The 57671-nt window shown below is 43.5% G+C and carries 62 protein-coding genes and 3 riboswitches (2 of these 65 cut by a window edge); of the genes, 20 read left to right on the top strand and 42 right to left on the bottom strand.

Features of this window, described 5'->3' with window-relative positions; translation table 11 throughout:
* The 4 genes from CSV76_RS09330 to CSV76_RS09315 all read left to right on the top strand — a co-directional run.
* Nucleotides 1-130 carry the final stretch of a DUF47 domain-containing protein gene (locus CSV76_RS09330; protein ID WP_099625394.1) on the top strand. Its footprint begins 491 nt before the window's first position, so only the last 130 of its 621 coding nucleotides appear in the window; its start codon lies off the left edge, out of view; the stop codon is at nt 128-130.
* Nucleotides 131-143: 13 nt separating this feature from the next.
* Nucleotides 144-1142: an inorganic phosphate transporter gene (locus CSV76_RS09325; RefSeq protein ID WP_085427910.1), complete on the top strand. Its 999-nt coding sequence runs from the start codon at nt 144-146 to the stop codon at nt 1140-1142.
* 193 nt (nt 1143-1335) lie between these two features.
* Nucleotides 1336-1536, top strand: a complete 201-nt coding sequence (locus CSV76_RS09320; protein ID WP_009766462.1) for a cold-shock protein — start codon at nt 1336-1338, stop codon at nt 1534-1536.
* Between the two features lie 142 nt (nt 1537-1678).
* Nucleotides 1679-3832 carry an MMPL family transporter gene (locus CSV76_RS09315; RefSeq protein ID WP_199173050.1) on the top strand — a complete coding sequence of 718 codons (2154 nt, stop codon included), beginning with the start codon at nt 1679-1681 and terminating at the stop codon, nt 3830-3832.
* A 39-nt stretch (nt 3833-3871) separates the two neighbouring features.
* Here CSV76_RS09315 and CSV76_RS17295 read toward each other — a convergent pair whose 3' ends face one another.
* The 3 genes from CSV76_RS17295 to CSV76_RS17840 are packed head-to-tail and all read right to left on the bottom strand — an operon-like array spanning nt 3872 to nt 4679.
* Complete coding sequence (locus CSV76_RS17295) at nt 3872-4039, bottom strand: hypothetical protein (RefSeq protein WP_158232774.1); 168 nt, start codon at nt 4037-4039, stop codon at nt 3872-3874.
* A 21-nt stretch (nt 4040-4060) separates the two neighbouring features.
* Nucleotides 4061-4522, bottom strand: coding sequence for a hypothetical protein (locus tag CSV76_RS09310; protein WP_099625392.1), 462 nt, complete (start codon nt 4520-4522; stop codon nt 4061-4063).
* Between the two features lie 31 nt (nt 4523-4553).
* On the bottom strand, nt 4554-4679 hold the full coding sequence (locus tag CSV76_RS17840; protein ID WP_255396860.1) for a hypothetical protein: 126 nt from the start codon (nt 4677-4679) through the stop codon (nt 4554-4556).
* A 119-nt stretch (nt 4680-4798) separates the two neighbouring features.
* On the opposite strand from CSV76_RS17840, the gene CSV76_RS09305 reads away from it, so the two are divergent.
* The 3 genes from CSV76_RS09305 (at nt 4799) to CSV76_RS09295 (ending at nt 6749) form a co-directional block, all read left to right on the top strand.
* On the top strand, nt 4799-5926 hold the full coding sequence (locus tag CSV76_RS09305) for a CAP domain-containing protein (RefSeq protein ID WP_232319514.1): 1128 nt from the start codon (nt 4799-4801) through the stop codon (nt 5924-5926).
* Between the two features lie 98 nt (nt 5927-6024).
* Nucleotides 6025-6474, top strand: coding sequence for a hypothetical protein (locus tag CSV76_RS09300; RefSeq protein WP_099625391.1), 450 nt, complete (start codon nt 6025-6027; stop codon nt 6472-6474).
* Nucleotides 6459-6749, top strand: coding sequence for a DUF2653 family protein (locus tag CSV76_RS09295; RefSeq protein WP_099625390.1), 291 nt, complete (start codon nt 6459-6461; stop codon nt 6747-6749). Before CSV76_RS09300 ends, CSV76_RS09295 begins: the two co-directional genes overlap by 16 nt.
* 465 nt (nt 6750-7214) lie before the next feature.
* Here the strand turns inward: CSV76_RS09295 and CSV76_RS09290 are convergent, their stop codons facing one another.
* The 5 genes from CSV76_RS09290 to CSV76_RS09270 all read right to left on the bottom strand — a co-directional run bounded on the left by CSV76_RS09290 (nt 7215) and on the right by CSV76_RS09270 (nt 11765).
* Nucleotides 7215-7811: a superoxide dismutase family protein gene (locus CSV76_RS09290; protein WP_085427905.1), complete on the bottom strand. Its 597-nt coding sequence runs from the start codon at nt 7809-7811 to the stop codon at nt 7215-7217.
* A gap of 390 nt (nt 7812-8201) precedes the next feature.
* Nucleotides 8202-8591, bottom strand: coding sequence for an ectoine synthase (locus tag CSV76_RS09285; protein WP_085427904.1), 390 nt, complete (start codon nt 8589-8591; stop codon nt 8202-8204).
* Nucleotides 8592-8606: 15 nt separating this feature from the next.
* Complete coding sequence (gene ectB, locus CSV76_RS09280) at nt 8607-9887, bottom strand: diaminobutyrate--2-oxoglutarate transaminase (protein WP_099625389.1); 1281 nt, start codon at nt 9885-9887, stop codon at nt 8607-8609.
* Nucleotides 9888-9953: 66 nt separating this feature from the next.
* On the bottom strand, nt 9954-10478 hold the full coding sequence (ectA, locus tag CSV76_RS09275) for a diaminobutyrate acetyltransferase (RefSeq protein WP_085427903.1): 525 nt from the start codon (nt 10476-10478) through the stop codon (nt 9954-9956).
* 606 nt (nt 10479-11084) lie between these two features.
* Entirely contained in the window at nt 11085-11765 is a 681-nt protein-coding gene (locus CSV76_RS09270) for a phosphoribosylaminoimidazolesuccinocarboxamide synthase (RefSeq protein ID WP_085427902.1), read from the bottom strand.
* A 166-nt stretch (nt 11766-11931) separates the two neighbouring features.
* Here CSV76_RS09270 and CSV76_RS09265 point away from each other — a divergent pair, with 166 nt between their 5' ends.
* From CSV76_RS09265 to CSV76_RS09235, 7 genes are all read left to right on the top strand, one after another.
* Nucleotides 11932-12153 (top strand): heavy-metal-associated domain-containing protein, encoded by a 222-nt coding sequence (locus CSV76_RS09265; RefSeq protein ID WP_085427901.1) that lies wholly within the window; start codon nt 11932-11934, stop codon nt 12151-12153.
* A gap of 15 nt (nt 12154-12168) precedes the next feature.
* Nucleotides 12169-14070, top strand: coding sequence for a heavy metal translocating P-type ATPase (locus CSV76_RS09260; protein WP_099625388.1), 1902 nt, complete (start codon nt 12169-12171; stop codon nt 14068-14070).
* Nucleotides 14048-14737 (top strand): Crp/Fnr family transcriptional regulator, encoded by a 690-nt coding sequence (locus CSV76_RS09255; protein WP_085427899.1) that lies wholly within the window; start codon nt 14048-14050, stop codon nt 14735-14737. Before CSV76_RS09260 ends, CSV76_RS09255 begins: the two co-directional genes overlap by 23 nt.
* 57 nt (nt 14738-14794) lie before the next feature.
* Nucleotides 14795-14903, top strand: a riboswitch (TPP riboswitch).
* A gap of 70 nt (nt 14904-14973) precedes the next feature.
* Nucleotides 14974-15573 (top strand): thiamine phosphate synthase, encoded by a 600-nt coding sequence (locus CSV76_RS09250; protein ID WP_099625387.1) that lies wholly within the window; start codon nt 14974-14976, stop codon nt 15571-15573.
* On the top strand, nt 15557-15763 hold the full coding sequence (gene thiS, locus CSV76_RS09245) for a sulfur carrier protein ThiS (protein ID WP_099625386.1): 207 nt from the start codon (nt 15557-15559) through the stop codon (nt 15761-15763). The genes CSV76_RS09250 and thiS overlap by 17 nt, the downstream gene beginning before the upstream one ends.
* A complete protein-coding gene (locus tag CSV76_RS09240) occupies nt 15760-16533 on the top strand; it encodes a thiazole synthase (RefSeq protein ID WP_099625385.1) in 774 nt (257 codons plus the stop codon). Before thiS ends, CSV76_RS09240 begins: the two co-directional genes overlap by 4 nt.
* A complete protein-coding gene (locus CSV76_RS09235) occupies nt 16530-17546 on the top strand; it encodes a ThiF family adenylyltransferase (RefSeq protein WP_099625384.1) in 1017 nt (338 codons plus the stop codon). Before CSV76_RS09240 ends, CSV76_RS09235 begins: the two co-directional genes overlap by 4 nt.
* A 268-nt stretch (nt 17547-17814) precedes the next feature.
* On the opposite strand, the gene CSV76_RS09230 is transcribed toward CSV76_RS09235, so the two are convergent.
* The 4 genes from CSV76_RS09230 to CSV76_RS09215 form a co-directional block, all read right to left on the bottom strand.
* Complete coding sequence (locus tag CSV76_RS09230) at nt 17815-18507, bottom strand: ABC transporter ATP-binding protein (RefSeq protein ID WP_099625383.1); 693 nt, start codon at nt 18505-18507, stop codon at nt 17815-17817.
* Between the two features lie 3 nt (nt 18508-18510).
* Nucleotides 18511-19581 (bottom strand): ABC transporter permease, encoded by a 1071-nt coding sequence (locus CSV76_RS09225; RefSeq protein ID WP_099625382.1) that lies wholly within the window; start codon nt 19579-19581, stop codon nt 18511-18513.
* 16 nt (nt 19582-19597) lie between these two features.
* Nucleotides 19598-20890: a globin-coupled sensor protein gene (locus CSV76_RS09220; protein ID WP_099625381.1), complete on the bottom strand. Its 1293-nt coding sequence runs from the start codon at nt 20888-20890 to the stop codon at nt 19598-19600.
* A 144-nt stretch (nt 20891-21034) separates the two neighbouring features.
* A complete protein-coding gene (locus CSV76_RS09215) occupies nt 21035-21475 on the bottom strand; it encodes a hypothetical protein (RefSeq protein WP_085427891.1) in 441 nt (146 codons plus the stop codon).
* A 119-nt stretch (nt 21476-21594) separates the two neighbouring features.
* On the opposite strand from CSV76_RS09215, the gene CSV76_RS09210 reads away from it, so the two are divergent.
* A complete protein-coding gene (locus tag CSV76_RS09210; RefSeq protein WP_099625380.1) occupies nt 21595-22485 on the top strand; it encodes a MerR family transcriptional regulator in 891 nt (296 codons plus the stop codon).
* On the opposite strand, the gene CSV76_RS09205 is transcribed toward CSV76_RS09210, so the two are convergent.
* The 5 genes from CSV76_RS09205 to CSV76_RS09185 form a co-directional block, all read right to left on the bottom strand.
* Complete coding sequence (locus tag CSV76_RS09205) at nt 22482-23885, bottom strand: cryptochrome/photolyase family protein (protein WP_099625379.1); 1404 nt, start codon at nt 23883-23885, stop codon at nt 22482-22484. The genes CSV76_RS09210 and CSV76_RS09205 overlap by 4 nt on opposite strands.
* A 23-nt stretch (nt 23886-23908) precedes the next feature.
* Entirely contained in the window at nt 23909-25630 is a 1722-nt protein-coding gene (locus tag CSV76_RS09200; RefSeq protein ID WP_099625378.1) for a DUF2207 domain-containing protein, read from the bottom strand.
* A 90-nt stretch (nt 25631-25720) separates the two neighbouring features.
* Nucleotides 25721-26215, bottom strand: a complete 495-nt coding sequence (locus tag CSV76_RS09195; RefSeq protein ID WP_099625377.1) for a DUF1648 domain-containing protein — start codon at nt 26213-26215, stop codon at nt 25721-25723.
* Between the two features lie 16 nt (nt 26216-26231).
* Entirely contained in the window at nt 26232-26618 is a 387-nt protein-coding gene (locus tag CSV76_RS09190) for a hypothetical protein (protein WP_099625376.1), read from the bottom strand.
* An 83-nt stretch (nt 26619-26701) separates the two neighbouring features.
* Nucleotides 26702-27898, bottom strand: coding sequence for a class I SAM-dependent rRNA methyltransferase (locus tag CSV76_RS09185; RefSeq protein WP_085427885.1), 1197 nt, complete (start codon nt 27896-27898; stop codon nt 26702-26704).
* Nucleotides 27899-28181: 283 nt separating this feature from the next.
* Here CSV76_RS09185 and CSV76_RS09180 point away from each other — a divergent pair, with 283 nt between their 5' ends.
* Nucleotides 28182-28919, top strand: a complete 738-nt coding sequence (locus tag CSV76_RS09180; protein ID WP_099625375.1) for an MBL fold metallo-hydrolase — start codon at nt 28182-28184, stop codon at nt 28917-28919.
* A 546-nt stretch (nt 28920-29465) separates the two neighbouring features.
* Here the strand turns inward: CSV76_RS09180 and CSV76_RS09175 are convergent.
* The 10 genes from CSV76_RS09175 to CSV76_RS09125 all read right to left on the bottom strand — a co-directional run bounded on the left by CSV76_RS09175 (nt 29466) and on the right by CSV76_RS09125 (nt 38433).
* Nucleotides 29466-30296 carry an undecaprenyl-diphosphate phosphatase gene (locus CSV76_RS09175; protein ID WP_085427883.1) on the bottom strand — a complete coding sequence of 277 codons (831 nt, stop codon included), beginning with the start codon at nt 30294-30296 and terminating at the stop codon, nt 29466-29468.
* Nucleotides 30297-30570: 274 nt separating this feature from the next.
* Nucleotides 30571-31203, bottom strand: coding sequence for a response regulator (locus CSV76_RS09170; protein WP_085427882.1), 633 nt, complete (start codon nt 31201-31203; stop codon nt 30571-30573).
* Complete coding sequence (locus tag CSV76_RS09165) at nt 31178-32221, bottom strand: sensor histidine kinase (RefSeq protein WP_099625374.1); 1044 nt, start codon at nt 32219-32221, stop codon at nt 31178-31180. Before CSV76_RS09165 ends, CSV76_RS09170 begins: the two co-directional genes overlap by 26 nt.
* Nucleotides 32218-32919, bottom strand: coding sequence for a cell wall-active antibiotics response protein LiaF (gene liaF, locus CSV76_RS09160; RefSeq protein WP_099625373.1), 702 nt, complete (start codon nt 32917-32919; stop codon nt 32218-32220). Before liaF ends, CSV76_RS09165 begins: the two co-directional genes overlap by 4 nt.
* A gap of 50 nt (nt 32920-32969) precedes the next feature.
* Entirely contained in the window at nt 32970-33602 is a 633-nt protein-coding gene (locus CSV76_RS09155; protein ID WP_085427880.1) for a PspA/IM30 family protein, read from the bottom strand.
* A gap of 15 nt (nt 33603-33617) precedes the next feature.
* The gene (locus tag CSV76_RS09150) at nt 33618-33962 is read right to left on the bottom strand and encodes a lmo0954 family membrane protein (protein WP_085427879.1); all 345 of its coding nucleotides are present in this window, start codon (nt 33960-33962) and stop codon (nt 33618-33620) included.
* A 401-nt stretch (nt 33963-34363) separates the two neighbouring features.
* A complete protein-coding gene (locus tag CSV76_RS09145; RefSeq protein ID WP_085427878.1) occupies nt 34364-34825 on the bottom strand; it encodes a DinB family protein in 462 nt (153 codons plus the stop codon).
* Between the two features lie 55 nt (nt 34826-34880).
* On the bottom strand, nt 34881-35243 hold the full coding sequence (locus tag CSV76_RS09140) for a hypothetical protein (RefSeq protein WP_085427877.1): 363 nt from the start codon (nt 35241-35243) through the stop codon (nt 34881-34883).
* 148 nt (nt 35244-35391) lie between these two features.
* Entirely contained in the window at nt 35392-37587 is a 2196-nt protein-coding gene (locus CSV76_RS09135; RefSeq protein WP_099625372.1) for a sensor histidine kinase, read from the bottom strand.
* A gap of 156 nt (nt 37588-37743) precedes the next feature.
* Nucleotides 37744-38433 carry a response regulator transcription factor gene (locus CSV76_RS09125; protein WP_099625371.1) on the bottom strand — a complete coding sequence of 230 codons (690 nt, stop codon included), beginning with the start codon at nt 38431-38433 and terminating at the stop codon, nt 37744-37746.
* Between the two features lie 295 nt (nt 38434-38728).
* On the opposite strand from CSV76_RS09125, the gene CSV76_RS09120 reads away from it, so the two are divergent.
* A complete protein-coding gene (locus tag CSV76_RS09120; protein ID WP_085427872.1) occupies nt 38729-38923 on the top strand; it encodes a hypothetical protein in 195 nt (64 codons plus the stop codon).
* A gap of 168 nt (nt 38924-39091) precedes the next feature.
* Here the strand turns inward: CSV76_RS09120 and CSV76_RS09115 are convergent, their stop codons facing one another.
* The 6 genes from CSV76_RS09115 to CSV76_RS17540 all read right to left on the bottom strand — a co-directional run bounded on the left by CSV76_RS09115 (nt 39092) and on the right by CSV76_RS17540 (nt 47514).
* Nucleotides 39092-39790: an ECF transporter S component gene (locus CSV76_RS09115; protein WP_085427871.1), complete on the bottom strand. Its 699-nt coding sequence runs from the start codon at nt 39788-39790 to the stop codon at nt 39092-39094.
* Entirely contained in the window at nt 39763-41436 is a 1674-nt protein-coding gene (locus CSV76_RS09110) for an ABC transporter ATP-binding protein (protein WP_099625370.1), read from the bottom strand. Before CSV76_RS09110 ends, CSV76_RS09115 begins: the two co-directional genes overlap by 28 nt.
* On the bottom strand, nt 41418-42260 hold the full coding sequence (locus CSV76_RS09105; RefSeq protein ID WP_255406937.1) for an energy-coupling factor transporter transmembrane component T: 843 nt from the start codon (nt 42258-42260) through the stop codon (nt 41418-41420). Before CSV76_RS09105 ends, CSV76_RS09110 begins: the two co-directional genes overlap by 19 nt.
* A gap of 113 nt (nt 42261-42373) precedes the next feature.
* Nucleotides 42374-44680 (bottom strand): S-layer homology domain-containing protein, encoded by a 2307-nt coding sequence (locus CSV76_RS09100; RefSeq protein ID WP_099625368.1) that lies wholly within the window; start codon nt 44678-44680, stop codon nt 42374-42376.
* Nucleotides 44681-44759: 79 nt separating this feature from the next.
* Nucleotides 44760-46868 carry a DUF4430 domain-containing protein gene (locus CSV76_RS09095; RefSeq protein WP_099625367.1) on the bottom strand — a complete coding sequence of 703 codons (2109 nt, stop codon included), beginning with the start codon at nt 46866-46868 and terminating at the stop codon, nt 44760-44762.
* Nucleotides 46869-47012: 144 nt separating this feature from the next.
* A riboswitch (cobalamin riboswitch) is annotated at nt 47013-47197 on the bottom strand.
* Nucleotides 47198-47337: 140 nt separating this feature from the next.
* Nucleotides 47338-47514: a hypothetical protein gene (locus CSV76_RS17540; RefSeq protein ID WP_099625366.1), complete on the bottom strand. Its 177-nt coding sequence runs from the start codon at nt 47512-47514 to the stop codon at nt 47338-47340.
* A 364-nt stretch (nt 47515-47878) separates the two neighbouring features.
* On the opposite strand from CSV76_RS17540, the gene CSV76_RS09085 reads away from it, so the two are divergent.
* Complete coding sequence (locus CSV76_RS09085; protein WP_085427866.1) at nt 47879-49369, top strand: glycine betaine uptake BCCT transporter; 1491 nt, start codon at nt 47879-47881, stop codon at nt 49367-49369.
* A gap of 47 nt (nt 49370-49416) precedes the next feature.
* Here the strand turns inward: CSV76_RS09085 and CSV76_RS09080 are convergent, their stop codons facing one another.
* The 7 genes from CSV76_RS09080 to CSV76_RS09050 all read right to left on the bottom strand — a co-directional run bounded on the left by CSV76_RS09080 (nt 49417) and on the right by CSV76_RS09050 (nt 54975).
* Nucleotides 49417-50697 (bottom strand): O-acetylhomoserine aminocarboxypropyltransferase/cysteine synthase family protein, encoded by a 1281-nt coding sequence (locus CSV76_RS09080; RefSeq protein ID WP_099625365.1) that lies wholly within the window; start codon nt 50695-50697, stop codon nt 49417-49419.
* A gap of 240 nt (nt 50698-50937) precedes the next feature.
* Nucleotides 50938-51041: riboswitch (SAM riboswitch) on the bottom strand.
* A gap of 239 nt (nt 51042-51280) precedes the next feature.
* Complete coding sequence (locus tag CSV76_RS09075) at nt 51281-52057, bottom strand: sulfite exporter TauE/SafE family protein (RefSeq protein WP_099625364.1); 777 nt, start codon at nt 52055-52057, stop codon at nt 51281-51283.
* 57 nt (nt 52058-52114) lie between these two features.
* Nucleotides 52115-52342, bottom strand: coding sequence for a sulfurtransferase TusA family protein (locus tag CSV76_RS09070; protein WP_085427863.1), 228 nt, complete (start codon nt 52340-52342; stop codon nt 52115-52117).
* Nucleotides 52343-52399: 57 nt separating this feature from the next.
* Nucleotides 52400-53521 (bottom strand): MBL fold metallo-hydrolase, encoded by a 1122-nt coding sequence (locus CSV76_RS09065; RefSeq protein WP_099625363.1) that lies wholly within the window; start codon nt 53519-53521, stop codon nt 52400-52402.
* Entirely contained in the window at nt 53518-54096 is a 579-nt protein-coding gene (locus tag CSV76_RS09060; RefSeq protein ID WP_099625362.1) for a sulfurtransferase TusA family protein, read from the bottom strand. The genes CSV76_RS09065 and CSV76_RS09060 overlap by 4 nt, the downstream gene beginning before the upstream one ends.
* A gap of 45 nt (nt 54097-54141) precedes the next feature.
* Entirely contained in the window at nt 54142-54621 is a 480-nt protein-coding gene (locus tag CSV76_RS09055) for a DsrE/DsrF/DrsH-like family protein (RefSeq protein ID WP_085427860.1), read from the bottom strand.
* Between the two features lie 90 nt (nt 54622-54711).
* Nucleotides 54712-54975: a metal-sensitive transcriptional regulator gene (locus CSV76_RS09050; RefSeq protein WP_085427859.1), complete on the bottom strand. Its 264-nt coding sequence runs from the start codon at nt 54973-54975 to the stop codon at nt 54712-54714.
* Nucleotides 54976-55270: 295 nt separating this feature from the next.
* On the opposite strand from CSV76_RS09050, the gene CSV76_RS09045 reads away from it, so the two are divergent.
* On the top strand, nt 55271-55492 hold the full coding sequence (locus CSV76_RS09045) for a DUF2187 family protein (protein WP_085427858.1): 222 nt from the start codon (nt 55271-55273) through the stop codon (nt 55490-55492).
* 107 nt (nt 55493-55599) lie between these two features.
* Entirely contained in the window at nt 55600-56256 is a 657-nt protein-coding gene (locus CSV76_RS09040; RefSeq protein ID WP_158232771.1) for a substrate-binding domain-containing protein, read from the top strand.
* On the opposite strand, the gene CSV76_RS09035 is transcribed toward CSV76_RS09040, so the two are convergent.
* Both CSV76_RS09035 and CSV76_RS09030 read right to left on the bottom strand, forming a co-directional pair.
* Nucleotides 56239-57126: a DMT family transporter gene (locus CSV76_RS09035; RefSeq protein ID WP_085427856.1), complete on the bottom strand. Its 888-nt coding sequence runs from the start codon at nt 57124-57126 to the stop codon at nt 56239-56241. The two genes, CSV76_RS09040 and CSV76_RS09035, sit on opposite strands and share 18 nt — an antisense overlap.
* Nucleotides 57123-57671 carry the 3' portion of a LysR family transcriptional regulator gene (locus CSV76_RS09030; RefSeq protein WP_099625360.1) on the bottom strand. The gene runs 369 nt beyond the window's last position, so 549 of the gene's 918 nt are visible here — the last part of the coding sequence; the start codon falls outside the window, past its right edge; the stop codon is at nt 57123-57125. Before CSV76_RS09030 ends, CSV76_RS09035 begins: the two co-directional genes overlap by 4 nt.

Here is a 57671-nt window from a genome sequence, read left to right as displayed (position 1 = left end):
GTTCATTCGTGAAAAAGATCCAATTCGCATCATTCAATTGAAAGATCTGTATGAACTACTTGAAGACACGGCAGACTTTTGTCAAGACGTGGCAAACAATATCGAAACCATCATCATGCGCAACGCATAAGGGGTCCTAACCAATGGATACGATTCTCATACTAACCATTCTCGTCGTGGTCTTTGCCTTGGCATTCGACTTCATTAATGGTTTTCACGATACAGCCAACGCGATCGCTACTTCGGTATCGACACGCGCTTTGAAACCTCGGACTGCGATTATGCTAGCGGCCACGATGAACTTTGTCGGTGCACTGACATTCACAGGTGTAGCAAAAACCATTACAAAAGATATCGTCGATCCGTTCGTATTAGAAAATGGTTCTCTCGTTATTTTGGCAGCACTCGTTTCCGCGATTATCTGGAACTTGGTCACGTGGTATTTTGGAATTCCTTCTAGCTCATCGCATGCATTGATCGGATCTATTGCCGGCTCAGCAATTGCAGCAGCGGGATTTGGTATTCTGAATTACAGCGGCTTCATTAAAATCATTCAAGCACTGTTACTGTCCCCTATCATTGCACTCGTCGGCGGATTTCTTGTCATGACCATCTTACGTACGGTATTAAAGAACCGTAATTTATTTAAAGCAAACCGTCGTATTCGCTACATGCAAATCGGGACGGCTGCGATTCAATCATTCACGCACGGTACGAATGACGCGCAAAAGGCAATGGGGATTATTACGATGGCTTTGATCGCGGCAGAATTGCAGACCACCGACGATATCCAGTTATGGGTACGGATTGCAGCGGCGACTGCGATGGGAATCGGGACGTCAATCGGCGGGTATAAGATTATTAAAACCGTTGGCGGCAAGATTATGAAAATCCGTCCGATTCACGGTATTGCGTCTGATTTGAACTCTGCAGTTATTATTTTCGGTGCCACACTTCTTCATTTGCCTGTCAGCACGACGCATGTCATCTCTTCTTCTATTATGGGAGTCGGGTCAGCGCAACGCTTAAAAGGTGTGAAATGGGGAGTCGCACAAAAGATTGTTTTGACGTGGATTATCACGATGCCGATCTCCGCTTTAATGGCCGGGGTCGTCTATAAAATATTCACACTTTTCCTATAATCAAAGTGAAAAGGCAAACAGGGAATCTAGTAAGGGAATCCTTCAACTTGCTTTATCTCCCTTTTCTTGTTATGATAAAGAAGAATTATTTTTGTTCGACGCTGGTCTACGATTTTATCTCGACCGTTTTTGAGAAATTGAGCAAGGATAGTAATACAATGTGTACACGAGTGTGCACGAGGAGGAAACAAACATGGAACAAGGTAAAGTAAAATGGTTTAACGCAGAAAAAGGTTATGGCTTCATCGAACGTGAAGATGGCGACGACGTATTCGTACACTTCTCAGCTATCCAAGGTGACGGATTCAAAACTCTTGAAGAAGGTCAAGACGTGTCTTTCGAGATCGAACAAGGACAACGCGGACTTCAAGCTACTAACGTAACTAAAAACTAATTTAACTATACAAACCACTTCCTTTTAGGGAGTGGTTTTTTTGTGCGTTTCTTTCCATATTTTCGCAACATCTTCTGGCACTTCGTTGCTATGATAAACATAGAAATGAATTTACATGATTTCACACATCGTTTGAGGAGGAATGGCCTTGCAGAGATTCGGGAAGTTTGTGACCCAATCGTATAAATGGATTTTCATGTTTTGGATTTTGCTATTTGGCGTTATGACCTATTTCGCCATTCAACTGCCTAGTTTGCTTTCAGGAGACGGCTTCCGCGTAGATGGAGAGCATGAACACGTCATGAAAATCGTCTCGGAAGACTTCGGTTTGCCTGCCGAGTCATTATTTTTAGTATTTGACGGAAAGTCCGATGCAGAAATCGATGCATCACTTGATCAGCTAGAAAAGCTCGGTGTCATGTCCGATATCGTATCTCCTCTTGTGGAAAAAGAACAGTATACAAAAGATTTATCCTATGCCTTGTTGCAATTTGATACGGCACCTGACGATATGCCGCAAGTCGTCGAGGATATACGCGACGAAATCGGTGGTCAAGCTGGCGTAACACTCACTGGTGGAGGGGCATTTGAACACGATGTCAATCAAGCGAGCCAACGAGATTTGATGACAGCGGAAGCGATCGGTTTACCGATTGCGATCGTCGTGTTGTTGTTTGCATTTGGAACAATCGTTGCCTCTTTCGTTCCATTAATTGTCGGCATCGGCACCGTCGTCTCCACTCTCGGAATTTTAGCTTTGCTTGGCAACACAGTGGACTTATCCATTTTCGTCCTGAATATCGTGCCGATGCTCGGACTCGCTCTGTCCATAGATTTTGCGTTGTTGTTCATTAGTCGGTATCGAGAAGAACTTAGGAAACGTAGCGTCAAGGAATCGGTCATCATGACGATCCGTACTGCTGGTCGTTCCATTATATTCTCTGCGGTTTGTGTGTTTATTGGACTCGGTGCGATGCTGCTCATTAAGGTAGATATTTTCATGAATATTGCACTTGGCGGCATGATTGTCGTTGGAATGGCAGTCGTTTCATCACTTACTTTATTGCCTTCCATCTTGTTGATGCTCGGTGAACGTATTCACAAGGGCCGTTTGCTGAAAGAGCGTAACGAAGATGCAAACGGTTGGAGAAAGTTTGCGAACGGTGTTATCAAACGTCCGGTAACCATTGCGATCGTAGCATTTGTGTTACTCGCAATTGCGGTTATTCCGGTGAAGAACATGGAATTGACGATTCCGCAGATCGACTCGTTACCGAAAAACTTTGATACACGTGTAGCATTTGAACAAATGGAAGATACGTTTGGCTTAGGTGACGAGAGTACCGTGTTCCTCATTGCTGAACGGGATGGTAGCTGGAAAACGACTGAAGGTCTGGCGGATATGATTACGTTGCAAGATCAATTGACGAATGATCCGGTAGTTAAAGAAGTTTCGACCGTCTTTACGCTCAGTGGTATAGATACTGTAAAGGAATGGGAGCAAACGCTGCGTATTCCGCAAATGTACGATCAACTCAATCCCGTGCTGAAGAACTTCACGGACAGTGGCAACCGATTACTTATCCCCGTTACGTTGAGTGCTGCCGGTAGCTCGAATGAAGCACAAGACTGGATTCGTGATTGGTCAGAGAAAGATACTGGCTTCAACATCTTGCTAGGCGGTGAACCGCGTTTCAATCAGGAAATCTTCGATGAAATAGCGGATCACATCGTATACGTATTATTAATTATCATCGTTTCAACATTCTTCATCCTAATGTTCGCGTTCCGTTCATTAGTCATTCCGGTGAAAGCAATCCTAATGAATATTCTTGGGTTATCGGCAACGTTCGGTATACTCGTGTATATATTCCAGTACGGTCATTTCGGATTAAATCCTGGTACCGTAGCGCTCATCATCCCAGTCATCGTCTTCAGTCTTGTGTTCGGCTTGAGTATGGACTATGAAGTATTCTTGATCTCACGGATGCAAGAAGAGTTTGCACAGTCATTCGATAATGACAAATCTACGGTCGAAGGACTTGCGACGACAAGTAAAGTCATCACGTCTGCCGCGCTCATCATGATCGTGCTAACAGGTGCCTTCGCGTTTACAGATGTAATGCCAGTCAAGCAAATTGGAGTAGGAATCGCGGTCGCTGTTGCGATTGATGCGACAATTATCCGACTGTTGCTAGTACCTAGTTTGATGAAACTGTTTGGTAAGTGGAACTGGTGGTTGCCATTTGGCAAAGGATTATACCGTTCCAACAGCCAGAAATATAGCGCAAAATAAAAACAGCCTGTCGGGAATAGAATTCCTGACAGGCTATTTTTATTGCCAGCCGAATGTACCGATCTCGGCATACGACTGATTGTCCATCGACTGATGATTTTTCTGTGTGGGATTATTTTTAAACGTAGCCTGAACCATCAATACGACGCCTACTACCGCTACAATCAACACCACAACAAGCCAAATCGCGACTGTCTTACCCTTCATACGATATCACCCCTGTTGCCGTTATTTCGTTTTGACGGAAAAGCCTTCTTCTTTCAAATAGCTTGCCGCCTCGCCATAATCGCCAAAGCCCTCTTCCAAGTTCGCTTCGTGATAGACGTTAAAGAAGCCGTCTTCCTCAAGAAGTGTCAACATCTGGCCATTCGAGTTCTGCCATGTTTCTGCGATCGGATCTACTTCTTGTACCTCAGTCGCCAATCCTTCAACCGCTGCGCGAATCACTGCACGGAATTCATCCGCAGAGTAATCACGTACGTTCACTAGACCGCGGTCATCCGCTTCATAGCCTTCTACGTCTGCCACATAGACAAATGCATTACCATTCGGATGCAAGTGCTGCACGACGACTGTTTTATCATACAAAGACTCTTCATAATGATAGTTCAAGCGCTTCATCGATACTTCTTTCTTCACTAACTCCGGGAACTCTTCTATAATCTGCTGTTTCTCTTCAAATGTTAACATGTTTTTCCTTCTTTCTAATGAAATTCAGTGCTCATCTTGTTCTCCATTCCGTAATCAGGACAAACAATATGACGACCGCAAATGCGACAATATAAAACCAGGAAGGTATACTGCTCAAACCACCGAACATGCCATCCACTCCTTCCAGACTTTCCATTCTTTTTTTAGTATACCCTTTTTCCTGCTACTCTGGCGGATAATTTTCAACAATTAATAGTTACCGCTGTATTGCCGAGGTACAAACAGAGTATAATGTGAAAGAGGAGTGGGTTTCTTATGATAAAACGCCTGTTTCAGTTACTCTTTCTCGCAGTACTCCTCTACGCATTCAAGCCCTTCTGGGAAGGTCCCGTATCAGAATATGTGGACTTATCGTTTCTCGACCCAGTTGACGCCAAAGTAGAAACTGTACTGAACGAGGAAGTAGTTGGATCTGCGCTCGACTATACAAAACAATCGATCACCGATTTAATTACATTCGTTTCCGACAAAGCCGTCGGAAGCAGCCCCCCGGATGAAGTTGCCCAACCTGTGCTTGATGCACCTGCAACGGGCATTATTTCCATCCACAATATTGAAATTGGCACACCAGAAGCACAAGTGAAAGAAAAGCTCGGTGATCCGCAACGGAAATCCGTCAATGAATATGGCACGGAATGGCTGACATTCCATGATAACTACCAGAATTTCGTCATGCTGTCGTATGATATTAAACGTCGAGTCAACGCCATCTACACGAACGACCGTCTCATCGCTTCATCTATCGGCATTGAATACGGTGTGCCGAAAGAAACAATACGTGAAGGACTGGGTGAACCGATTACGGAAATACGTAAAGGTACCAATATTTATAAGTTGCAGGACGATGAAGGCATGGATGTTTTTCATTCCGACGGTCTTTATATGTACGTTTTTTATGATCTGCATAAAGAAAATACCGTCACCGCGGTTCAATTGATCGCGAATTCGCTAGAGTCAGGTAAATCTGCGCTCTACGCACCACAAAACGATGCTATGCGCCAAGGCTTCGAGATGCAATTATTTGATTTGACGAACGCGGCCAGAGTGCGCCACGGTCGCTCTATTTTAACATGGGATCAACTGGCATCTGACACTGCCCGTCTGCATAGTACTGATATGGCAGTGCAAGATTACTTCAGTCATGAAAACTTGCAAGGCGAATCCCCTTTCGATCGCATGAAAAAACAAGGCCTTAAGTTCGTTAGTGCGGGTGAAAATCTAGCATATGGTCAGTCTAGCAGTATTTTTGCACATGAAGGGCTGATGAATTCCAAAGGTCACCGGGAAAACATATTAATCCGTGACTATCAGTTCCTTGGGATCGGTGTGGATTTCAATGACAAAGAACAGCCATTTTATACGGAAAACTTCTTCGCCAAGTAAGGGGATTTCCTTTCATTACGGCAAGTTATCCAGTAAAATAGAGACAAGGGCTTTGGTCAACCCAAGACCTTCATTACAGCATTAAAGGAGAATTTCAATTGAAAAAATTTGCTGCATTTTTCCTAGCCGCGACGTTGATTTTGTCGCCGATTGGGAACATCATCTTCCAAGATGAAATTACGGCCGAAGCTCGTGGCTATAAGTCTGGTAAGAAGAGTTTCAGTACACCTAACCGTGTGCAACCGAATAAAGCAGAAAAGAAACAAGATACCAATCAAAGTAATGATAAAGCAACAGCAGGTAACACAACGAAGAAGCCAGGCGGTATGGGTGGCGGCTTGATGAAAGGTCTATTCGTTGGTGGACTAGCGGGTCTACTATTCGGTAGCTTGTTTGCAAATATGGGTATGCTTGGATCCATCATGGGCTTGCTGATCAACGTGTTAGCAATTGTCTTCATCATTTACATGGTTCGGAAGATTTTTGCGATCTTCAAAGAGAAAGAGCGTAAGCGCAATGAGGATATGAATCAATGGAACAACAGATAATCTACGAACAAGACGTAGTGAATGCGGTGTGTGTATTGATTGCAAAAGAGTTACGTGCAATGCCAGACGACGTGGAAGTCGAGCTTGCCTACGATGACGACACTGGGTTTTCAGCAGATGCGGAGCTTAACGGCAAGATGCATCATTTGGATACCTCTCGTCTAGTCGAGGCGCTTCGCCTTTGGATCGAGCAGTATCTCGATCAGGATCCGATGGCAGCAGGCATTCAGCTGAAGCTGGATGATGAAGAAGGGATTATCGCGGTAGTGCGATAATTAACAGAACGCCCCTTTCCGGGAGGGCGTTCTTTTTTTGTGTTCAATTGGGTGAATTGGAGAGGCTGGCAGTGGTATTGGGGTGGCGATTGGTGCTTCGGAGGGGACGCGTGTCCTATGGGTGGGCGGTGAACCACCCCCCCTTCGCTCGCTGGGTTTTTCACCTGTCAAAGCGGCGAAGTGCAAAGATGTGCTCCTAACGCTGCGCTTTTACTCGCAAAAGCCGTTCTTCGTTACGGCTCTTCCCGCAGGATCAGCTCGAAAGGAGAGACAACCAAAAGGGAGCAAAGCGACCTGGTTGGCTCACCGAGAGCCCATGGGAAAGCGTCCGCCAACTGGAGCTTCCATCCCAACGCACTCACTAAGTAACTCACTCTTCCCAAGCACTTGTACTTGTACTTGCACTTAAACAAGTCCAAACAACAAAAAAGATGCCCCGAAACCCCGGGACATCCTACTTGCTTATCACTTCATATTCTCAGACGTAATCTCAGCACAAGCAAATGGTGTTCCTGAGTCGCCCGCTGGATCCGTTACGTTATCATCCGGACCTTCATGGATAACTAACGCAGTACCATCCTCATCAATCAAAGAATTATCCATACCTGATTCAAGAGTAACTGCATCTGTCGTTATCGTAACTTTTGCATTTCCGTCTTCATCCGCCACTAAATTCTCCAAATCGCCTGCGTGGTGTCCATCGGGATTTTCCAAACCATGCTTTTTATCCGTCGGGTTAAAGTGACCGCCTGCAGACTCTTTAAAGTCTGGCGCTGTACAAACGCCCGTTTCATGGAAGTGCATGCCGTGTTCGCCTGGCTCAAGGCCGGTTACGTCCACGTCCATTGCTACTCCGGACGGTCCTTGCGTCAGCGTCACCGTACCGATCTCTTCCCCATCTACATTCATGACCGGCGCCATCACTTCTGGCTCAGCCATTTCCTCTTCTTCCACGACAGGATCACCACTGCCATTCACCGGCTCCTTTTCCTCATCTGCTCCGCCACCGCAAGCTGCCATGAGTAACGCGGAGCCCAACACTACACTTGATAATTTCCACATAATTAAATTCCTCCTAATGTAAGTTTTATATCGTCCCGTTCATTGCCACTTGTATAATGAACTCATAGTGTGTAGTGTACCCACTTTTACAGCTTTCTAACATTTTATTGCGGGTGCCTATGAGCGGATAACGTGCCCGATAGAGCGACCAACCATGTGGATAGAGCGCTTGCGGGACTTGATAGAGCACTTAACCCAGTGAATAGAGCACACAACCACGAACTATGAGCGCTCAAACGATTCTATGAGCGCCAGCCCGCTTGTGATAGACTACCTACCAACCCAACCCCCTCCCCAAGAGACCCAATCCCAATCCCCCAACCCACACAACCAACTAGCCAAATAAAAAAACACTCCAAGGAATCATCCCCAGAGTGCCTAAACTGCAAATCAATCTTCAATCAACGGGTATACGCCGTCTTCATCATGTGTTTCCGTTCCGACGAGTGGTGGGTTAAAGACACAAATCAAGCGCATATCTTCTTTACCGCCACGTAAATAATGGTCATCGTGTTCATTCAACGCATACATCGTACCGTTTTTAATCGGGTACACTTTGCCGTCCGCAATCGTTTCAATTTCTCCATCACCCGCTACGCAGTATACTGCTTCGAGGTGGTTTTGATAATGGATATGTGTTTCCGTTCCAGCGTAGATAATCGTTTCGTGGAACGAGAAGCCCATATTGTCTTTCTTCAGCAAGAATCGACGACTTGCCCATGTTTCTGCCTTTGTTTCATTTTCACTACCAATAATTTCATCCAATGTACGTACAATCAATGCGTATTCTCTCCTTTAATTCTGCACAATTTCTTCAATCACTTCTTCTAGAATATCGAATCCTTGGTCGATTCCTTTTTCGTCCATGATCAATGAACCGAGGAATTTGACGACTTCGCCTTCAGGACCCGATGTTTCAATGATCAAACCTTTTTCAAATGCTTTGGCACAGATTTTATCCGCATAGTCTTCCTTGCCTTCACCGCAGACGATTCCTTGCATGAAGCCGCGACCACGTGTTGTAGCTTTTAATTGCGGGTAATCTTCAACGATGGTTTCCATGCGCTTCGTAATGAGCTTGGATTTTTCTTGTACCGATTTAGCGAATTCATCTGTTTCCCAATACGATAGAGCTTCTGTCGCTGTCAAGATTGCCATATTGTTACCGCGGAATGTTCCGTTATGCTCGGCTGGGCCGAATACGTCATATTGCGGTTTGATTAGCGTAAGTGCTAACGGTAGACCGTAGCCCCCTATGGATTTTGACAAGCACACGATGTCAGGCTTAATGCCAGCTGGTTCGAAACTGAAGAACGTACCAGTTCGTCCACAACCCGCTTGTACATCGTCGACAATTAGTAGAATATCGTGTCTTCTGCAGAGACGTTCAATTTCACGCAACCAGTCAAAGCTTGCAGGATTGATGCCGCCTTCGCCTTGTACCGTTTCGACAATCATAGCTGCCGGTAGATCCAAGCCACTGCTTGCATCGGCTAAATACTTTTTTAGGAAGTTCAATGATTGACCTTCTTCTAAAAATGTATCAAACGGCATAGAAGTCGTATTGTTAAGTGGTACGCCGGCTCCACCGCGATTGTAGGAGTTACCGGTTACGGACAACGCACCGAGTGTCATGCCGTGGAAACCGTTCGTAAAGCTCACAATATTTTGGCGTCCCGTTACTTTGCGGGCGATTTTCAGTGCACTTTCGACTGTATTCGTCCCGGTAGGTCCAGGAAACATCACTTTATAGTCCATGTTTCTTGGCTGCAAGATCACTTCGTTAAATCGTTCAAGAAATTCTTTTCGGACCGTCGTTGCCATATCCAGACTATGTGAAATTCCATCGTCTTGAATATATTCAATCAGCTTTTCTTTCATCTTATCGTTATTGTGGCCGTAGTTTAAAGCACCTGCGCCGGCGAAGAAATCGATATATTCTTTACCTTCCGTGTCCCACATCTTATAGCCTTTTGCTTTGTTGAATACTGTTGGGAAACTTCTGCTGTAACTTCTCACTTGCGACTCCTGATTTTCGAATACTTCCATTATCTGCTGACTTTTTGTCAGTACCATGTGTAATTAATTCCTCCGTTAGATTCTGTATTTTCCAGTGTCATGTTGCGGCAATCGGCTTGTTTCTCAGAATGGTCCAATGCGGAACAGTTCTTCTGATTCGTGCCCGCCACCAGGGAATTGATCTTTCGTATAGCCATCCGTAATCGTGCATTCCGTCTCCAAATCACGTGCCAAGCCTGTAAATAACTTAGTGGACGCCTCATTAGATGGTGTGACGGTCGCTTCTAGATAGCGAATATTCCGACATGCATCACTTTGCAAAATCGAATGCAGCATACGCGAAGCTATACGCTTACCACGTACTGATTCATCGACTGCGACTTGCCAAATAAACAATGTATCTTGCGCTTTTGGTTGAATAAAGCCTGAAATGAAGCCTACAAGCTTTCCGTGATCTTCTACGATAATACTCGTGTCACTGAATTGGTCTGCCCACAGCAAATAGCTATAGGAAGAGTTTAAATCCAGTACGTTCGTATCTTTAATGAGCTGCCAGATGAACTTTCCATCGTCTACAGTCGGAATACGAAATGAATACGGATCGTTCGGATCTAGCCCTGCAATCGAAACTTTGTGTTTTTTGTCCAAACAGTTTCTCCTCCAAGTTCTCTTACATGTAGTTGTTCAAGTATTCATCATCTGTCAATTTCTAAGATGTGCGCTTCGTTACCCGAGAACACGATCTACTTACAATACGTTCGTCGAATAGTCATCAATGTGAGGTTTTACGGACCGAGCACATACACTCGGCAGATTCTAGTTATGAATCTAGCGGATATAGCAAGGGTACTTACGTAGAAAAGCCAAAATGGAGATTCGTGCTGGCTACTATGGGTGCTATCTTTCTGCCTTGCGGTATGAAGAGCAAAAAAGAGCGCCTTTACAAAAGCGGGGAGCTTTTGTTCATGGAAACAGCAGATATATTAAAAATTCGCTGATATGAAAGACACTTTCATTATCTAAAATTTACTACCATACGCATTCATCCAACCAACGTTCCCACACTGGTGAAGAAGCAAACTATGTGTCGCCTGTGACACTGGTTGCTATTATAGGAAACTCTGAAAACGTTGTCAACAGTAAATATATCATTTTATTTATTTGATTAAAAAGTAAAGCTCAACTAAGCCAGTCAGCGTATAGCCTGAGAGAGAATATAAAAAACCGGAAACATTTTTCGTTTCCGGTTGAATTTTATGAAAATAATATCTTTTCTAATTCCATTGGTGCAATATATGTATCGCCTTGATAGACGCGCATATTGCCTCCTGAAATTTCATCGATCAACATGATATTTCGCTCAGGATCGCGACCAAACTCTAATTTAATATCATATAGCTCTAAACCTTTTTCTGCCATCTCTGATCGGACTACTTCAGAAATTTGCTGAGTTAATTCTTTAAGAGTTGCGTATTCTTCATGCGTCAAAATGTGAAGTTGTGCCAAAGCATCTTCTGAAATAGGTGGATCTTGACGTTCATCATCTTTCAATGTCACTTCCACGAAAGCATCGAGTACTTGTCCTTCTTCAGCATACGCACCGAATCTGCGCAAGAAACTTCCGACCGCACGGTATCGACAAATCACTTCTAATCCTTTACCAAAGACCGTAGCAGGCTTCACCGTCATCGTTACTTCGTCCAGATCGGCATCGATGTAATGTGTCGGTATGTTTTGCTCCGCCAATTTCTCAAAAAAGTATTGTGTCATGCGAAGTCCGGACTTTCCGGCACCATCAATTGTCAGGCCTACAGTGTTAGCACCTGGATCGAATACACCATCTTCCCCTGTTACATCATCCTTGAATTTCAATAGCACGTGGCCATCTTCCAAGCGGTAGACGTCTTTCGTTTTACCAGAATAGGTTAATTTCATCCGTACGATTCTCCTCTATTCATAAATGTTGTACTACTTATCCAGTATAAAGCACTTTGGTCAGAAGAAAAAGTCTTGTTTGACGAATCTTGACAGAGGTCAAGGCAGTGTACACAAAAATTTCTTATACTTAAGATAATAAATACAAACGAAAAGGATGAGGAAAATGAAAAAAGTCGTATTTTTAATGGAGCCATTTAGCTGCCCATCATGTGTTAAGAAAATTGAAGGTGCCCTATCCAGAGCGAAAGGCGTACAGCAAGTAAAAGTATTATTCCACTCCAGTAAAGTTCGGGTCGAGTTTGATGAATCTGTCGTAGAAGCCAATGAATTGCAGGAATTGATTGTCAAACTTGGCTATCCAGTTCTCAATCAAAAAGTCTCATAAAAAGGAGGTATTCAAATGAATGCAAAACAAACTGTGCGCATCACTTCCTTATCCGCGATGTTGCTTGGTGTAGCGATCATCTTGCACTTCGCGGGCTTTCATGACGCGCGTCAGATTACATTAATCGCTGCCACTATCATTGCGGGTACTCCGATTGCCATAAAAGCGTGGAAAGCTATTCGAATGAAAGCTTTCAGTATTGAACTTCTCGTCACGATCGCAGTCATCGGTGCCTTATTTATCGGCGAATATGTAGAATCCGCAGCAGTTACTTTCTTATTTTTATTCGGAGCGTTACTTGAAATTCGCACAATGGAGAAAACGCGGTCTTCCCTCAAAGCACTTGTCGATCTGGCCCCGCTAGAAGCGAGTGTCCTTCGGGATGGAAAACTACTGACGATTGCTGTTGATGACGTAGAAATCGGTGATCGGGTAATCGTTCGCTCAGGTGAACAAGTTCCGGTAGACGGTCCGATTGTTTCAGGAAATGCTTCTATAAATGAAGCAGCCATCACAGGAGAATCGGTACCCGCATCCAAAACACTAGATGATCAAGTATTTAGCGGTACGTTAGTAGACAATGGCTATATTGAAATAATTGCAGAACGTGTAGGTGACGATACAGCATTCGCTCGGATTATCGAGCTAGTCGAAGAAGCACAAGAAGCGAAGTCGAAAACTCAAAAATTCTTAGAGCGATTCGCCAATATTTATACACCTTCCATCGTCATCCTATCGATTATCGTCTATATATTCACACGCAATATCGAAATGACATTAACATTCCTTGTCATCGCTTGTCCTGGTGCCCTCGTCATTTCAGCTCCCGTCTCGATCGTAGCTGGAATTGGTAACGGAGCCCGTCATGGTGTGCTCATTAAAGGTGGCGACGTGATGGAGCAATTGGCGAAAATCGACACTGTCGTCTTTGATAAAACAGGTACGTTAACTAAAGGACGTCCAGAAGTTACTGACATCCATAGCTTTGGCATCAACAAAGAAGAGTTACTCCGTTTAACTGCAGAAGCTGAACTGATGTCTGAACACCATCTCGGTCAAACGATCGTTCGTGAAGCAAAAAAACGCTTGATTCATTTAAAACACCAAGCACAAGACGCACAAGTTATTAAAGGTAACGGACTTCTTGCTGAAGTAGATGGCCAGCAACTGGCGGCGGGTAACCGGAAGCTGATGATCTCACAAGGTATAGCTATCTCTCCAACTATAGAAGAGTATGCATCCAAGCGAGAAAAGGCAGGTAACACAGCCGTGTTCATCAGTATTGGTGGAGAAATCGCAGGTATTATTTCCATAGCGGATCAAATCCGTCCAGAAGCCGCGGCTGCCCTAGCTAAACTACGAAGAAATGGTATTAAACAAATGATTATGCTAACGGGCGACAATGTACACACTGCCCGACTCGTTGGCGAACAACTTGGTCTCGACAGCGTCTATGCAGAGCTGTTACCTGAAGACAAAGTAGCCGCTGTCCAAAAGTTGAAAGCGCAAGGACATCGAGTAGCGATGGCAGGTGACGGAATCAATGATGCGCCGGCAATCGCCACTGCAGATATCGGACTGGCAATGGGTAAAGGCGGAACAGACATCTCCATGGAAACAGCGGATATCGTCTTGATGGCGGATCGACTAGATCAATTCGCCCACGCCTATGCATTATCGAAAGCGACTGTGAACAATATGAAGCAAAACACATTTTTCGCAGTTGGCACAGTAGTTTTATTGCTAATCGGTGTACTGCTAGGCAAAGTCTTCCTAGCATCCGGCATGCTTATCCACGAAGCAAGTGTGCTTCTTGTCATATTGAACGCCATTCGATTAATACGCTATACTAGTGACAAAGCGTCCAAACGAAATGTAAGCGAGGTGAAAGTGAATGAGTCAGCAGCCCCACAATGACACGACCGATCATCGAATGTGTGTATCACTTGTTCCACTGTTCAATCACTTGGAAAAAGATCAGATGAAGCACATTGTAGAACTTGCGCGAAGCACCCCCTACCCGCGTGGACAAATTATTTACAATGAAGGCGACCGCTCCGAAGGCTTGTATATATTGCACAAAGGACGGATCAAAATATATCGCCTATCAGAAAACGGCAAAGAGCAAATCGTACGAATACTACAACCCGGAGATTTCACAGGCGAGCTATCGTTATTTGATGCTAAACCTCATGACGCCTATGCAGAAACACTTGAACCCGTAGAACTATGTGTTATTCAACGGGACCAAATGCAGCAACTTCTACAAGAGCACCCCGCAATTTCATTGAAGATGTTGGAGGAATTCTCCTCCCGCCTCGCCCGAACGGAACAACGGGCGGCACGAATCGGTATGGAATCAGCAGAAACGCGTATCGCCCTTTACCTAGTTGACTTATCAGAAGAACAAAGACAATTGATAGTCGAATTACCAATGAGTCGCAAAGACCTAGCCTCTCACCTAGGGACGACACCTGAAACAATCAGTCGAAAATTAAGCGCTTTCGAAGAGTCTGGCTGGATTCGCCAGCCCAGTATGAAAGCAGTAGAAATTCTAGATTTGGATGCTTTATTGCTTTTATAAAAGAAACGCTTTTCATTCTACCGTACACGTGATAGGCTAGTTCTGAAAATCAAATATTTTGACCATTAGGGGAATCCTTTACAAGGACTGAGAAAAGAGTGTGGCTCTGAAACCCTTATTACCTGAACAGGTTAGCACCTGCGGAGGGAAGTGGCGAGTCGTTCCGTATGTATTTCTGTCGACATTTCTACCACTTTCCGATTCGGGAAGTGGTTTTTTCTATTGGAGGGGAATGAATGAAATTATTGGGCGTGACTGACGACCGTCTTTCGGTGGATGAACTGACACTACATTTGTTGCGCACAGCACCGTTTCTTGATGCCATCATTTTGCGGGAAAAGTCCAAGTCAGATGAACAGCTAGTAGATCTAGTTACGCGTCTGGCAAGTACTGAATTCCCACTCGACAAGCTTACTCTTCATGCCAGACCTCACTTGGCTAGAAGACTGAAGCTCAAAAAAGTGCAACTGACTGGCTATGGTATGTCGTTACAGGATGCACATCAAGAATTCCCCGAGCTCTCTTTCGGTTGCTCGATTCATTCATTGGAAGAGGCAAAGCTAGCTATGAATAAGGGTGCAGATTGGCTATTGTACGGGCATGTCTTCGATACGCCATCGAAACCTGGGCTGCCAGCGCGTGGAACGGAAGAATTATTTTCTATTGCACAGTGTAGTTCGATTCCTGTGTATGCAATTGGTGGAATTGAGCCGCATCACTTACCTAATTTACAGCAAAACCACGTGGCAGGCGTCGCCGTATTATCCCCTATGCGTTCACTGAAAACTTTGCAGAGTTATAGAAAAGGAGAGGTATCTCATGGAGAAAATGATTGATCTAAACGGCAAATCGTATCCCGTCATTCCTGAAGTAGGGACGATCCAGCAGTTACTTGAGCACTTAGGACTTGGCGATCGTATTTTGATCGTGGAGAAAAACAAGGAAATTTTGCAGAAAGATCACTACGACGCACCGATCATGGACCGAGACCAAATTGAAATCATACATTTTGTAGGAGGCGGATGAACATGTTAAAAATTGCAGATAAAGAATTCTCTTCACGTTTATTACTAGGCACGGGGAAATATCCTTCATTTGATATTCAAAAGCAAGCAGTGGCGGTATCAGAAGCAGAGATCCTGACGTTCGCAGTACGACGCATGGATATTTTTGAAGCATCGCAACCCAATTTTCTCGAACAACTTGATTTAACGCGCTATACATTGCTTCCGAATACCGCAGGCGCCAGCACAGCGGAAGAAGCCGTACATATCGCACGTCTCGCCAAAGCTTCGGGACTTTGCGACATGGTAAAGGTGGAAATCATCGGCTGTAGCCGTTCATTACTTCCTGATCCAGTGGAAACATTACGTGCGTCTGAAATGCTGTTAGAGGAAGGTTTCATTGTACTACCCTATACGTCAGACGATGTAGTACTTGCAAGAAAACTATGCGAATTAGGCGTTCACGCTATCATGCCAGGCGCTGCGCCAATCGGTTCAGGCAGAGGCATTCTGAATCCGTTGAATTTGTCATTCATCATTGAGCAGTCCAATGTACCCGTCATTATTGACGCAGGGGTCGGCTCTCCAAAAGACGCCGCTTTCGCGATGGAACTCGGCGCAGACGGTGTATTGCTGAACACAGCCGTATCGGAAGCCGCCAATCCCGTCATGATGGCAGAGGCAATGAAGCTCGCGATTGAAGCGGGACGTCTCGGTTATAAAGCTGGACGTATGCCAGTTCGTGATTATGGCGTGGCTAGCAGTCCGACTGAAGGGCTTGTGACGACTTGAGCAGTAAATATTCTCGGCAAGAACTGTTTGCACCCATCGGACCAATTGGACAACAACGTATACGCGAAGCAAAAGTTTTTGTCTTAGGAGTGGGTGCTCTTGGCTCTTCAGGAGCGGAGATGCTAGTGCGGGCAGGCGTCGGCGAACTGACCATTGTCGATCGCGATATTTTGGAATGGACTAATCTTCATAGACAGCAATTATACTCAGAACAAGATGTCATCGATCAATTACCGAAAGCAATCGCTGCGGAAAGCCGATTGCGCGTGATCAACAGCGACGTGAAAGTTCGTGGGATTGTGGCGGATGTCACGCCTGAAAATGTCCTCGAATTATTCGAAGGCCATCATTTCATTCTCGACGGCACAGATAATATCGAAACTCGATTACTCGCAAACGACGCCGCATTACAACTCGGCATCCCCTTCTTCATGGGCGCTTGCGTCGGTAGCTATGGGCTGACATTTCCTATCGGTGTAAAAGAAGGAGCGCCCTGCTTACATTGTCTGCTCGAAGCGTTGCCGCCACAGTCTTTGACATGCGATACAGTCGGCGTCATCTCGCCCATCGTCGTCACGACTGCCGCCCGTCAAACCGCAGAACTGCTGAAGTGTATCACGGGGGCAACAATGGAACCCCGTCTCGAATCCGTCGATCTCTGGACAGGCGAGCGCGCTGCTATGAACGTACAAAGCATGAAGAAACCTACTTGTCCAAGTTGCTCAGACACCCCTGTCTATCCTTACTTGTCTGCCAATGAAGTGGTTCGTACAGCCGTACTATGCGGACGCGACACGGTTCAACTGACATGGCCGAAAAATCGACAAGTTGAGCTGATACCATTTGCTGCGTCCATTCGCGATATTGTTTCTAATTTAAAGCAAAATCCTTATTTAGTTTCCTGTGATTATAACGACCACCGACTCGTGTTATTCCGCGATGGTCGGATGTTGGTGCATGGGACGAAGGATATTACGGCCGCGCGGAAGATCGTGGCAGGTTTGCTTGGCTGATTGTTTGATGTCTCTTGTTCTCCTTAGAGCGGTCGTGTGTGGTCTATGAGCAGTTAACTTGCTGGATAGAGCGAAGAGAGAGTCACATAGAGCGGATAGCCAGTAATATAGAGCGGATAAAACGCCACATAGAGCGTTCAGCCAGTTCCATTGAGCGACCACCACAATTTTACGACCTAACCCACACAATCCACCAATAAAAAACGCTTCGGAAAGCCCTAAAACGGCAGTCCGAAGCGTTTATTTCATTAAAAACCTAGCACTACACTTACTCAGTCACATCCGCCTCAGCCGAACTCTCCAGCCTTAGCACACCATCCGTCATCTTGTACACTTTATCTACGTACTTGATCAATCGTACGTCATGCGTCACGACAATGGTTGCTGTTTGATTGGACTTCGTTTCATTTCGTAATAACTCCATTACTTCAAACGCACGATCAGAATCGAGCGAAGCAGTAGGCTCATCTGCTAAAAGAATCGCCGGCTTACTAAACAACGCTTTAGCAATCGCCACACGTTGCCGCTCACCGCCCGATAAATCGGAAGGATAATTCTTATGCAACTTGGTAATACCTAAATCCTCGTATAACTTACGTTGCTCGTCTTTTGACATATTGTCTTTCTTCACTTTATTCAGCAATTCCAGCTGCTCGTCAACAGTTAAGAACGGTACGAGGTTGGAAGCCTGCAATATAAAACCGATTTCCTGCAAGCGAATTTTAGAACGCTGCTTTTCATTCAGCTGCGATAATTCTTTACCATTGATGATCACTTGACCTTCACTTGGAGTTTGCAGACCGCCAGCCACCGTCAGGAACGTACTTTTACCTGAACCGGATGGGCCAATGACAGCGACCAATTCGCCACGTTCGACTACAAAATTGGTCTCTTTCATCGCCTCGACTAGCGTATTGCCTTCACCGAACGTCTTTTTCGCATTTCGTAATTCTAGTACCATCGTTTATCCTCCTATCGCTTCGAGCGGATCAATTCGGATAATCGTCCAAACCGAAATGACGGCTCCGAGAATCGCCACTACTATTAAGACCAAACCATAAATAATCATGGTAGGTATATCAAACATGATAGGAACGGCATTTGGCAGGAAGCTTCCCGCAAGTAATGTCAGACCGAATGCGAGGACAACCCCGATTAGCGCAAGAATGAAAGTCTGCGCGATAACCGATCGTGCCAAATACGCACTGGAAATCCCCTGCGCTTTCATCAGACCGAACATGCTGATTTTCTGCACAGTCAATACGTACAAGAAAATCGCAACGATTGCGGCTGAGATAACGAATAAGAAGTAGATCATATACGTTAACGTCAAATTTTGCTCAGTATAACCCGGCAGATTCTCAATGAACGTTTCCGTTTCAATGATTTCCGTATTGTCTGGCAAGGATAGTGCATCCCATTCTTTGTCTTTAATGACAATCGCGTTGACAATATCTTTATTCATTGTATACGCGTCTCCAAATTTGATCTTCTGCATATCATTTAACTTCATGTAAAGTATAGGTGATGCATTAAAACGAGCCTTTTCCGTAAAGCCGACAATCGTCAGTTCCGTATCAGATGAAGACAGCTCCAGCGTATCGCCGATCTTAAAGCCTTCATCTTTCAACACGTCCGACGCTACCACACCGTTTTGAACATAAAACGTTGGGTCCCCTTCACTGACTTCCGGCTTGATGAACTCATCTCGGTCAATACCGAAGAGCATAACGTTTTGCTTGGTGTCACCGTTGTTCGCGATGGCACCCATTTGGCTGACAACAGCCGTTTCTTTCGCGCCTAGCTCATCGGCTATTTCCTTGTTGAGCGCCGATTCGTACAAGCTCTTATCGGATTCCTCCGTCAGTAGAACAGCATCTACTTTCCATGTGTCGATCGCTTCCCTATTCATGCTAGCTAATCCATTAGCTAGACCTGATAGGAAGAACACAAGGAACGATACCAATAGCAAAATCGATGTAATGAGTAAAAACCGTAGTTTATTCTTTTTAATTTCGCTCCAAGCTAAAAACATTCATGCTCACTTCCTTTTATAGGACATCTATCGCTTCTTCTAATTCATAAGAAGTTGAAACTACTTCTCTTGATACGCCACCAATCGATGTAATAACGTCCTGCAGATTTTTCATATGGTCTGAAAAATGCCGGATATCATCAATCGTCAAATGGACTGTATCTGTTATGTTTTGGAATGTTTCTCTCGTTGTTTCAGTCTCTTTCATACCCATATCCGCAAACTTCGTGACCGTATCAATGGCAACATGAACGGCTTGCGTCTTTGCTTTTGACTGCGCGACAAGTTGCGCAATATTATCTGTCGACTGTTTCGTCTGATCGGCAAGATTTCGTACTTCATCCGCAACGACCGCGAAGCCTTTTCCATGAACACCCGCACGTGCCGCTTCAATTGCGGAGTTGAGTGCCAACAGATTCGTCTGATCAGCAATATTTTTCACTAGTTGTACAACCTCTTCAATTTGAATGGAGGCACGGTTCAATTCTTCAACCAATTCCGCCATGCCCTTCGTTTCTTTAACAATCGTCTCTGATGTCACAACCATCTGCGCCATCTGCTCGATTCCCGATTGCGCTTGATTGGCAGAAGTCTCGGAACGTACGATACTTTCTTGTATTTTTCCGTCTAGTGTAGCAGATTGCTCAATCAAATCATTGACTACTGCGTATGTAGATTCAGACTTTTCCTCGATTTTAAGCGCAATGCTGCCAATTTGTTGTTTGACGCTATTTTTTATTTCTTGTTGGTTTGCACGGATTGAGTCATTTGTACTCTTCTCAAACGCTTCAAGAACCAACTGCTTTTCAAAATTCAATATTTTGCTTAATGCCACAATCATTTCTCGCTCTTCCGCACGATCTAATTCAAGATCAAATAATATGTCGAGCATCGTGGAATGCAAGTTTTGAAAAGCTGCGATATACCATTTCGGTTCCAGTCCAATTCGTAAATGTGCGTTCGCCACTTTACTACGATTGATCAAATATGCTTCGTCAATTACACCGTCGAATAATCCGCCGAGATGTACGGCTAGTGTTTTACTCAAATATTCCGTCGTACTGTTCTTTTTAATTATCTGGGACAGCTCAGGAACTGCGGTCACACTTGAATAAAATGCTTTTACAATTTCATCGATCCGAGCGCTCATCGGTTCTTTTAGTGCACGTAATAGTTGTAGATCCCGCTCTCTTAATTGAATCGCATCCAACTGCAATTGAACTTCTTTGGTCGGTACTTGCAATTTGACAGGGACAGAGGAAATAGGTTGTATTAATGATAATGTCTTACGTCTTTTTGTGATCCACATAGTAGTATTCTCCTTTTTCTTCAACTGACACGAACAAATTGCTGCTTTTCTAGGTTGTTTAGACTTTGTACAATGTTGTATACTAGTCAATTATACACATAAGTAATTCCAAATACTAGAGTTTGTCATTAGAATAGGCCTATTCTATTCTTTCGGTTTCCTATTTATCAAAACCCCTACAACGAAACCGTACAAAGCATGACCAGCGACCCACCACAACAAAGAAATTATGTTTGTAACACTTGGCGTTCGGTCAGAAAATGATGTCGTCGGATACAATAACAACCCTATGGCGACATTCACTAGAAGAGGGAACAGAATCGCATGGTTACGTATGAAACCCCTACTCTTGTCATACAGGATCACGAGTATGATACAGAGTACGACTGAAACGATAAGATGAAAAAACACTTCAATTACTTCTGGAAATTGATACTCTTTTACGATGGGTATGTAATCTACGTTCAGTAACAGTGTATATACTTTGTCACCTGTTATCGCTTGCACCATTTTCAAGACAACAGCGAGGAGAATCCCTGTTACAATGCCTATCCAGGTGCCTTGCACAATATATTTAGTTTTCATTTATACACCTTCCTACAATGTAAAAATAACAGATTTGACTTGTCTCGTCAAATCTATGTATAATGTTAGACATGTAGAACAAGGCAATTGGTCATTGTTCATTCTAGTATAAAGAAAGGTTGGTTGCTTTGAAGCCGTCATCTGAAACCCCGACGTATACAATTAAACAGGTTGCAGATCAAACAGGCTTGTCGAGGCAAGTCTTGAGGAAATGGGAAGAACGTTATGATATTGTGATTCCACACCGTCTCGATAATGGATATCGAATCTATCATGACGACGATATTCGGTTATTTTTACTGATGAAACGTTACGCAGAAGATGGCTTTGCACTATCACAGGCAGCCGAAATGGCCAAGTCCCAGAAGAAAACCGACATGCCATCAAATTCCGAAGATACGTATTTAGAGGATATATTGAATGATTTATTGCTTCACGGGAAAAATTGCGATGAATTAGAATTAAACTTTTCCCTTCAAGCCGCCTATCATCGATTGGGCCTTGAACACTACCTAAGCCAAATCGTCATTCCTTTTTTGAAAGAAGTAGGCGATCACTGGGCAAGTGGTGAGTGGGACGAGTATCAGGAAGCTTTGTCTAGTCTGGTCGTACGAGATCAACTCGTCCAGCTACGACGCAACTTCCAATACCGTGAGGACTCCCCTATATTATTAGGCGCGTGCCTCCCTAATGAATCGCATGAAATTCCGGTGCATATTTTTTTATTACAATTAATGCTCAAGGGCTGGCGTACAGCGATGATCGGTTCGTCACCAGCTCCAGGTGCTATTCAGTCACTTATTGATAAGATAAAGCCCGTCAAAGTATTGCTATCAGCTTCCACTACATTTCCGTTTGAAAAGAATCCACAGCTCATGCAGGAGTTGGATGAATTTGCGGGTAAACATCCTAATACCGAATTTTATCTAGGTGGATACGGCGCATTCATTTGGGCTGACAAGCTACATTTACAACATATTCATCTGCTTGAATCCATTGATGAAATTTAAGTGTTTTTGCATGTATCATACGCTGCCAATGCGCGCGCACGGGCAGCTTGATGATCAACCATCGGAGCTGGATAGGTCGTACCGATTGTAACTCCCGCTGCTTTTAGCACGTCATCCGGCGCTTCCGCAGGTTCAAATACAAACTTTACTGGCATGTCCGTTAACTCGGGCAGCCATTTTTTTATATACTGTGCGTCTTCATCGAATTTCTTTGCCTGAAGAATCGGATTAAACACCCTGAAGTACGGTGAGGCATCAAAGCCACTGCCCGCCACCCATTGCCATCCCATCGCATTATTTGCTATGTCCAAGTCCACAAGAGTTTCTTCAAACCACGCCATACCTTCACGCCAATCGATCAATAAATGTTTAATCAAAAATGAAGCCACAACCATTCGTACTCGGTTATGCATATAACCTGTTTCCCATAATTCACGCATCCCCGCATCGACTAATGGATAACCGGTATGCCCTGTTTTCCATACCTCTAACCGACTATCTGCGGGTTGCCACGGAAATTTTTCAAACTCCGGTCGCACAGGTTTCGTTATCATCTCAGGGAAATATAGCAACTGATAATTATCAAAGTCACGCCACGCCAATTGACGGATAAAAGCCTTTACTTGCTGATCACCGACATCATCTGCCGCAGCAATCGCCCCGTGCCATAACGAACGCACACTAACATTTCCCCATGCCAAGTAAGGAGACAATCGTGAAACACTAGCTTTTGCAGGAAGGTCTCGCCCGACTAGATAATCATATAATCCACTGTCCCGAAACGTTTCCCATCGCTCCATAGCGGCTACTTCTCCAGGTTGCCAATGATTCATTAACTTGTCATACCAACGATTAGCCGATAAAAGCCCCCATTCGCCTGAAGACAATGAATAGTATTTCACAGTAGACGGTATAAGATCAGGTGTCGCAAGCGGTGTTGCGATCGGTTCTTGCAGTAGTCGCTTCCAAAACGGAGTAAATACTTTATACGGCTGATTGGTTTTATTAAAAATCACATCAGGTGCTACAAGGAGTATCCCTTGGAATGAACGTACTTGAACGCGCTGTCTCACACAAGCTTCTGCTAATTCACGCTCTATTTCCCGGCTTTCCGGATCGTATAATTCATTGAAAGTTAGTTGATCCGCTCCGCTTTCCTCTATCAATTTCATCAACTGTTCAACAGGTTGTCCTTCTCTGACAATAAATTGGATCTGTTGGTCTTCAAAGCGCTGGATGATTTCTAGTAAGCTGTGATGCAGCCACCAATCCGATGCCGCATGACGCACTTTTGGTAAAATGAAAACGGGCAACACCTCTCCATGTGCCGCCGCTTCCACCAATGCTGGATGATCATGTAAACGCAAATCTTTTCGGAACCAAACTATTGTTTTGCTCATTCTGTTCTCTCCTTTTACACACCTTAAAACGCACCCGAACCACCGCCACCTCCACCGGTTCCTCCTCCGCCACTGCTGCTACTATCGCTACTAGGCGCGTTGTTTGATACATTCGACGAAGCTTGGTTGAATGATCCTGCGAGAAACACCGGATTGTAGACGGAGCCTTCATAGTAGCCACTTCCATAATACCCATCTCCTGTATCGTGTCGTGATTTTGTACGATTCTGATCCAGTTGCTTCTGAGCACTGACAAAGTCTTTATAATACGCGTCCAACTCTGGATTCTTCACCCCTACACCATAAATCAACACACGGAATCGATCATCAAGTGAGAGTCCTTCCCACTTCTTCGTATCAAGTTCCTTCATCCACTTATCCACTCGCTCCCACTCCAGCTTCAGCAAAGTTCCTTCATAATTATACGGACTATAAAACAGTGCGAAGCCAAAAGCTACCAACGTCAAAATCCCTACTAACACCAGTTGCGCGTACAGCTCATAATAGACAAAAGCGATAGCGAATCCGATGCCAAGCACCCCGATCAAGCTCAGGATCACACGCTCCTTCGTTGTCTTTACCTTCATTTCATACTGATTCAATTCTTCTTTTACAAGATCTTTCCACATCGTAAACTTTTTATCGAATGCTTCATAGTTCTTCTTTTCTTTCGTATAACTATTCAATTCATTCAATGTAAATTTTTTCTCCTGTCCGATTTGGTAAAATAGTAATTGAATCAACTGCTTCTCATGCTCTAGTTTGACGTTCGCATCGATCAACTCAAACTCGTCATCCGATACTTGCTTTACATGCCCTTTGCGTACGAGATCAAGCAACGCCGCGGACATCAACTCTACGGAAGCTACGCCATTCTTGAAAAGAAGCAATGCTGGTAAGCTCATATTATTGGAAGGAACGTAGAAACCATTCGCATCCATTTCATATTGCGCTTCCTTGCTATACCTTTTTCTTCTGGCACTCGCAAAGAATCCAATCAGACCCACTCCTAAAATACCGACCGCAACACTGACACTACCAAATATACCGGTAGTCCTTTGATTTTGAATGAACTCTTCACGTTTTCTAATTGCCGTTTCCTGATCCTCTTTCACTGATGGGCGAATATCTTGATCACTTGCGGTCATTCCTGGAAATAAAGACGGTTCATAGACAACGCGGATATCACCATTGTCCCCGGCATCAACTTCTCCCAACGAAAATACAACCGTTCCATCAGGCTGTACCTTACCAGTCCCTTCCGCACTGTCGTATCCGATGAACAACACATCAGACGCATCAGCAGGCGGTACAATAGTAATCGTCATATTGCCATAATCTGTTTCATTACGGCTGTCAAAAAATGGCCAAAGGAATTGTCCGCCATCATTATACATTTCCATTCCATTGGTAATCGTATACTGCAAATCGAACGTTATGACTTCGCTGTCTCCTTTGCGATGTACTCGATATTCTGGACCGCGCTTTTCGATCTCTAATTCTTTACCCTTTTCATAAGCAGTAAAGCCTTCAATCGAAGCCCCTCTTTTCGGTTGAATTTCTCGAATGATTCCATTAAATTCACTGTCAAAATCATACGTATGCTTCTCCTCTACCCGAACAGTGCCATCAGGTTCCAACTGCGCATTGATTTTCACATCCGGAATGCTAAAATCTACGGCTCCCGCTGTCATCGGTAGAACTAGAAAAGCCAGTAAAGCGACAATTAATAGTTTCCATTTCATAAAAAATCACCTCTTATCATGAGTATACGATAAGAGGTGATTAATAGATTCATTTGTTGGCAGAGTATTTGGATTTTCGTTATGGATATTCTATAATTTCATGGCTTTATAAAAGTATATACCCATTGAACCAAAAAGCAGTACCAAGATCATGATAAAAATGGGCATGTTCAACGTAGCGATTTTGGCCAAGGCAATGTCTGTCATTTGCCAGATCAAAAAGACAAACAACAGGGTTGAAATGTTTTTGATGACGTTCATAAACAGCACGCCATAACGATAGTGGATTTCTATGTTATCAGGCCGCAAATTAATGTAGTTATACATATGCGGATACTTTTCCAATATCCCCAACCCTACCCACATGACGATACCAATAATCGGCAACAGCAGTAATTCCATTCTCGTTCCATAGCGATCTACTTCACCATCCGCACCAAAATGTGCAGGAATTCGTTCGGGTAATCGACTCCACTGCAGGAGCAGATAGACGAGAGCAGCAGCGAATAAAGCGATAACCAACACATCGAACACTTTTGCTGCAGCAGGTTTCTCTATGTCGAGCTTCGGTTTTTTCATCTCCATACTCTCGCCACCTAACTTATGATTCTTTTGCGCTCGTCATTTCAAAGACATCAAAAACATTTTCTTTAATATTGAGCGACATGATCTTGCCTTGTTTTTCATAGAAATGGATAGATCCTCTACGGTCTTCCACCATTTCCGTCCATCCCCAGTCCTCAATCGTGCGTAAATAATGATCTGGTGGATTGCCGTCTGCGTCACCGATTCCTTTTAGCTTATACTTTGCTGATTTAGAAATCTCTCCTATGCAATCTTCAGCTTTCACTTCATACGCTTCTTTCGGCACAGGGAATCCTTGATTGATGATGGCCATCCGGTAGCCGTCTTCCTGACTATACACATTGGAACAACCAGTTATCCAAAAGACAGATACTAACACCAACAGCGCAAGTATTTGTTTCATATGTCTACCTCCCGTTTTACGACTTCGTTACATCCATCGTACTAGGAAATATTGACATTGTCACCAAACGTTTTTGTGACGAATTAACGTAACTTCTGCACAATAACTACTTTTAAATAATTAAATTCAGGATAGTCCCGCGGTGTGCGGAAATCTCTTGGTAACGAAGACTCTTCCACTACTTTATAGCGCATATCCATCTCTTTAAATGCTTGCTCAATGAATCCTTTGAACTTCTTCATACTGAAGCTTGCGTTATTCGTAGAAGCTACGATATAACCATTCTTCTCTGTAACCGCGATCGCTTCTTTCATTAGCATAGGATAATCCTTCGCTGTACTAAATGTATATTTCTTCGAACGTGCAAAGCTCGGTGGATCTAGCACAACCAGTCCAAATTTCATGTCGTGACGCTTCGCATAACGGAAATAATCAAAGACATCCATCACTTTGATATCTTGCTGCTCATAGTCAATGCCATTGACGCTGAACTGTTCAATCGTCTTCGCGACACTGCGCTTCGCCAAATCGACATTCGTCGTTTTCTTCGCGCCACCTAGTAGAGCCGCCACGGAAAACGCACCTGTATAAGAAAATGTATTTAATACTTCGCGACCTTGCGAGTAGTTATCACGAATCGTCTCGCGAACATCACGCTGATCCAAGAACACACCTGTCATCGCACCATCGTTCAAATCAATCGCAAAGTTCATGCCATTCTCCTTGACGATAATCGGAAAATCTCCAGGCGTTCCTTTGACAAAATCATCCTGCTCGACATACTGCCCTTTCGAATCAAAGCGCTTCTTTTCATAGACCGCTTTATAATCGCCACGCTTGTCCAACACATTATAGACATGGTGACGGAACGCATAAATACCTTCACTATACCAGCTGACCATGTAATAACCGTCGAAGAAATCAATCGTCAAACCACCAATTCCATCGCCTTCTCCATTGAACAAACGATAAGCCGTCGTATCCGGATCTTCCGCGTATACCTCACGTCGTTCAAAAGCCGTTGCCATTTTTTGATCAAAGAAATCAAAATCGATCTCTTCTCTTTCATTCGAAGTCAGCACCCAGCCGATTCCTTTATTTTGAATTCCATAATACCCCGTAGCCAAATACTTATGATACCGATCCGTCAGACGAATCAAACTACCTTCCTTCGCCTGAATCTCACTACTCATCACAGCATCCTTCAAAACCAACGGATACCCCTTCTTCAAAGCCACCGTGCCCTGTGCATTCAACTGTATTTCAACTAATTTACTCATATCGTCATCCTCAAAGTGTATTTTCTCTATTATCGCATGGATGAACCAAAAGTGAAAGCGGCTCGTCAGGATCGACAGGCATAAGACGGGCTGGACTTGAGGCGCTCTTTGCCTCACGACCAGCACGACTTATGACCCGAGATCCTAGCCGCTGCAACTGGATAACACAAAAGTGAAAGGTGGCGCTTAGAGTCGGTATCCTCAAAAACACATACTTTTACGACATTTACCCATCCTTCACTTACAATGAACATACTAAAACAACCAAACAGGAGGAATTCACATGAACATCATCCCATTAGGTATCTGGGGAGGCTATCCAAAAGCAAGTAGCGCCACCTCTTCATTTCTCATTGAACACGAAGGATTCCATTGCCTTTTCGACTGCGGCAGCGGCGTACTATCTTCCTTGCAAAACTACATCGAACTCGACCAACTCGACGCAGTGGTCATCAGCCATTACCACGCGGATCACATCGCAGACATAGGAAGCCTGCAATATAGCCGATTGATTCAATACTACTTAGGACAACCTTCCCCACCACTACCGATTTATGGTCATGCGCGGAATAGGAAAGAATTTGCGAAGTTAACGTATAAAGAACAAACGCAAGGTATCGAAACTCGGGAAAATGAATCCGTTCAAATTGGTCCATTTACGGTTACGTTTTGTCCGACAATTCATCCGGTCTACTGCCTCGCAATGAAGTTCACAGTGGATGACAAGTCAGTAGTTTTCACAGCAGATACGGAATGGTCGGACAAGCTCGTGCCTTTCGCACAACACGCGGACATTCTATTCTGCGAAGCTAACTTGTACGAAGAGCATCTAGGTAAGTCACCGGGTCACATGGCAGGTAGTCAAGCAGGCGCACTGGCGCAGCAAGCCGAAGTAGGGCAGCTCATCCTCACCCACTTGCCGCATCATGGTGATATCAATGAGATATTGAATGAAGCAGGAAAAACGTTTAGTGGTTCAGCGCAGATTGCGGAAGTTGGGAAGAAGTATACAATGCTTTAAGAATAGGGGAGTAAATTAGTAAGCGCTTAGGAGTGGTAAGTAAGTTTGAGAGTACGAGGGGATGGAAGCTCCAGTTGGCGGACGCTTTCCCATGGGCCCGCGGTGAGCCAACTAGTCACTGCGTTCCTTTAGTTGTCTCACCTGATCGGGCTGATCCATCGGGAGTCGCCGCCAACTTCCGCTTCCATCCTACTTTTATAGTAGAAGGATTTAGAGCACTCACTAGCAGTAGAATGTAAATTATTGTTTTCCATAAACTTATCTAAGGTCAAAATCAGAAATAATCACAACACAATCTTGAATGAACTTCGATAACTATCACCCACTTATATTGCCGGGATTGAAGCGGCAGGCGGCGACTCGGGGAGGATCAGTGGGACAGGTGAAACACCCGGCGAGCGAAGCGAAGGGGTGTGGTTCACCGCCCACCCTCCCGAACGCGTCCGCCTAGAGCGCAAATCCCTACCCCAAGCACATTTTGAGCCTTCCAATTCCATCCCACAAAAAAAACGACCTCTGCCACTTACGCAAAGGTCGTCTAACTTCTTATAAAAACACAATCGCAGCCAAAATCACTGCCAGCACGATACGATAAATCGCAAACGGCATCAACTTGACTTTCGAAATCAATTTCAGGAAGAAACGGATTGAAATCAGTGCGAACACAAACGCACTCAAGAAACCAACCACGTAAAAACCAATGTCATCCATCGACATATACTCCCAGTTCTTCAACACCGACACAAGACTCGCGCCCATCATGATCGGAACCGCCATGATAAACGTGAAATCAGCTGCTGTCCGATGATTCATCCCGAACAACACACCGCCGGAAATCGTCGCTCCCGAACGGGAAAATCCTGGCCACAACGACAAACACTGAACAAGCCCAACTGTGAATGCCTGTCTGTATGTAATCTGATCCAATGACACCACACTTGGATTTTTCGGTCCAAACTTATCCGCTGCAATCATCAAAAATGCACCGGCGACTAGCGCAAAAATAACTGTTTCCACGCCGAATAAATAATCATCGATCAAGTCCTTAAACGCAAAACCGAAAATGACAGCCGGCAACATGCCTACGATAACGTGAAGCAAATTGAAACGCTCACTCATCTTGACATTGCTATCTACTTTATACAAACCGACTAAACTAAATAACCGTTTCCAAAATACAACGACTACAGCTAGTATGGATCCGAGCTGAATCACAATCTTAAATGTAATGGCAGGATACTTTCCTAAGAACTCTTCCGTCTTCAGCCACATATCATCAACAATAATCAAATGACCTGTTGAAGATACGGGTGCGAATTCAGTCATTCCTTCTACGAATCCTAAAATCAACGCTTTAATTAAATCAAATAATTCCATATGACTCTCTTTCCGCGAAGGCTGTCCTTCTGCTATTCTATTTTCTGTTATACAGTCTACCATGACGACACAAACAGTGGATAAGTTTCCGAAAAATATTTCTATCCACATGTGCATACTTTTTTATTTTGCATATAACTGAATACTTATACACATTGCGCGTGGATAGTTTGTGGAGAAGTTCGTAATTTCAGTTTATTCCTGCCGAAATCAATGCTTATCCACAACTTCACCGTCTATCTACTCATATGTGGCGACTTCTACTTGTAGACTATCAATTCGTTAATTTATTTTGAAACGCATAAATAACCGCCTGTGTGCGGTCTTGAACTTCCAATTTGGATAATAGATTACTGACATGGGTCTTCACAGTTTTTAACGCGATGAACAGTTCATCCGCTATTTCCTGATTGGATTTGCCCTTAGCTAATAATAACAACACTTCCAGCTCGCGGTCGGTTAAATCTTCATGCAAGGCATGTGTTTGACCACCGCGCATCTTCGTCATCATTTTCGATGTCACTTCAGGCTCAAGCACCGTTTGTCCTTGCACTGTATCTCGAATAGCATCTGCCACACGTTTCGCATTAGACGTCTTCAAAATATAACTGACAGCTCCCGCTTCAAGTGCAGGATATAATTTATCATCATCAAGGAAACTGGTGACAATAATCACTTTCGCTTCTGGCCATTTCTCGATAATCGCAGCCGTCGCTTCAGCACCGTTCATGACTGGCATAACCATGTCCATTAAAATAATATCCGGTCGCAAATCCAGCGCTTTCACTACTCCGATCTGGCCATTCTCTGCTTCCGCAATCACTTCGATATCCGGTTGCATTTGCAAATACGTCGATACGCCAATGCGCACCATTTCATGATCATCCACCAACAGCACTCGAATCATCCGCCAGCTCCCCTTTCAAAATCGGTAACTTCACTTCCACAATCGTCCCTTGAGATGGTACCGAGACAATCTTACAACTACCGCCAATCTCAATCGCACGCTCTTTTACGTTCTGCAAACCGTACGAACCGCCTTTGCCGTCATCTTGCTTAAATCCGACGCCATTATCCTGCACGCGTAAAATCGCCAGCCCATCTCGTTCGATTAATAAAATCTCCACTTCTGTCGCTTTTGCGTGACGAAGCGTATTCGATAACGTTTCCTGAGCAATCCGGAATAAATGATCTTCTGCACCTTTAGACAACTCGATATCCTCTAAACGATGTGTAATATCAAACGTCACTTTTTGCTGTAATTCACTTAATAATTCTTCCAGACCTTTCGCAAGCGTCTGATTATGCAGAGCAGCCGGACGTAAATGAAGAAGCAACGCACGCATTTCCAGTTGTGCTTGCTGAACCATTTTCTCCACTTGCAGTAACGGCTTGTGAATCGGACCTTCTTCTGCCTGTTCCGCAAGTGCCGACAATAGCATCGAAGCCGCGAACAATTGCTGGGACACTGAGTCATGCAATTCCCTTGCTAATCGCTGGCGCTCTTGTATTATACGTTCCTGAATGAGTTTGTCTTGCGTCTCTACTCGTTCATCCGTAATACGGCGCAAACTATTTCGCTGCGCTTCTAGTACCTCGTATAGTTGTTCAATCGAGCGGTTAGTCTTCCTCTTCACTTTATTCGACTTCGTAAATTCCTGCTTTGCGTAAAGATCCTGTAATTTCCCGATGATAATATTCTCTTTTGTTCTACCATTCTGGCCAATCCAACCCGCAATTACCAAGCTAATAATGAAAATCGTCGAAAATAACCAAGCTATGAGGGGCATATCCGCAGCTTCCATATTGAACAACAAATACTGATATTCTACGAGTGTGACATCAATGAAAAAATAGAAAAAGACCGCGACGATTGCGCTGAATGTTAACGTCAATAGAATGGTGCGACCAATGATTGCCTTCATTTTCTACGCACCTCCACATCACCAATCCAAGTGAATACCGAAATAATCAACTCAGGATCATTCGGACGCTTCGTTTCATATCCATCATACGCTTGCACGCTTTCATTGAATAGCTGCTGCGGTGCATTTCCTAGAAGTTCTGCTTCGCCGTATAATGTTGCATAATGAATTCGAACCGGAATATCATAGGGCAATTCAATCAGAACCTTCCCGAAGATTTGCCGAATCGAAATGAACGAAGCTCCTCTTGGCAAGACCGTATCCGTTACATCGACATGTACATCGCCGAAAAAACCTTGCATATGCACGTCTTCCCACTCGTACGTCGAAAGCGGTGTTGACTGTATGGAAAACAATCGATTTCTCCACAAACCTTGCGACCGTCTCTCTCTCGGTTTCTGTAGATTACCGAACACTTCGCTAGCAGGCGTGCCTCTCCATAATTTCATAATAATATACAAGACAATTACTAAAATCAGCAGTCGCACACTCCACAATGTCAGGAGCGCAATGACGATGAAAACAATCCCTGTTATCGCTGTCCACTTTCCGCGTTTCCGATATCCATAATCAAGAAATCCCCAACCGAGAAGGAGGAAGATGAAATTGCCATTTGAAAACAGCATCGATTCGACGAAAGCAATCGCCAATAGAGCAAGCAAGTAGACCGAAACTTTAGTTGAATCCCTTTTAGCCATTCCATTCTCTCCCTTCTCGATAGAGGAAGCGTGATGCTTCCTCTTACAGTTTACACAATATCTTGAGTTTTTGCGTTAGATTTCTCTAATGAATCTAATCGTTGTTCCATCGATGAGTGGGATTGCGTCGTTCTTCTGCCACTACCCAGGTTTTCGATGTATGAATGCAAGTCATCGAGTGTGGAAAATGATTGATCCGGCTTAACAAAACGATCCATCTTTTCCTTCGCACGCGTAACGTTCTCTTTGCCCATCAATTGCAGTTGACGAACACGCATGTCCTTCACACGGTGCTTCATCTCTTCGAATTTCCGTTCCAATGAAAGCAATTCTTGTGTAGCATCTTGAATGCTTGCCGATAAACGCGCTACCCGTCCTTCATACGCTTCCACTTCTTCTTGCGCAAACGTAATTAATTCAGCTTCTCCTGTCTCCTCAGCAAGTTCTAATTGATGACGACGCTTCATCGCCATTAACTCTGCATCCTGACGTTCATTTTCCAATTCCTCTTTCAGTTTCCCTTGACGTTCCAACAACTTACCAATTTCCGCAGTCTGCTTTTGCGCATCCAGAAAATATTGATTGAGCATTTCTAGCGGGTTTTCTTTCCTTTGTGGCTTGTCCATCCACTTATTGAGATCTTCTTGTACGGTATATTTTACTCTATGCCAAAATGCGTTCATACTGCATCTCTCCTTTTATTTTGTAAGTTCGTTCCACTGGCGTTCAAAGTTTGTGAATGGATCATCCGAAATGACGTTCGGGTTTACGTTACGGTCGTTCCACTTGCGGTATACGTAGTAGATTCCAATTACTGCGATGATACCGATGAATGCACCGACGTTTGAAATTGAGCTGATGACGCTAATAACCAGGACTGTCATCCAAAATACTTTCGCGAACATCGAGTGACTCTTTCTCCAGTAGTGGTAGCTAACGAGCGCGATTGCCCCTGTGACAGCTAGCACGACGATGGATCCAAGATTCAATACGGCTGCCAGGCCTGCGATAATGCCGAGCAAGAATAAACCAATTTTCTTCATGTTGATGTCCTCCCTTCATTTGTAACCTTAGTTTATAATGAATTGCCGCTTTCTCCGACGGTCCCATAGCGGATTTCTAACTCAGACTTAGGGCTGAGTGTGAGTAGGTATCGAAACTAGGAACGGTTTGGTGGAAAGACTTTGACGATGTGGTTGCTGGGCTTTACTACTTACTTTTGGGGCGTTGCTCGACTGATTGTGGGGCTATGAAGTCAGAGAGTGTCTGCTTTCTGGATTCGCGCAGGCACGTGGGGGATTGCCTTCAGCCATGAGCCTACCACCAGCGCCGTAGTGGGGACAATGGACTTGCTTCTTACCTACTATTTGAATAAATCCCTAACTCAACACAAAAAAGCTGTTCAAGAAATCCATTACGATCTCCTGAACAGCTATATTTAATTTTATTTATTTGCCTTAAGTAGGCCATCAATCAAACCGGCATGCATACCTTCATGCCATGTTAGAAACTGCAGAACTTCATCGACGGTTTCCAACGTAATGAACTTGCCGATAGAAATGGGTGTGTTCAATCGATGCGTTAGCTGTAGTTCGCTCAGTTGCGAAATCCGCTTGCCTTGACCTTTCATCGCAACGATTAACTCCTCTTTTGCTGGAGGACTGCTTGGCCAAGTAGATGGACTCGTTCCTGGCGCAAAAAACTCTGCCCATTCCAACTTATCGACTGGATAGTCATTCATTGAACGGTTAAGAAGATCCTCAGTCAATGAATAAATATGTCCTACATTCCATTGAACGGTATTAGAAAAGCCCTCTGGTTGAGCGTCCCACGCATGTTCATCCGCTCGTTTAATGAGGCCTAATGTAAACCCTCTTGCCATTGAAAACTGTTGCAATGCACCCATTCATTCCACCTCTTCTTCTAATCTAAAAACAGCCTTGCACTTAGGCAGGCTGACTTTACGATTGATTTTCTTCTTGCTTTTTGATATTTTTATGCTGATTCCACTGGTCATGCGCTTCGGTGTTGTATTCACGATTATATTCTTCCTGATCTCCATAAGGGAATTTCTCACCCGGTGTCAGATCATGATAGTTTTGGCTCGGTGATTTATTTTGACTGTAAGCGGATGGTTTATGTTCTCCTGAGTCATCTTGAGCGTTTTCCCTGAACGATTCGCTTGAATCAGAATCTGCTGGATCCGCAAGTGGCAATTCATCAGGTACTACTACGCCTTCAACTGCATCTGTTTGTTCATCCATCTCTTTAACTTTTGGAGTTAGATCTCTTTTGTTTGGATACTTTCCATCAACGATTGTCATATAACCATTCCTCCCTTTCATGCGGTCAATAATAGATAGACTGCACTCCCTATACTTACCCTTATTCGCCACAAACAAAACGTAATCCTTTTAAAATTTTAAAAACAGAACAAAACAGGAATTTCCTCCCATCCTGTTCTGTGTCCATTTAACTACCGATGATATCAATCGTTACTTTGAACAAATCTCCGTCGACTTCCACTTCCATTCGTCCTCCATGTAGCTCGACAATAGATTGCGCAATTGCCAATCCTAGACCAGAACCTTCCGTTTGTCTAGATTCATCGCCCCGTTTAAAGCGCTCGAATAACTCATCTGTATTATCTCCCAGCTCATGTCTAGCGACGTTTTTTAAGATAATGCGTGCGTTTGATCCAACTTGCTGTAGATTGACGTACACTCTCGTTCCTGGCAATGAATATTTCCACACATTGACAAGCAGATTGTCGAGCACTCTCCACCATTTTTGACCGTCTACCATCGCAAAGACCGGTTCGTCAGGTAAAATAGTTCGAATGTGCAAATCTTGCTTAACAAACTCTTCCGCATGTTCCGCCAATGCCTGTTGCATCAACTGATTCAAGTCCACACGTTGCTTGACCATTTCCAAATTACCACTTGCCATTTTCGAGACTTCAAATAAATCTTCAATAAGCGTTTTCAAGCGCTGTGATTTCTGATCTAGAATGCCGACATACTTCGCACGGTCTTCTGACGACAACGTTTCGTCTTTCAATAAATCCGTATACGTAATAATAGAAGTAAGCGGTGTTCGTAAATCATGACTAACATTCGTGATCAATTCCGTTTTCAAGCGTTCACTTTTTGCTTGCTCATTAATTGAGACTCGCACACCTTCACGTAAATTATTCAAATTAGCTGCGTGTTTCGCAAGTTGCGACTTGCCCTTGACCGGAATCGCCTGCGTCAGGTGACCCGCCGCCATATCATTTGTCGCAGCCAATATCCGATTCAAATAGGCTGCCCTTCTTACAAAAATAAATAAGGCAGGTATGGCAACAAACAGTACACAAAAAATGTAAATGACAATGAGCGCCGGATCCATGAACCCACCTACGAACCCTATTCCGGCTAGGAAAAATATAACGAGTAGTAAGGACAGCTGGATACCGATCGACCGGTTGCTGAATACGTCCCGTACATCACGGATGAATTGCATACTATAGCTTTCTCGAAACGCTCTTTCTAGTGCTCCGGACTTCCGATATTGTTCAACTAGATGAGTCGCTTGGAATGCCAGTAACGCAGTAAATAGAATACCCAATAGCACAAAACTAACGATCACGTTCCCTATGACACCTAGTCGTAAACTGGTTAATTGATACATTGCATTGTAAATAGCCGATTGTATATAAAGAGCCACTATACTTCCCGTCAGCAACAACAGGATTACTTTCACATCTATTTTCCAACGACTATACATCGTTGCGAATCGCGACTCAAGCACCCATTCTTTGCGGAACTTCATAACTGTGAACAACGCCACCAGCGCTAATGCTCCTATAACCCACAGCGCATAGATCATATACTTCCCACGTATAAAGTTATCGTTTTCTTCCGCAAGCGAACCTAACACAGCTGCATCTGATGGAATAATAATAGTCCCTTCAAAATATTGCGGAGGATTGCTGATCGTCGCAATCTCCTCGTCGGAAAATGATATTCCTTCCTCCATTGGGTATTCATATCCATTATCAAACTGAGCTGAATCTGCTTTAAAATAACCTCGTGCATCGTTGAATTGTTCCGTGAACAGCGACGTCACTTCGACATCACCTCTAGTAAACCGTTCGCCTGTTTCTGTGTTGACTAGGTCATAGGCGATTGGAATATTCGTTTCTTGATAACTTTGCGTTTCATTTATTGCGCGCTCTAGCTTTTGAGCTTTTTCCGCACGAATTTTATCTTTTACATAACTATCGCTTTCAAAGTTCTTCTTAATATCGTCTAGTTTGATATTCCGCTCTTTGACGAGCGCTAACAGCAATGTTTCGTTTTGATCTTTTTTTGCTTCTGTGATCTTATCTGCATACTGTTGCTGGATATTGTCCAGCTGTTCAGGTAGCGTACCATATCGCTCGCGATACTCACTGATGTCACCATCTGAGACATATAGTTCCTTCTCCATCTTTTTCAAGTCTACGGGATTCAGAGTAGACTCAGACAGATTCGTGTACACTTGCTCCATTCGATATTTAAAGTCATCTTGATCGGTAAATGATTTCCCAATCAATTGCGGTCCATAATGAATGATAGACGGCAATGCGATTAACACAAGCGTCACAAGCGCTGACCAAATGAGTAGCTTTATATTTTTATTCATCACGCGTTTCCTCCCCTTATAATTCGTACAAAGTAATCGGTAGCTAAACTTATTCGGTCCAAACCGTTGATGAATAAATCAATCGTAAATGAAGCACAGTATATAAGAGTGCAGAATGCGAGTGCAATCGCAAACAGTGACCAAACTATTCCACTTTTATTTCTCGATTTTATAGCCAACACCCCACACCACCTTCACGTAACGCGGATTTTTCGGATCTACTTCAATCTTCTCTCGGATTTTCCGAATATGCACCGCCACTATATTTTCCGCGTTATACGCTTGTTCATTCCATACGCGTTCATATATTTCATTGATCGAAAACACACGTCCTGGATGTTTCATAAGAAGTTCCGTAATCTTGAACTCAATAGGAGTCAGCCGAACCGGTGTCCCATCCACCGTCAACTCCTTCGCCTCTTCATTTAAGACGAGACCATTGACTTCAATCACTTTCTGTCCTTCATACGTCCCAAGCCGTACATATCGGCGAAGTTGCGATTTCACGCGTGCCATGAGTTCCAATGGATGAAACGGCTTCGTGACATAATCGTCAGCGCCAACCGAAAGTCCGTGAATCTTATCCGAGTCTTCCGCTTTCGCACTTAGCATGATGATCGGAATATTTTGCATTTCCCGTATTTTGAACGTCGCCGTTATCCCATCCATATTCGGCATCATAATATCCAATATCAACAAATGAATTTCATTATTTTGTAGTAACGCCAATGCCTCTAGTCCATCTTCCGCCTTCAACACATGATATCCTTCATTTTTCAAATAAATCTCAATTCCATCACGAATTTCCTTATCATCATCCGCGACCAACACTGTAAATTCCGCCACGTCCGTCACCCCGTCTCACTAATAACTTCATTCTATCACCCAACTCTTAACAAAGAACGAGGATAAATATGAAGAAATTCTTAAGAAGTTTTCGAATGAAATTCTTTGCGCTCATTGCTTTGCCGCATCCGCTCTTAGAAACCTGCAAGTGATCATAGCCAGTGCGCTAACGCTCATAGATCCGTTTAACTGATCATAGACGACCAGTAACCGCTCATTGCGCGTCGTTAACCGCTCATAGCCCATGCATAATCCTTCAAAAACGAGCCACACTTCTATAACGGAGGTGACAAACATGCCAAACAAGAACAAGAACAACAAGAACAGCAAGAACAATACTAACAACATGCGTGAGGAATATGGTTTCGGTTATGACCTGAGTCCCGATGATTTTGATGTAGTCGGACAAAACGACGCGGCCAAGAAGAAAAATGCCAATGCAAAAAAGAATCCATTGACTGAAGAGGATCACCCGATTAATCATCCTTAAATTTAGAATGTAGCACTAGTAAATCGTCATTTTGAAAGTGCTGAGACCTAAGCAGAAAATCTATTCCAAGTAACAATAAGCACAAAATAAAAACCGCGTGAACCCAATGTGCTGGTAAATTGGATTCACGCGGTTTTTCTATTTCATTAAGTTTTGTCACGGCCTTTCCTATCCAGGCTGTTCCTGCAACAATCCATACTTCCCCTGAATTCGTCGCAAGATCTTCATCCAACTGGCACTAAACACTACAATGAAAAATACATTCGATACAGCATGCGCCAAGTCAAAGTAGATACTCGAAACGAAGATTCCAACGACATAACTCCACGTCAGCGCTTCGATATTTCCAACAATCACCCACATATTCATGATCCAACCGAAAATATAGCCCCAGATGAAACCAAATGTACATTTCCCCCATAATGTTTTCATCCATGACGTGTTACGCAATAATCCGGCTGTCATCCCCATCATGCCCCATCCGTACATCTGCCAAGGCGTCCATGGACCTTGTCCTAGGAAGAAATTCGAAACAATCGCCGCCACTGCTCCAACGATAAAGCCCGACTCCGCCCCAAAAACCAATCCTGCCATAATGATAATAAATGAAGTCGGTTGGATACTCGGAAGTCCTGCAAATGGCACGCGCCCGACTGCTGCAATAGCTGCCATCATGGCTAGTAAAACGACTTCTCTTCCCCCTACATCCCGCCACTCAAAACGAGCAAAGAAAGGTATCATAATCGCCGCAATCATAATCATACTCAATAGAAGATAGGCTTTATAATGGAAGAAAACAATTGAAATCACGAGTAACGCCAATAATATGACCGATACTATCAATAAATACTTTCGCGAACGCCCCATGTGGCAGCAGCCTCCTCATACGTCAACACTTCCGGCCGCCTAGTTTCCCTTGTCGCTCGATTAATCGCCGTCGTGTAGAAATAATTGCCTTTGAATAATTCATCTGGTGTACCGTCTGCTGCTATTTCACCGTCGAACATCATCGCACATCGCCCTGCATAACTCGCTGCAAAGCCGATATCATGTGTCACCATGAAAATAGTCAGTCCGTCTTGCTGCAACCCATATAATAACTCGCCCAGATGTCGTTTAGACACTGGATCCATCCCCTTAGTCGGCTCATCAATGAACAACATTTCAGGCTCACCCATCAAAATACAAGCAAGGGCCGCTTTCTGAACTTCGCCACCTGAACAATCATACGGATGACGCGCACGTAAATGGGAAATCCCAAACGACTCAAGCAGACGATTCATACGTTCTTTCGTATCGGATAGCTTTAAGCGCTCTCCAATCGTTTGCATCTCTTCTTCAATCGTTTGCTGAACAAAATACGTTCGCGGATTTTGCGGTAAGTAGGCAATTTTCCCAAGCCACTCAGAATCCTTCATCTTCTTCATGTCTTGCCCAAGTAAACGCACCTTGCCTCGCTGTGGTTTAATACTGCCAAGACCTGCACGTAATGCAGTCGTCTTCCCGCTACCATTTCCTCCGACCATCGCAAAGAACTGGCCTTTTTGGATGCGCAACGTAAAACTCTTCAAGATAAAAGGCGCTTTCTTTTGATATTGGAAAAACACATCATCCATTTCAAGTATTATTTGCTTCTTAGATAGGGTAGATTGCAACTCCATAGGCACGATCTGCCGCTCTTCCCGGCCAATCCATTGTTTACATTCTTTCACCGTAAGCGGTATTGCAGAGACAACGGGATTTTCTTCAAATTCCATATAAAGCCGTGCAAAAGCAGGTACATATGGAAAGAACTGCACCGCTCCCTCTGTGTACAGATTACCGATCACTTGTCGACTATTCCCTTCATATCGAATCTTTCCTGATTCCATCAGAACGACACGATCTGCCACTGCATATAATTCTTCCAAACGATGCTCCACCAATACGATCGTCATGCCAGTTTCTTTATTCAATCGCTCTAGCATCAGCACCAATTCTTTTGCCGCCACCGGATCAAGTTGTGATGTCGGTTCATCGAGTAAGAGTACACGGGGCTTCATGAGCAGTACGGATAATAGATTCAATAATTGTTTCTGGCCACCAGACAACTCGGAAGGTTTTGCATTCAGCAAGCCCTCTACTCCGAAAAAATGCACCATTTCCGCTACACGCTTGCGCATTTCAAATGTTGAATACCCTAAATTTTCTAGCCCAAAGACAATTTCCTGCATCACTTCATCCATGATGATTTGATTGTCCGGATCTTGGAACACATAGCCTACTTGTTCGACCATCTGCCTCTCTTCCCACTCGCTGATCGGTTTATTTTTATACAAAATATCACCTTCGAGCTTCCCGACAGGCGTCAATTCCCTCTTCAACAGTTTCAATAAAGTCGTCTTGCCACTGCCACTAGCACCGCCAATAACGAGGAATTCTCCTTCATTAACGGAAAGTGTGACGTCCGATAGCACTTGCTGATCTGTAGTAGGAAAAGAAAACGAGACGTGCTTCAAATTGAATAATTCCATTTCAGTTGTTCTCTCCCCTCTACAAATACTGGAAACAACGCAATGGCCATTCCGCAAATGAATACTATCCAATCAGAGAACGACAAATGCAATGTACCTAGTTCCGGATAAATCATGATTTTTCCAAAGCCCATCAACCCACCCGTGACACATAAAGCAAAGAATATAACTAAATAGCTCAACCAGTACGTATCAGATTTCGTCATGCGATAGGGGATATAAGGTCGTCGTTTACCTAAACCATAGCCTCTTGCTTTCATCGAATCTGCTGTTTCTACAGCTTCTTCCAATGACCACGACAACAGAATTTGCAACATCGACATGCCACTCTTTGCTCTTTCACGCAATGTCCCTTGTGTCACAGTCATTCCTTTCAACCGTTGTACATCCTGTATTTCCGTTAAACGTCGTTTCAATAAAGGTACGAAACGAATCGACATCATAATCAAAAAAGCGGTACGTGGTAAGATTCTTGCAAATATGTATAATAATTTATTGCCATTCAACACATTGTTTAGCGAAACGAAGACTAGCAGTATCATCAACAGCGACAGTGCCGTCACGACACCATATAGCGTCGCTTCGTACGTCACTTGTTTCCTGAAAATATAAAACCACACATGCGTCCCTCTTGAATTAATGAACGGATTGATCACAATAATAACTACCGTCATCACGATCATCAACGGTGCCCACTGCTTCATAGCTCGACCGCCGTCATGTGATAAATTGACTGCAATCAATGAAAGACTGCCCCCCAGCAAAAAGAGCGGGTGGTTAAAAAACATCGCAAAAAATCCTATGCAAATATAATAGAAAAACATTACGAAAGGGTGAATTGCCTGTATTCCATTGCCCACAGCCCTTCCCCTCTCTCTCCACACAATCTACGATAAAGACAGATAATCTTGCACCACGTGGATGCAAGATTGCCTGATCATTTTGTATTCAAAAACTCGATTAACATTTTTACTGCATGTGCACGAGACGTAGAGTTATTTGGCATGAAGTTGCCTTTTTCTCCCTTAGCCATATTCAAATCATATAGCATCGTCATCGCCCGTATCGCTTCCATATTGTATGAATGAATATCACGGAAAGGCGCTACTTGCTTAATCGTATACGCTTCACCATTCTTCACTTCATACGCACGGAATAACATCAATGCCATTTGAGCACGCGTTACTTTTTGTGCCGGCATAAATTTACCGTCTTTTCCATTCACAATACCATTATGGTAGGCAGCCGCAATTTGTGCTTGCGTGCTTGACGCATAATTTTGCGTATCCAAGAATGGTGCTTTCTTATCCGTCTTCAAGTCCAACGCCCGCACAATAATAGATACCGCTTGAGCACGCGTCAATGATTGATTCGGCTTGAACGTATGATCCTCATAACCGCTTACGATTCCTTGCTCAACCGCCTGATTAATATATTCATTTGCCCAGTGCCCTGTAACATCCGTAAACTGTGGAGTTGGAGTGGGTTCTGGTTCTGGTTTCGGATCTGGGTTAGGTGTTGGTTCAGGATCTGGCTTTGGTGCCGGAAGAACCGGTACATCTTTGAAGTCGTACAATACACCTTTATTTTTCGTGAATAAATCAAATGCTACTAATGCTTGCAAAGCTTGCTCTGTAGCCATGCTATTCGATCGGCTATCACCTGCTGTATGCTGGAATCCACCGTCGGATGTTTGGAAACTCAATAGGTGATCGATCAAGTTAATGCCGTTCTTTGTAAACATGGGCATACGTGGATCGATTTGATTCGCAGTCAAGCCGATAATGACTTGTGACGTCGCTTCACTGGAAATACCACCAACAAATGCTTCATCAAAACCACCTGTTGGACCTTGTGCATCCGCCAAGAACTTCACTGCCCGGTCCATCGCTTGACGAACTTTCGGCTGATCGGTATACGGTGCAATTCCGATTAACGCCATTGCCGTAATATCATAGCTCGTTGATCCTTCTTTACTCGTTGACAGGCTCCATGAACCATCGTCTTTCTGATGTTTCAATAGTTCTGCAACTAGACTTTCACGCGTCCATTTTGAATGGCTTGGCACTTGATAATTTCTAGTATCCAATGCAATTAACGCGAAGATAATACCGTTATTCCCTTGATACGTCAGGCTATCTGCGCCTGTCAAATGCTTTTCACTATTTAAGATTTTATCAATTAAATTAAATCCTTTGCCGTCTGCGTTCATCGGATCAATACCGATTGCTGCGGCTGCCATCGCTAAACGTTCTACATCCGTAATCTTCATGCGACCTTTGCCAGATCGGCTCGTCACTTGATCCTTCAGGTTTTCATAGAACGCTTTATTATAAGAAGCCGGAACTTTCTTACCTGCTTTCACGAGTCCGATTGCCTGCCATTCACTTTCGATCGAACTAGAAAGCATCTGCGCACTTGCCTTGTCGATTGCTGAAGTGACAAGCTGAGCATAATCTTTAGCGGGCGGTGTTTCCGGTTCTGGCTTCACTACCGGTGGCTCCGTTGGTGGGTTTGGGTTAGGTACTGGGTTTGGATTTGGTGAAGGATTCGGTCCAGGCTTCGCAGTTGGCGCGTACGTAACCTTCATTGTTTTCGTAACCGAATCATTCTTCGCATCCGTCGCCTTCAAAACGATAGTATTCTCACCATTTTGCAATACTGCGTTTACTATATTTCCCGTCACGACTGCTTGCTTACCATTTACAGTAGCAGTCGGCTGAAGTGCTGTGCCGAAATAACTAGCTGCGTTCACTTGGAAGGAAAGAGTAGACTTCGTAACGGTTGTTCCGGAAGTCACTCCTGATACTGAAATCTTAGGCTCCAAGTCTTCACGGAACGGGAATAGATCCGCGTTTAGATCCTTACCTAAATCCGTCGTATATTTCCATTCCACTTTATCGCCAGGGATAAGCTTAATGACACCGGCTCCACGATTTGGGAAGGTACCGTTGACGCTGTACATCCAGCCGCTGCCTTGTCCGCGGTCGAATTCATATACATTATCGATTCCTTCTACATAAGCAGTCGCACCTTCACCGCCACTGTATTCCATTTGAATGCCTCTAGATTCCACATTTCGCTTCAATACACTTAAAACCGTGTCGCCTTCTTGTACTTCGACAGTAGACAATGGCATCGGAACTTCCGTATCAGAAATTGTAATAGAATGCTGTAATGTCTGTGTAGATTGATTTTCATAGATTGGCATCGGTTGTTCTGCAAACGAAGGAGTTACCGGCATGAGGATTGCAACACTCGCCAATGCGAATGCTGCTGTTATTTTCGTAAAGTTTTTGATGATAGAAATAAAGCATACCTCCTTACTTAATGATGAATAGTTTACGAGCCGATTGTTTTACTGTTATTCCTTCTGTAGAGACTGGATCAATTACGACTAAAGAATATAACTGACCTTCAATATAGTCTTCTTCAGGTGTAACAGTGACTTTTACACCGTTTGCCTTTACTGAAACCGGCACTCGCTTACCTGTAACGTCTTCAACATAGATTTTATTTAAATTCGATTTTGAGTCCTGAATTTCTTTGTTGAACGTGACTGTAAACGCATGAGAAGGTTTCACTACTTCAGCATCGAAATAACGATACGGACGATCATTATCTACTATAAATACTTTTTTCGTCCCTTCAGGAATCAACGTTTCTTTTTTCGTCCCTTGTTCTCCCGCTTGTACAATATAATATCCTTCGATCATTTCCGTGTTTTCAATAAAAACGGAAGACCATGCTTCATTTTTCTTTTTCTGTACATTTAAAAGGCTGTTATTCATAATTCCTTGAAGAATAGTATGACTTGAAACTTCAAGTTTTGTTGATTGCTCCGAGAAATCGTACAGACGGCCTTCACCTTTTGTAAATAGATCAAATGCGACGAGGCCTTGAATCGCTTGCTCTGTAGCCATTCCGTCTGTTGAACCTGTCATAGTATGCTTGAAACCTCCGTTATCGGTTTGGAAGCTTAACAAGTGATCTATCAAGTTAATACCGTTCTTTGTAAATTGTTCACCTTGTGGATCGATGTTATTTGCTGTTAATCCAATAATGACTTGCGAAGTGGCTTCACTAGAAATGCCACCAACGAACGTTTCATTATATCCACCAGTAGGACCTTGACTTTCAGATAGAAAAGTTACTGCTTTCTCGACAGCTTTTTTAACAGCGGGTTGCTCATTGTAAGGAGCTAATCCAATGAGAGCCATTGCCGTCATATCATAACTCGCAGTGCCTGTATTGCTTGTGGACAAACTCCATGCACCGTCTGTCCTTTGATAACTTAATAGGGCCTTAACTATCTTTTCACGATTCCATTTTGCATCTTTAGGAACTTCATAATTTTTCGTATCGAGCGCGACCAACGCAAAAATCAAACCATTCGTTCCTTGGCGAATCATTGTATCCACGTTTCGTATATCTATACTGTTATAAATTTTATCGAGTAAATCGATACCATTAATATTTTGGGGGTTTCTCCCTATCGCTGCTGCCGCTATCGTCAAACGTTCTGCATCTGTTATTTTTAGTCGTTCCAAGTTCGCAACAATTTGTTGTTGAACATTTTGTTCGAATATTTCTTCATAGCTTTCCGGTACAACTACTCCAGCTTTTGCTAAACCAACTGCTGTCCATTCGCTCGAAACAGATTTACTCAGTATATAATCTGTAACTTTCTTAATCGCTTCAGGTACGCGTGCCTGACTCGAAACTACCGTAATTTGCAGTGCGTCTGCAGCTTTCCCAACAACGGTTGCTTCCGATGCAACTAGCGAGAAATTTTCACGTCCCACTTTGCCGTTTAATTGAATTGTTACTTGCTGATCCGTATCTTGAGTAACTTTAGAAATTGTCAAATTAGACTGTCCTATAGTCCAATTTTTCGGTTCTAGCGCTGCTGGTGTAAAGGTATCTCCAATTAGATTTACTGTAATTGTAGGACTTTCACTATGTTCTATGACTTGCGTAGTCGTAGAGATAGCAGCCCAACGACCATAGAAGAACTTTACAACGTCAGTATTCTTTAACACATAAGAAGCGGCTCCAACAGAAGGAGCTTGTCCGTTTACTGTATAATTCCAACCATCCCAACCGCCTAATTTTCCTGCTTCTTCATTATTAATAGAAGATACATAAGCTCCCCATTCACTTTCTGTGATTGAGTAGTCTATGCTTTTACTATCCAATGCTTTCTTCAGCGCATCTAATGCATTTTGTCCCTCTGTAATTTGAATCGGTTCCTTTAAAATCACACCCGCTAAGCCTTCTACTTCTATATCTATCGTATAAGTAGCAGCTTGCATGCTCGTGTTAGTCTGCTGAACCTCCGTATTAGCTAAAGCAACTGAACTACTTCCAGGTAACAGCATCGTTACTGCTAGTAAAACACTTGCCATGATGGATACATAACGCTTAAACAAATCAATTCCCCCTCGTCCTAGTTTGGTAAATTGAACACAAAAAAGCCCTTGCCTCCAGAAAGAGACAAGGGCACTATGTATAGACGGACTTCAGCTACTAACTTATTACATCCAATACAATATGCATACCTCTTCCTGGGAGGCGTAACGCATGTTATTTTGGCAAGTCTCCTGACTTATGGATCATCACATCTTCAACCTTCCCAGTTTTTCACCAGTGGTATTCTGAAGATACTTCCCATTTACAGTGGCCGGACCGTACAGGAATTTCACCTGTTTCCTTTTTCATCTTTACAGTAATGTAAAGAACCAAAATATTCTATTCAATTTTACAATAGTATATCACAAGCTTGCTTGCTACTTTTTGTTATTTCAAAAGAATAGTATAAAAGACCGATGAAAAATTCTTTCATCGGTTTTTTTGTGAATATTATTTATTTCATCGCGTGCTATACAATCGAGTGCATGCTTACAGTTCCTGATAATCCCGCTGATACACTCCGCCGTCTTTCACTTCTGCGTGGTAGAGTGCTTTCAAAGCAAAGCTTTTTTCAAGTTCATGCTCTTTCATGATCTCTTTCAAACGTCTGTTCAACTCGGGACTATGTTTTACAAGCTGAAGCATTTTAGGTTGTGAATATTGCATGGTAGTCTCCTCCTCATATCTTTTGTTTCTTTAGTATAACACGGCCGTACTTTCTTACGTTACAAGAACACTGAACACTGCTATACGTGGAAATTCTTCACTAAGTGTTGTACACTGTCATAATGCATCCGACACGAAGTTCCGCAAAAATAATCCAGTTTATAGCCGAATTCCACATCAGTGCGTGAAAAAAATGTTTTTCCTATGAATCATTGTAGTAATGAGACCGTAAAGGACATATAAAAATTTTAACGTTTACACGCTACGAATGTGGGTAGTGTTAAGTGTATGTCTGTAATTTTACAAAGACGACGCAATTATTCAACTCATACGTGGGAAATAAGATAAAATACAAGGAGGATATATGAAAAAAGTATCGATATCATTCTATATTACGTTAGTGGCTGTCGTATTGGCAGTCGGTTACGGCGTGATTGCGCCCGTGCACTTCGAAGAAATCACATCTACTATAAAGAACTTTATTTCAAATTCATTTGGTTGGTACTATTTACTGACTGTTTCCATGTTGTTCTTCGTTTCAGTATATTTAATATTCAGTCCGATCGGTAGAATCCGATTGGGGAAAGATACGGATAGACCACAATTTTCATTATTTTCATGGCTTGCTATGTTATTTTCAGCAGGTATGGGGATCGGTCTTGTATTCTATGGGGCAGCAGAACCACTATCGCATTATGCAGTAGACCCTGCTACAACAGCTCCTGAAACGAAAGCCGCTTATAAAGAAGCAATGCGCGAAACATTTTTCCACTGGGGATTCCATGCGTGGTCCGTTTACGGTATGACGGCTTTAGCATTAGCGTACTTCCAGTTCCGTAAAGGGCAACCCGGCTTAATCTCCGCAACACTTCGTCCAATCTTTGGTGACCGTGTGGACGGAAAACTAGGGACGGTTATTGACGTATTCGCGATATTCGCTACTGTTTTTGGTGTAGCTACATCACTTGGATTCGGTGCGGTTCAGATTAACGCCGGACTCAATTACTTATTCAATATCCCAATTGGATTCTGGTCACAGTTCGTCATCATCGCAATAGTGACGGTATTATTCATGATTTCCGCATGGAGTGGACTTGGAAAAGGAATAAGGATTTTATCCAATACCAATATGATATTGGCATTAGCTTTGTTAATCTTCATTATCGCGCTCGGCCCAACATTATTAATCTTCAACATGTTCACTGATTCTATCGGAGGGTACTTGGAACATCTGATTCGAATGAGTTTCCGTACAGCACCGCTGACGCCTGAAAATCGCTCATGGCTCAATGACTGGACGCTTTTCTACTGGTCTTGGTGGATAGCTTGGTCACCATTTGTCGGTATGTTCATTGCACGCGTTTCAAAAGGCAGAACGATTCGCGAGTTCATGATTGGCGTACTGGTTGTACCTACAGTATTGAGTATGGTTTGGTTCGCAGCATTCGGTACTACAGCGATCGAAACACAAAAAGCAGGCATTATCGACCTGGCTTCAAGCGCAACTGAACTGACAATCTTTGAGATGTTCAGTGGACTACCTTGGTCATTTGTGATTTCCATCATCGCCATCTTGCTGATTACATCATTCTTCATTACTTCAGCGGATTCGGCTACATTTGTACTCGGCATGCAGTCGTCGTACGGTTCATTGACTCCACCTAATAATTTAAAAATTGTATGGGGTGTCATTCAATCTTCCATCGCAATTATCCTACTTTATGTGGGTGGATTGGACGCATTGCAAAACGTCATTATTATTGCCGCTTTGCCATTCTCCATTATACTGATTATGATGGTTACTTCCCTGTTCAAATCATTGAAGGACGAACGAAAACGAATAAAACGCAAGTAAAAAAAGGAACACCAACGCAAATTTGCGAGGTGTTCCTTTTTTGTATATCAATTTGATGCTTTTTCAATTGCTTGTTTCAAATCCGCAATAATATCCTCTGCCGATTCCAATCCGACTGATAGACGGATTAGTTCTTCGCTTACACCCGAGTTTTTCAAATCCTCTGCCGATAACTGTTGATGTGTAGTCGAAGCTGGATGGATGATCAACGACTTTGCATCCCCAACGTTCGCGACATGAGACCAAATCTCCACATTATCGATAACTTCGCGACCTGCATCGCGACCACCTTTTATTCCAAATACAATGATGGAGCCGTACCCGTTCTTCAAGTGTTTAGTAGCCAGTTCCGCTGTAGGATGATCTTCAAGACCCGTATATGTCACCCATTCTACTGCATCATGACCTTGCAGGAATGCCGCCACTTTCTGCGCATTTTCATTGTGGCGAGGTACGCGTAAATGAAGTGTTTCTAGGCCTTGCAACAAGTTGAATGCACTGTCAGGAGCTAGACATGGACCAAAGTCTCTTAGCAATTGCACACGCAGTTTTGTTGCGAAAGCAGACGCTGCAGTGTCGATACCGTAACGTAAGCCATGGTAAGACTCATCAGGCTCTGTGAACCCAGGGAATCTTCCTTGCGTCCAGTCAAATTTACCTGCATCGACCGCTACTCCACCAATTGTCGTACCATGCCCACCAATCCATTTCGTTGCTGAATGAATAACAACGTCCGCACCGAATTCAATCGGATTCGAGCCATATGGAGATGGGAATGTATTATCGACAAGCAATGGAATCCCATTTTCATGCGCGATATTCGCAACAGCTTCCACATCCAGAACCTGCAAGCTTGGGTTACCGATAGTTTCTGCAAACAAGGCTTTTGTTTTATCCGTAATGGCTGCTTCAAAATTCTTCGGGTCAGAAGCATCAACAAACTTTACAGTAATACCGTAACGCGGTAATGTCACAGCAAATAAGTTGTATGTACCACCGTACAGATTGCTAGCTGCAACAATTTCATCGCCAGCTTCGGCAATGTTCATAATAGAGAACGCAATGGCCGCCATTCCGGAAGACAACGCAACCGCCGCAGTCCCTCCTTCAAGCTGTGCAACGCGCTCTTCGAAAACAGCTACTGTCGGGTTCGTGATACGTGTATAGATATTGCCTGCTTCTTTTAAGGCAAATAAGTTTTGAGCATGTTCCGTGTCTCTGAATACATAAGAAGTCGTACGATGAATTGGCAACGCACGTGAACCCGACTCCGGATCCGGCTTTTGCCCTCCATGTAATAAAATCGTTTCTGGCTGTAAATTCGTCATAACCATTCCCCTTTTTTATCATGTATCGATGGAACACTCGAAAAGCGGCAGAGGGCGCTTAGCTGCGACAGGCGTTGGAGGGCTGAACGCAAAGGAGTGTTCTTCTCCTTTGCGTTTAGACCGAAACGTCCCGAGCAGCTGCCCTCTGGAACTAGACACAAGAAAAGTGCAAGAGGGCACTTAGGTACACAAAAAACCCTTCTTCCTAATAAGAAGAGGGCTGCGCTTTCGCTTATTCCTCCCTTATCTTCCAAACTACTTATAGTTTGTAGGAAGTAGCACCTTTGCTTTCGCCGGTTGCCGGGCATCACAGGGCCTAATCCCTCCGCCGCTCTTGATAAGAGTGTGTCTATTCGTTTTCCATCGTTGAAAAATAGTATACGGCTATTCCGAGTCTATTGCAAGGTAATTTAATAGAATCTTTTGAAATTAGTATAAGTTTTGACATGTTGACATGAAAAATGGAACAGTGAAACCACCGTTAATCTAATGTTAGTGACATGTGAAGTTTTTCCACTTGCCACTTCACTAAAAATCGCCAGAGACATGTTCAATGAACGATGTTCTGGCGATGTTGATTTTATTAGAATATATCCCACCAAATCTTCACGGCCGATGCCATAATGAGAACGGCAAGGATGCTTTGTAGGACTTTGGTGTTTACTCTACGGCTGACTTTCACACCGATTGGAGCTGCGATAATGCTTGCGATTATCATGACGAGAGCAGGTCCGTACGGCACTTGCCCAGTGAAAAATTTACCTGACGCCGAACCTACTGATGATAGTAATGTGATGGCCAATGATGTAGCAATTGTAACGCGTGTTGGGATCTTTAGGATGACGAGCATAATCGGTACCATGATAAATGCACCACCAGCTCCAACGATTCCCGCTGCTAATCCAACAATGAATGCCGCACTGGAAGCTATGATGCGATTAAATGTGATTTCTTCAATCGGCTGATCATCCAACCCCTTTTTCGGAATAAACATCATAATTGCCGCAAGCACAGCCAGAATACCATAGACGATATTTACAGTCGCTTCTGATAGCATGCTGGAACCTGCACCGCCGATCACACTGCCGATCAACACACTGATCCCCATATAAAGAACAAGTGGCTTCAAAATCAGATTACTTTTTCGGTACGCCAAAACTCCTGAAAGTGACGCAAAGAATACTTCAACTGCAGTTATACCAGCTACTTCATGTGGTGTAAACGCAGTAAAACCAAGTAGTGCAGGAATAAATAACAACATTGGATATTTGACAATCGCGCCCCCGATTCCCATCATTCCGGAAAGGAACGAGCCGACGATTCCAATGAGGAAGATCGTAATAATAAATGGAATGGTCATGATGTTCTCCCTTCTTCCTGATGAAAGAGGGAGACAGCCATTCCCTCTACCCTAAGTTTACCCTTTTTGGATCCAAAATTTAAAGACATCGGACTCTTGTTGCTGGTCTTTTATTTCATGATTACCAGAAGCCGCCCATGCTGTCAGGTCGGATACCGATCCTTTATCTGTCGTATGAATCTCCAGAACATCTCCTGTTTGCATATCCTTCATTGCTTTCTTTGCACGTACGATCGGCATTGGACATGCCAGCCCTTTTGCGTCTAAAAATGTTGTTGAACTCATATTTATCTTCTCCTTTTAATGTGGGTTATTGTTTTACAGCTGATTTAAAATAACTATTTACCGTACCGCACAGCGATTCGGGCCAATCTCCATCTCACGTTGCGTTTCTTCGTCAGGTTGGATTTTCCCCATATTCATCTGTCGTATTTCCTGATACGCGTTCGGTTGCGGAGGCAAGTTCCCCGTGACTAATTCTCTGAACTCTTTTTCATCTTCAATGTTCAAGCCGTGGTTTTGCTTATACAACACGCCGAGCTTTTCCGACACGCTGCCGTCTTCATTCAACTCATCTACAATCATGAAGTGAGCCGGTAAAACCGTTAGTTCTTCTGACAATTCTTTATAACGACTATACAAGGACTCACGTAAGTCACCTACCCAATCTTCTGCCAAACCTGCTAAATCTGGACGTCCAATTGAATCAATGAACAGAATATCACCTGTCATCAAATAGCTGTCATCGACAATAAATGAAGTCGAACCAATGGTGTGTCCTGGTGAATAAAGTGCTTGAATATCAATTTTAGTATCACCTATTTGAATCGACGTATCGCCTTCTAATGCAGCATATTCAAATACGACTTCTTCTGCATCTTTTGGCGGTAGCCAGTACGTTGCCCCCGTTGCTTTTGCAATCTGACGACCACCTGAAATGTGATCCGCATGCAAGTGCGTATCGAGTACATTTGTGATCTTCACACCGCGTTCCGTAGCAAAGTCCATAAACACATCTGTCATCCGCGTCGCGTCAATGATTGCCGCTTCTCCGCCTGATATGACCATATAGGAAAGACACCCTTTACCAAGACGGACGAATTGATAGAGCTCACCACCTGATTTCAAATCGGCAATCTTCACCGGCTCCAAATACTCGCTCCACGCTTTCATTCCTCCTGAAAGATAGCCTACTGAATAGCCTGCTTCTTCAAGGATTTCTGCCACCATAACGGACGAACCTTCTTTAGCACAGACTACTAGGATCTCCTCATCTTTTGGCAATTGGTCTTCAATTTCTTCGATGCCATCCAATAAATCAAAGTACGGTACGTTTAAATAGCGCACTTGCTCACCTTCGATTTTCCAATCTTCAAATGCAGTTTCATTTCGAACATCCAAAATGAATAATGACTCTTTCGCAATAACGCGCTTTGCTACTTCACTTGATTGAATGATTCTCATTTATTTATACCCCCTACTGTATTTTCTGTTTTACCATCCCATTTTGACATACCAGGAATTACATTCGTGACATTTTCAAAACCCTTTGCCACTAGTTTTTGACATGCCATATCACTGCGGTTACCTGTTCGGCATACAACGAAGAGCTTCTTGTCTTTACTGAAGTACGACATTCGTTCATCCAATTGGCCAAGAGGTATGGATAGGGCACCAGGTATATGAGCAAATGCGTATTCTGCTTCTTCGCGAACGTCTAGTAACACAGCATCAGGGTGTTGCAGTTGATCTAACAACTCATTATTGTCGACTGTAACTGGATATTCTTTTTGTGACTGATCTTCCTGACCCGCTTTTCGTACGAAGTGGCGCCATACATCAGCTTCTTTCACATTACCGACGTATTGATGCCCCACACTTTCCGCCCATGCCTGTAAATCTGCCGTGGTCCCTGAATCTGTCGACTGGACTTCGAGCACTTGACCGTCATCCATCTCTTTCATCATCTTTCTCGTCCTCACAATCGGCATTGGACAAGCAAGCCCTTTTGCATCTAACACGTTATCTGACTGAATCATTGTACTCCTCCTATACACCCAGGGGTATTTATTTGTATAAAAAAATTAAATAAACAAGTTCACTTGACCATCTTGCGCCTCACCTAAGTAAGCTGCCACACCGCCATACTCCACTTCTTGTAGAAGCTCTCCTTCATTCAGTCCTAGCAAATCCATTGTCATCGTACAGGCAATCAATCGTACGTCCTGCTCTATTGCCATATCGATCAGTTGTGGTAATGTCATCGCGTTATGCTTTTTCATTACTTGCTTGATCATCTTAGGACCCATTCCTGCAAAGTTCATTTGCGATAATCCCATTTTATCTGCTCCACGCGGCATCATTTTACCGAACGCCTTTTCAATGAAACTTTTATTACTTTTAATCGGTTCATCTTTGCGCAATGCGTTCAATCCCCAAAACGTATGGAAAATTGTTACTTCATGATCATATGCCGCTGCGCCGTTCGCGATAATATAAGCCGCCATCACTTTATCGTAATCCCCACTAAATAATACAATCGTTGTTTTCTTTTGCTCTGTCATGCTCTCGTCTCCTTCTATTTGAAAATCATTTTGCTAAATACCTATGGGGGTATATTATATGCTATAAAAAAAAGAGTCAAGTGATGTTGCTCATCGACTCTTTACTAGAAGATCCACGGCTTCACTAATAATAGATTCATGTGTGCGTTCATCTGCTTCGTCTAAGTTTTCAATACAGGCAATCAAGTTGGAACTAACGATTACGCCAATTGTACGATCAATAGCAGAACGACTGGCTGATAATTGCGTGATCACTTCTTTACAGTCCTTGCCCTCTTCCATCATACGCAAGACGCCTTTGATTTGACCCTCTAGACGCTTCAAACGATTTTTGACTTTGTCATCATACTCCATATCGCTCAACCTCCTATATGTTATCATAATAATATACCCCCAGAGGTATAATGTCAACCAATTGATTTATATGATGTAGTATATCACGTCAGCTTCTATCTATAACGATCAATACTTTCTACTTCATCAAATGATTATACAAAATACTTGCCCAATCGACAAAGTTCTAGTATGATGAATAATTTCCCGAAATGTGTTATACTAGATCTAGTAAGCTATTGTACGCATTTTTCGTTTTGTTTTACTGACAAATTGCGACAGACTAAATTCCACACTACTGAAGGAGTTGATTCGATTGGCATTCCCACGAAAAGATCGTCCAGTTTCTGATTTTGTAGCATCACGGTATGTAGACGAAGTCATATCTTTCAACCGTAATGATTATGAAGTTTCCGGGACTATACACAAAATCCTTGAAAACTCCGTCATTGTAAAAATTTCTGAACAAGACGCTGAAAATATTGGAGCAGCTTCCAACATGACTGTCGTCGCACACAAAAATTATACAGTTCAATAATGGTGTGTTCGATGCCTTGCAGATTATTGCAAGGCTATTTTTTCACAAAAAAACCAGTCACAACTACAAGTCATTCACTATAAAAATGTGTATTGGAGATGATTGATTTGATTAATCATACAAATATAGATTTAACGCAAACAACCTCACTAAAAGGAACTTTACGTATTGGTGCTTCACCAGTTATTTCGCAAGCTATTTTACCAGACGTACTCACTCGTCTACACGCGAAGTATCCCGATATGCGGCTCGAACTAACAACTGCTCCTTCTTCTGACATTGCGCGATTACTGAAAAGCCATAAAGTCGACGTTGGTTGCAGTGAACTGGACAACCTACCATCGGCTGAAGCATTTATGCAAGACGAACTAGTACTTCTTGCCTCTGCTACACACCCGCTTGCACGTAAGAGAAGCTCGTCCATCCTAGATTTGCAAAATACACATTGGATTTTACCTGATACGGAAGATCCTAGTCGTCTATTAATTGATCAATCGCTTAAACAGTATGGAGTCCAAGTACAGCCTACTATTATGAGCTCGCCAGAAAGTATCAAACAAGCCGTTCTTAGCGGGCTGGGCATCGCTATTTTGTCGCGCCACAGTTGCAAACAGGAGCTCGCACAAGGTGATCTAACCATATTGGATTATAAAGTCGCGCCAATTAAACGTGCTTTTTATACAGGCACTCGTTCTAAGACGAATGAAGTCCAAGCATTTCTCAGCGAGCTTCAAGCTTATTGTCGTCTATGGCAAGTCAACTAGTCCTCTTCTAAGCTCTCGTTTGCTACGCCAGTTCACGAGGAATATTCCCAAACTGATGAGCATACCTCCTAAAATCAATGACATGGATAACTTCTCATCCAACAGAACCCATCCCGACAACGTCCCGAAGAATGGTGCCAAAAACAAAAACGCACTCGTTCTCTCGGGATTTCCTGTCTGTAATAAATAAAACCAAATAGAAAACTGTACAATGGATGCGGCAATCGCAAGCCATCCTAAAATCGCTAATGACAATGGATTCGCTATGAAAAACGGTTCTTCAAGTACATAACTCGCTACAAATAAGATCAATCCGCCAAATAGCATTTGATATGCAGTCATTACCCACGTATCAAAACGATGCCCATGTACTTTGACGAGCAATGTCGCACAAGCCCACGCTACAGCAGATAAAAACCCTAACACTGTACCAATCTTCCAGTCTAAATGACCGCCCATTGTAATGAATACCCCAAACAAACCACAAACAACACCAATCCATTGTTGCAAGCGGTAATGTATTTTCAATACTAGCGTCCCGATGACAACGACAAGCAACGGATTTGTAAATGTTAAAATAGATGTTTCACCTGACGTGATCGTCCGAAGCGCCATAAATATACATCCCATGACCGCAGCTGTCTGCAATGAACCAATCAGCACAAGCCACTTCCACTCTCCAAATGTTTTCGGGTGTGGTTTTTTTAATATCTTTACTACCACGGCCATGATGACGCCTGCAATCGTAAACCGCATTGCCACTAGCAACAGCGGTGAAGAGTATTCCAACCCAATTTTCCCAATAGCAAATGACGAGCCCATTAAAGCGGTCGTAATAACGACTAATATGCCAAATAAAAATTTATTCATTCAGTTTCCCCTCCCTCTTTCGACTTTACAGAGGAATCTCGCCGCATTTGCATACTATCGATCAACACCTCAATAGCTGGTGGCATATAACGCTTTTCCAAATAAGTTAGATACACTGTACGGGCTAACGTCTTTGAATTGGTTGTTTTAATGACAATGGTCGGATCAGGCCCGTGCGCAAAATACTTTTGTGGAATAATCGAAATTCCAATATTCTCCCGTACAAGTTCTACAATCGTTTCAAAACGCTCTACTTCGTAACATATATTCATTCGCACGCCTTCTTCGGCAAACGCAGCAAAAATATCTTGTCTCGTTTGCAACCCAACACTCGTGACAATGAATGCCTCATCTTCTAAGTCGGCTAGCGTAATGGAATCCTTGCCCGCCAGACGATGTTCAGGATGCATGACAACTGCTAATTGCTCTCGATACAAAGGTATCGAGACAATATCCGAAGCTTCTATAAATTGATTGGTTAAACAGACATGGACAGCGTACTGACGGAGCGCTCGCTCAACATTTCCACGGCCTAATACTTCTAT

Origin of the sequence: Sporosarcina sp. P17b, from assembly GCF_002743115.1 — a bacterium.
Classification (GTDB): Bacteria; Bacillota; Bacilli; order Bacillales_A; family Planococcaceae; genus Sporosarcina; species Sporosarcina ureae_C.
This window is presented reverse-complemented; position numbering and strand designations above follow the sequence as displayed.

Bases quoted from the DNA above. Each gene is read 5' to 3' on its own strand.
- CSV76_RS09325 (WP_085427910.1), top strand. From the start codon at position 144: ATGGATACGATTCTCATACTAACCATTCTCGTCGTGGTCTTTGCCTTG.
- CSV76_RS09320 (WP_009766462.1), top strand. From the start codon at position 1,336: ATGGAACAAGGTAAAGTAAAATGGTTTAACGCAGAAAAAGGTTATGGC.
- CSV76_RS09315 (WP_199173050.1), top strand. From the start codon at position 1,679: ATGGCCTTGCAGAGATTCGGGAAGTTTGTGACCCAATCGTATAAATGG.
- CSV76_RS17295 (WP_158232774.1), bottom strand. From the start codon at position 4,039: ATGAAGGGTAAGACAGTCGCGATTTGGCTTGTTGTGGTGTTGATTGTA.
- CSV76_RS09310 (WP_099625392.1), bottom strand. From the start codon at position 4,522: ATGTTAACATTTGAAGAGAAACAGCAGATTATAGAAGAGTTCCCGGAG.
- CSV76_RS17840 (WP_255396860.1), bottom strand. From the start codon at position 4,679: ATGGAAAGTCTGGAAGGAGTGGATGGCATGTTCGGTGGTTTGAGCAGT.
- CSV76_RS09305 (WP_232319514.1), top strand. From the start codon at position 4,799: ATGATAAAACGCCTGTTTCAGTTACTCTTTCTCGCAGTACTCCTCTAC.
- CSV76_RS09295 (WP_099625390.1), top strand. From the start codon at position 6,459: ATGGAACAACAGATAATCTACGAACAAGACGTAGTGAATGCGGTGTGT.
- CSV76_RS09290 (WP_085427905.1), bottom strand. From the start codon at position 7,811: ATGTGGAAATTATCAAGTGTAGTGTTGGGCTCCGCGTTACTCATGGCA.
- ectB (WP_099625389.1), bottom strand. From the start codon at position 9,887: ATGGTACTGACAAAAAGTCAGCAGATAATGGAAGTATTCGAAAATCAG.
- CSV76_RS09270 (WP_085427902.1), bottom strand. From the start codon at position 11,765: ATGAAATTAACCTATTCTGGTAAAACGAAAGACGTCTACCGCTTGGAA.
- CSV76_RS09265 (WP_085427901.1), top strand. From the start codon at position 11,932: ATGAAAAAAGTCGTATTTTTAATGGAGCCATTTAGCTGCCCATCATGT.
- CSV76_RS09260 (WP_099625388.1), top strand. From the start codon at position 12,169: ATGAATGCAAAACAAACTGTGCGCATCACTTCCTTATCCGCGATGTTG.
- CSV76_RS09255 (WP_085427899.1), top strand. From the start codon at position 14,048: ATGAGTCAGCAGCCCCACAATGACACGACCGATCATCGAATGTGTGTA.
- CSV76_RS09250 (WP_099625387.1), top strand. From the start codon at position 14,974: ATGAAATTATTGGGCGTGACTGACGACCGTCTTTCGGTGGATGAACTG.
- thiS (WP_099625386.1), top strand. From the start codon at position 15,557: ATGGAGAAAATGATTGATCTAAACGGCAAATCGTATCCCGTCATTCCT.
- CSV76_RS09240 (WP_099625385.1), top strand. From the start codon at position 15,760: ATGAACATGTTAAAAATTGCAGATAAAGAATTCTCTTCACGTTTATTA.
- CSV76_RS09230 (WP_099625383.1), bottom strand. From the start codon at position 18,507: ATGGTACTAGAATTACGAAATGCGAAAAAGACGTTCGGTGAAGGCAAT.
- CSV76_RS09225 (WP_099625382.1), bottom strand. From the start codon at position 19,581: ATGTTTTTAGCTTGGAGCGAAATTAAAAAGAATAAACTACGGTTTTTA.
- CSV76_RS09220 (WP_099625381.1), bottom strand. From the start codon at position 20,890: ATGTGGATCACAAAAAGACGTAAGACATTATCATTAATACAACCTATT.
- CSV76_RS09215 (WP_085427891.1), bottom strand. From the start codon at position 21,475: ATGAAAACTAAATATATTGTGCAAGGCACCTGGATAGGCATTGTAACA.
- CSV76_RS09205 (WP_099625379.1), bottom strand. From the start codon at position 23,885: ATGAGCAAAACAATAGTTTGGTTCCGAAAAGATTTGCGTTTACATGAT.
- CSV76_RS09200 (WP_099625378.1), bottom strand. From the start codon at position 25,630: ATGAAATGGAAACTATTAATTGTCGCTTTACTGGCTTTTCTAGTTCTA.
- CSV76_RS09195 (WP_099625377.1), bottom strand. From the start codon at position 26,215: ATGGAGATGAAAAAACCGAAGCTCGACATAGAGAAACCTGCTGCAGCA.
- CSV76_RS09190 (WP_099625376.1), bottom strand. From the start codon at position 26,618: ATGAAACAAATACTTGCGCTGTTGGTGTTAGTATCTGTCTTTTGGATA.
- CSV76_RS09185 (WP_085427885.1), bottom strand. From the start codon at position 27,898: ATGAGTAAATTAGTTGAAATACAGTTGAATGCACAGGGCACGGTGGCT.
- CSV76_RS09180 (WP_099625375.1), top strand. From the start codon at position 28,182: ATGAACATCATCCCATTAGGTATCTGGGGAGGCTATCCAAAAGCAAGT.
- CSV76_RS09175 (WP_085427883.1), bottom strand. From the start codon at position 30,296: ATGGAATTATTTGATTTAATTAAAGCGTTGATTTTAGGATTCGTAGAA.
- CSV76_RS09170 (WP_085427882.1), bottom strand. From the start codon at position 31,203: ATGATTCGAGTGCTGTTGGTGGATGATCATGAAATGGTGCGCATTGGC.
- CSV76_RS09165 (WP_099625374.1), bottom strand. From the start codon at position 32,221: ATGAAGGCAATCATTGGTCGCACCATTCTATTGACGTTAACATTCAGC.
- liaF (WP_099625373.1), bottom strand. From the start codon at position 32,919: ATGGCTAAAAGGGATTCAACTAAAGTTTCGGTCTACTTGCTTGCTCTA.
- CSV76_RS09155 (WP_085427880.1), bottom strand. From the start codon at position 33,602: ATGAACGCATTTTGGCATAGAGTAAAATATACCGTACAAGAAGATCTC.
- CSV76_RS09150 (WP_085427879.1), bottom strand. From the start codon at position 33,962: ATGAAGAAAATTGGTTTATTCTTGCTCGGCATTATCGCAGGCCTGGCA.
- CSV76_RS09145 (WP_085427878.1), bottom strand. From the start codon at position 34,825: ATGGGTGCATTGCAACAGTTTTCAATGGCAAGAGGGTTTACATTAGGC.
- CSV76_RS09140 (WP_085427877.1), bottom strand. From the start codon at position 35,243: ATGACAATCGTTGATGGAAAGTATCCAAACAAAAGAGATCTAACTCCA.
- CSV76_RS09135 (WP_099625372.1), bottom strand. From the start codon at position 37,587: ATGAATAAAAATATAAAGCTACTCATTTGGTCAGCGCTTGTGACGCTT.
- CSV76_RS09120 (WP_085427872.1), top strand. From the start codon at position 38,729: ATGCCAAACAAGAACAAGAACAACAAGAACAGCAAGAACAATACTAAC.
- CSV76_RS09115 (WP_085427871.1), bottom strand. From the start codon at position 39,790: ATGGGGCGTTCGCGAAAGTATTTATTGATAGTATCGGTCATATTATTG.
- CSV76_RS09110 (WP_099625370.1), bottom strand. From the start codon at position 41,436: ATGGAATTATTCAATTTGAAGCACGTCTCGTTTTCTTTTCCTACTACA.
- CSV76_RS09105 (WP_255406937.1), bottom strand. From the start codon at position 42,260: ATGTTTTTCTATTATATTTGCATAGGATTTTTTGCGATGTTTTTTAAC.
- CSV76_RS09100 (WP_099625368.1), bottom strand. From the start codon at position 44,680: ATGCCGGTAACTCCTTCGTTTGCAGAACAACCGATGCCAATCTATGAA.
- CSV76_RS17540 (WP_099625366.1), bottom strand. From the start codon at position 47,514: ATGCAATATTCACAACCTAAAATGCTTCAGCTTGTAAAACATAGTCCC.
- CSV76_RS09085 (WP_085427866.1), top strand. From the start codon at position 47,879: ATGAAAAAAGTATCGATATCATTCTATATTACGTTAGTGGCTGTCGTA.
- CSV76_RS09080 (WP_099625365.1), bottom strand. From the start codon at position 50,697: ATGACGAATTTACAGCCAGAAACGATTTTATTACATGGAGGGCAAAAG.
- CSV76_RS09075 (WP_099625364.1), bottom strand. From the start codon at position 52,057: ATGACCATTCCATTTATTATTACGATCTTCCTCATTGGAATCGTCGGC.
- CSV76_RS09070 (WP_085427863.1), bottom strand. From the start codon at position 52,342: ATGAGTTCAACAACATTTTTAGACGCAAAAGGGCTGGCATGTCCAATG.
- CSV76_RS09065 (WP_099625363.1), bottom strand. From the start codon at position 53,521: ATGAGAATCATTCAATCAAGTGAAGTAGCAAAGCGCGTTATTGCGAAA.
- CSV76_RS09060 (WP_099625362.1), bottom strand. From the start codon at position 54,096: ATGATTCAGTCAGATAACGTGTTAGATGCAAAAGGGCTTGCTTGTCCA.
- CSV76_RS09055 (WP_085427860.1), bottom strand. From the start codon at position 54,621: ATGACAGAGCAAAAGAAAACAACGATTGTATTATTTAGTGGGGATTAC.
- CSV76_RS09050 (WP_085427859.1), bottom strand. From the start codon at position 54,975: ATGGAGTATGATGACAAAGTCAAAAATCGTTTGAAGCGTCTAGAGGGT.
- CSV76_RS09035 (WP_085427856.1), bottom strand. From the start codon at position 57,126: ATGAATAAATTTTTATTTGGCATATTAGTCGTTATTACGACCGCTTTA.